48 protein-coding genes, 2 tRNA genes, 1 other RNA gene and 2 pseudogenes (2 of these 53 only partly in view) are annotated in these 57,671 nt (G+C 46.0%); 23 read left to right on the forward strand and 30 right to left on the reverse strand.

Features of this window, described 5'->3' with window-relative positions:
- On the reverse strand, positions 1 to 899 hold the 5' portion of the coding sequence (locus AC0VYA_RS17525) for an MBL fold metallo-hydrolase (protein ID WP_011576206.1). The gene continues 67 nt to the left of window position 1, outside the view; only the first 899 of its 966 coding nucleotides appear in the window; its start codon is at positions 897 to 899; its stop codon lies beyond the left edge, outside the window.
- 439 nt (positions 900 to 1,338) lie between these two features.
- Between AC0VYA_RS17525 and AC0VYA_RS17530 the strand changes: the two are divergent.
- Both AC0VYA_RS17530 and AC0VYA_RS17535 read left to right on the forward strand, forming a co-directional pair.
- A pseudogene (locus AC0VYA_RS17530) lies at positions 1,339 to 1,935 on the forward strand (PAS domain-containing protein); the annotation flags it as partial.
- A 255-nt stretch (positions 1,936 to 2,190) separates the two neighbouring features.
- Positions 2,191 to 2,523 (forward strand): annotated as a pseudogene (locus AC0VYA_RS17535) (methyl-accepting chemotaxis protein); the annotation flags it as partial.
- A gap of 41 nt (positions 2,524 to 2,564) precedes the next feature.
- Here the strand turns inward: AC0VYA_RS17535 and cynS are convergent.
- The 6 genes from cynS to orn form a co-directional block, all read right to left on the reverse strand.
- Entirely contained in the window at positions 2,565 to 3,011 is a 447-nt protein-coding gene (gene cynS / locus AC0VYA_RS17540; protein WP_011576208.1) for a cyanase, read from the reverse strand.
- A 70-nt stretch (positions 3,012 to 3,081) separates the two neighbouring features.
- Positions 3,082 to 4,824 carry a bifunctional protein-serine/threonine kinase/phosphatase gene (locus AC0VYA_RS17545; protein ID WP_475489123.1) on the reverse strand — a complete coding sequence of 581 codons (1,743 nt, stop codon included), beginning with the start codon at positions 4,822 to 4,824 and terminating at the stop codon, positions 3,082 to 3,084.
- A complete protein-coding gene (locus tag AC0VYA_RS17550) occupies positions 4,811 to 5,677 on the reverse strand; it encodes a formate/nitrite transporter family protein (RefSeq protein ID WP_011576210.1) in 867 nt (288 codons plus the stop codon). The genes AC0VYA_RS17545 and AC0VYA_RS17550 overlap by 14 nt, the downstream gene beginning before the upstream one ends.
- Positions 5,678 to 6,332: 655 nt before the next feature.
- Positions 6,333 to 6,407, reverse strand: a tRNA-Gly gene (locus AC0VYA_RS17555).
- Positions 6,408 to 6,552: 145 nt separating this feature from the next.
- Positions 6,553 to 6,627: transfer RNA gene (locus AC0VYA_RS17560), tRNA-Gly, on the reverse strand.
- A 173-nt stretch (positions 6,628 to 6,800) separates the two neighbouring features.
- Positions 6,801 to 7,346, reverse strand: a complete 546-nt coding sequence (gene orn / locus AC0VYA_RS17565; RefSeq protein WP_006994305.1) for an oligoribonuclease — start codon at positions 7,344 to 7,346, stop codon at positions 6,801 to 6,803.
- Between the two features lie 112 nt (positions 7,347 to 7,458).
- Here orn and rsgA point away from each other — a divergent pair, with 112 nt between their 5' ends.
- The 4 genes from rsgA (at position 7,459) to AC0VYA_RS17585 (ending at position 11,112) form a co-directional block, all read left to right on the forward strand.
- Positions 7,459 to 8,487, forward strand: coding sequence for a small ribosomal subunit biogenesis GTPase RsgA (gene rsgA, locus AC0VYA_RS17570; RefSeq protein WP_475489124.1), 1,029 nt, complete (start codon positions 7,459 to 7,461; stop codon positions 8,485 to 8,487).
- Positions 8,488 to 8,647: 160 nt separating this feature from the next.
- On the forward strand, positions 8,648 to 9,508 hold the full coding sequence (gene asd / locus AC0VYA_RS17575) for an archaetidylserine decarboxylase (protein WP_475489125.1): 861 nt from the start codon (positions 8,648 to 8,650) through the stop codon (positions 9,506 to 9,508).
- Between the two features lie 2 nt (positions 9,509 to 9,510).
- Positions 9,511 to 10,377 carry a DMT family transporter gene (locus AC0VYA_RS17580; protein ID WP_011576214.1) on the forward strand — a complete coding sequence of 289 codons (867 nt, stop codon included), beginning with the start codon at positions 9,511 to 9,513 and terminating at the stop codon, positions 10,375 to 10,377.
- Positions 10,378 to 10,386: 9 nt separating this feature from the next.
- A complete protein-coding gene (locus tag AC0VYA_RS17585; protein WP_475489126.1) occupies positions 10,387 to 11,112 on the forward strand; it encodes a glycerophosphodiester phosphodiesterase in 726 nt (241 codons plus the stop codon).
- Between the two features lie 65 nt (positions 11,113 to 11,177).
- Here AC0VYA_RS17585 and AC0VYA_RS17590 read toward each other — a convergent pair whose 3' ends face one another.
- Both AC0VYA_RS17590 and AC0VYA_RS17595 read right to left on the reverse strand, forming a co-directional pair.
- Positions 11,178 to 11,588: a MerC domain-containing protein gene (locus AC0VYA_RS17590; protein WP_011576216.1), complete on the reverse strand. Its 411-nt coding sequence runs from the start codon at positions 11,586 to 11,588 to the stop codon at positions 11,178 to 11,180.
- Positions 11,589 to 11,748: 160 nt separating this feature from the next.
- Entirely contained in the window at positions 11,749 to 13,029 is a 1,281-nt protein-coding gene (locus AC0VYA_RS17595) for a methyltransferase (protein WP_475489127.1), read from the reverse strand.
- A gap of 261 nt (positions 13,030 to 13,290) precedes the next feature.
- On the opposite strand from AC0VYA_RS17595, the gene AC0VYA_RS17600 reads away from it, so the two are divergent.
- The 10 genes from AC0VYA_RS17600 (at position 13,291) to AC0VYA_RS17645 (ending at position 28,527) form a co-directional block, all read left to right on the forward strand.
- Positions 13,291 to 14,643 (forward strand): M24 family metallopeptidase, encoded by a 1,353-nt coding sequence (locus AC0VYA_RS17600; RefSeq protein WP_475489128.1) that lies wholly within the window; start codon positions 13,291 to 13,293, stop codon positions 14,641 to 14,643.
- Positions 14,644 to 14,658: 15 nt separating this feature from the next.
- Positions 14,659 to 16,419 (forward strand): DUF885 domain-containing protein, encoded by a 1,761-nt coding sequence (locus AC0VYA_RS17605; protein ID WP_475489129.1) that lies wholly within the window; start codon positions 14,659 to 14,661, stop codon positions 16,417 to 16,419.
- Positions 16,420 to 16,636: 217 nt separating this feature from the next.
- Positions 16,637 to 18,265, forward strand: coding sequence for a metallopeptidase TldD-related protein (locus AC0VYA_RS17610; RefSeq protein WP_473475790.1), 1,629 nt, complete (start codon positions 16,637 to 16,639; stop codon positions 18,263 to 18,265).
- Between the two features lie 26 nt (positions 18,266 to 18,291).
- The gene (locus AC0VYA_RS17615; protein WP_475489130.1) at positions 18,292 to 19,626 is read left to right on the forward strand and encodes a TldD/PmbA family protein; all 1,335 of its coding nucleotides are present in this window, start codon (positions 18,292 to 18,294) and stop codon (positions 19,624 to 19,626) included.
- A gap of 90 nt (positions 19,627 to 19,716) precedes the next feature.
- Positions 19,717 to 20,427 carry a DUF4159 domain-containing protein gene (locus AC0VYA_RS17620; protein ID WP_475489131.1) on the forward strand — a complete coding sequence of 237 codons (711 nt, stop codon included), beginning with the start codon at positions 19,717 to 19,719 and terminating at the stop codon, positions 20,425 to 20,427.
- Between the two features lie 55 nt (positions 20,428 to 20,482).
- Entirely contained in the window at positions 20,483 to 21,547 is a 1,065-nt protein-coding gene (locus AC0VYA_RS17625; RefSeq protein WP_475489132.1) for an AAA family ATPase, read from the forward strand.
- Between the two features lie 2 nt (positions 21,548 to 21,549).
- Positions 21,550 to 22,452, forward strand: a complete 903-nt coding sequence (locus AC0VYA_RS17630; protein WP_475489133.1) for a DUF58 domain-containing protein — start codon at positions 21,550 to 21,552, stop codon at positions 22,450 to 22,452.
- 2 nt (positions 22,453 to 22,454) lie between these two features.
- Entirely contained in the window at positions 22,455 to 23,975 is a 1,521-nt protein-coding gene (locus AC0VYA_RS17635; protein ID WP_475489134.1) for a BatA domain-containing protein, read from the forward strand.
- Positions 23,975 to 26,377 (forward strand): DUF4175 domain-containing protein, encoded by a 2,403-nt coding sequence (locus AC0VYA_RS17640; protein ID WP_475489135.1) that lies wholly within the window; start codon positions 23,975 to 23,977, stop codon positions 26,375 to 26,377. Before AC0VYA_RS17635 ends, AC0VYA_RS17640 begins: the two co-directional genes overlap by 1 nt.
- Positions 26,374 to 28,527, forward strand: coding sequence for a hypothetical protein (locus AC0VYA_RS17645; RefSeq protein WP_475489136.1), 2,154 nt, complete (start codon positions 26,374 to 26,376; stop codon positions 28,525 to 28,527). Before AC0VYA_RS17640 ends, AC0VYA_RS17645 begins: the two co-directional genes overlap by 4 nt.
- Before the next feature lie 68 nt (positions 28,528 to 28,595).
- On the opposite strand, the gene AC0VYA_RS17650 is transcribed toward AC0VYA_RS17645, so the two are convergent.
- From AC0VYA_RS17650 to AC0VYA_RS17675, 6 genes are all read right to left on the reverse strand, one after another.
- Positions 28,596 to 29,204, reverse strand: coding sequence for a MarC family protein (locus tag AC0VYA_RS17650; protein WP_011576228.1), 609 nt, complete (start codon positions 29,202 to 29,204; stop codon positions 28,596 to 28,598).
- Between the two features lie 299 nt (positions 29,205 to 29,503).
- Positions 29,504 to 29,947, reverse strand: coding sequence for a GNAT family N-acetyltransferase (locus AC0VYA_RS17655; protein WP_475489137.1), 444 nt, complete (start codon positions 29,945 to 29,947; stop codon positions 29,504 to 29,506).
- Between the two features lie 97 nt (positions 29,948 to 30,044).
- On the reverse strand, positions 30,045 to 30,512 hold the full coding sequence (gene ybaK / locus AC0VYA_RS17660; RefSeq protein ID WP_475489138.1) for a Cys-tRNA(Pro) deacylase: 468 nt from the start codon (positions 30,510 to 30,512) through the stop codon (positions 30,045 to 30,047).
- A gap of 32 nt (positions 30,513 to 30,544) precedes the next feature.
- Positions 30,545 to 31,771, reverse strand: coding sequence for an FAD-dependent monooxygenase (locus AC0VYA_RS17665; RefSeq protein WP_475489139.1), 1,227 nt, complete (start codon positions 31,769 to 31,771; stop codon positions 30,545 to 30,547).
- 39 nt (positions 31,772 to 31,810) lie between these two features.
- Positions 31,811 to 33,142, reverse strand: coding sequence for a Xaa-Pro aminopeptidase (gene pepP / locus AC0VYA_RS17670; RefSeq protein WP_475489140.1), 1,332 nt, complete (start codon positions 33,140 to 33,142; stop codon positions 31,811 to 31,813).
- A 12-nt stretch (positions 33,143 to 33,154) separates the two neighbouring features.
- Complete coding sequence (locus AC0VYA_RS17675; RefSeq protein ID WP_475489141.1) at positions 33,155 to 33,724, reverse strand: UPF0149 family protein; 570 nt, start codon at positions 33,722 to 33,724, stop codon at positions 33,155 to 33,157.
- A 213-nt stretch (positions 33,725 to 33,937) separates the two neighbouring features.
- Between AC0VYA_RS17675 and ssrS the strand changes: the two genes are divergently transcribed.
- The 7 genes from ssrS (at position 33,938) to AC0VYA_RS17710 (ending at position 39,428) form a co-directional block, all read left to right on the forward strand.
- Positions 33,938 to 34,119: non-coding RNA, 6S RNA (gene ssrS, locus AC0VYA_RS17680), on the forward strand.
- A 148-nt stretch (positions 34,120 to 34,267) separates the two neighbouring features.
- Positions 34,268 to 34,678 (forward strand): hypothetical protein, encoded by a 411-nt coding sequence (locus AC0VYA_RS17685; protein ID WP_011576234.1) that lies wholly within the window; start codon positions 34,268 to 34,270, stop codon positions 34,676 to 34,678.
- A 94-nt stretch (positions 34,679 to 34,772) separates the two neighbouring features.
- Positions 34,773 to 35,669 (forward strand): ribokinase, encoded by an 897-nt coding sequence (locus tag AC0VYA_RS17690; protein ID WP_011576235.1) that lies wholly within the window; start codon positions 34,773 to 34,775, stop codon positions 35,667 to 35,669.
- A 21-nt stretch (positions 35,670 to 35,690) separates the two neighbouring features.
- Positions 35,691 to 36,626 carry a nucleoside hydrolase gene (locus AC0VYA_RS17695; protein WP_475489142.1) on the forward strand — a complete coding sequence of 312 codons (936 nt, stop codon included), beginning with the start codon at positions 35,691 to 35,693 and terminating at the stop codon, positions 36,624 to 36,626.
- A gap of 167 nt (positions 36,627 to 36,793) precedes the next feature.
- Positions 36,794 to 37,390 carry a 5-formyltetrahydrofolate cyclo-ligase gene (locus AC0VYA_RS17700; RefSeq protein WP_475489143.1) on the forward strand — a complete coding sequence of 199 codons (597 nt, stop codon included), beginning with the start codon at positions 36,794 to 36,796 and terminating at the stop codon, positions 37,388 to 37,390.
- 141 nt (positions 37,391 to 37,531) lie between these two features.
- Complete coding sequence (rpiA, locus tag AC0VYA_RS17705) at positions 37,532 to 38,188, forward strand: ribose-5-phosphate isomerase RpiA (RefSeq protein ID WP_475489144.1); 657 nt, start codon at positions 37,532 to 37,534, stop codon at positions 38,186 to 38,188.
- A gap of 202 nt (positions 38,189 to 38,390) precedes the next feature.
- Positions 38,391 to 39,428, forward strand: a complete 1,038-nt coding sequence (locus AC0VYA_RS17710) for a hypothetical protein (RefSeq protein WP_475491089.1) — start codon at positions 38,391 to 38,393, stop codon at positions 39,426 to 39,428.
- Between the two features lie 10 nt (positions 39,429 to 39,438).
- Here the strand turns inward: AC0VYA_RS17710 and mutT are convergent, their stop codons facing one another.
- The 15 genes from mutT to AC0VYA_RS17785 form a co-directional block, all read right to left on the reverse strand.
- Positions 39,439 to 39,831: an 8-oxo-dGTP diphosphatase MutT gene (gene mutT / locus AC0VYA_RS17715; protein WP_475489145.1), complete on the reverse strand. Its 393-nt coding sequence runs from the start codon at positions 39,829 to 39,831 to the stop codon at positions 39,439 to 39,441.
- A 90-nt stretch (positions 39,832 to 39,921) separates the two neighbouring features.
- Complete coding sequence (secA, locus tag AC0VYA_RS17720; protein ID WP_475489146.1) at positions 39,922 to 42,651, reverse strand: preprotein translocase subunit SecA; 2,730 nt, start codon at positions 42,649 to 42,651, stop codon at positions 39,922 to 39,924.
- Positions 42,652 to 42,825: 174 nt separating this feature from the next.
- Positions 42,826 to 43,725, reverse strand: coding sequence for a M23 family metallopeptidase (locus AC0VYA_RS17725; protein WP_475489147.1), 900 nt, complete (start codon positions 43,723 to 43,725; stop codon positions 42,826 to 42,828).
- A 138-nt stretch (positions 43,726 to 43,863) separates the two neighbouring features.
- The gene (gene lpxC, locus AC0VYA_RS17730) at positions 43,864 to 44,778 is read right to left on the reverse strand and encodes a UDP-3-O-acyl-N-acetylglucosamine deacetylase (RefSeq protein WP_011576243.1); all 915 of its coding nucleotides are present in this window, start codon (positions 44,776 to 44,778) and stop codon (positions 43,864 to 43,866) included.
- Between the two features lie 176 nt (positions 44,779 to 44,954).
- Positions 44,955 to 46,127, reverse strand: coding sequence for a cell division protein FtsZ (ftsZ, locus tag AC0VYA_RS17735; RefSeq protein WP_011576244.1), 1,173 nt, complete (start codon positions 46,125 to 46,127; stop codon positions 44,955 to 44,957).
- Positions 46,128 to 46,210: 83 nt separating this feature from the next.
- Positions 46,211 to 47,440 (reverse strand): cell division protein FtsA, encoded by a 1,230-nt coding sequence (ftsA, locus tag AC0VYA_RS17740; RefSeq protein WP_011576245.1) that lies wholly within the window; start codon positions 47,438 to 47,440, stop codon positions 46,211 to 46,213.
- A 21-nt stretch (positions 47,441 to 47,461) separates the two neighbouring features.
- Complete coding sequence (locus tag AC0VYA_RS17745) at positions 47,462 to 48,223, reverse strand: cell division protein FtsQ/DivIB (RefSeq protein ID WP_475489148.1); 762 nt, start codon at positions 48,221 to 48,223, stop codon at positions 47,462 to 47,464.
- Positions 48,224 to 48,228: 5 nt separating this feature from the next.
- Entirely contained in the window at positions 48,229 to 49,185 is a 957-nt protein-coding gene (locus tag AC0VYA_RS17750; RefSeq protein WP_475489149.1) for a D-alanine--D-alanine ligase, read from the reverse strand.
- Positions 49,182 to 50,636, reverse strand: a complete 1,455-nt coding sequence (gene murC, locus AC0VYA_RS17755) for a UDP-N-acetylmuramate--L-alanine ligase (protein ID WP_475489150.1) — start codon at positions 50,634 to 50,636, stop codon at positions 49,182 to 49,184. The genes AC0VYA_RS17750 and murC overlap by 4 nt, the downstream gene beginning before the upstream one ends.
- The gene (murG, locus tag AC0VYA_RS17760) at positions 50,633 to 51,781 is read right to left on the reverse strand and encodes an undecaprenyldiphospho-muramoylpentapeptide beta-N-acetylglucosaminyltransferase (protein ID WP_475489151.1); all 1,149 of its coding nucleotides are present in this window, start codon (positions 51,779 to 51,781) and stop codon (positions 50,633 to 50,635) included. The genes murC and murG overlap by 4 nt, the downstream gene beginning before the upstream one ends.
- Positions 51,774 to 53,237 carry a cell division protein FtsW gene (ftsW, locus tag AC0VYA_RS17765; protein ID WP_475489152.1) on the reverse strand — a complete coding sequence of 488 codons (1,464 nt, stop codon included), beginning with the start codon at positions 53,235 to 53,237 and terminating at the stop codon, positions 51,774 to 51,776. Before ftsW ends, murG begins: the two co-directional genes overlap by 8 nt.
- Positions 53,234 to 54,559 carry a UDP-N-acetylmuramoyl-L-alanine--D-glutamate ligase gene (murD, locus tag AC0VYA_RS17770; protein ID WP_475489153.1) on the reverse strand — a complete coding sequence of 442 codons (1,326 nt, stop codon included), beginning with the start codon at positions 54,557 to 54,559 and terminating at the stop codon, positions 53,234 to 53,236. Before murD ends, ftsW begins: the two co-directional genes overlap by 4 nt.
- 15 nt (positions 54,560 to 54,574) lie before the next feature.
- Complete coding sequence (gene mraY, locus AC0VYA_RS17775; RefSeq protein WP_473475839.1) at positions 54,575 to 55,657, reverse strand: phospho-N-acetylmuramoyl-pentapeptide-transferase; 1,083 nt, start codon at positions 55,655 to 55,657, stop codon at positions 54,575 to 54,577.
- Positions 55,651 to 57,066, reverse strand: a complete 1,416-nt coding sequence (locus tag AC0VYA_RS17780; protein ID WP_475489154.1) for a UDP-N-acetylmuramoyl-tripeptide--D-alanyl-D-alanine ligase — start codon at positions 57,064 to 57,066, stop codon at positions 55,651 to 55,653. The genes mraY and AC0VYA_RS17780 overlap by 7 nt, the downstream gene beginning before the upstream one ends.
- A protein-coding gene (locus AC0VYA_RS17785) for a UDP-N-acetylmuramoyl-L-alanyl-D-glutamate--2,6-diaminopimelate ligase (RefSeq protein WP_475489155.1) crosses the window boundary here: on the reverse strand, positions 57,063 to 57,671 show its end. Its footprint extends 969 nt past the window's final position; 609 of the gene's 1,578 nt are visible here — the last part of the coding sequence; its start codon lies off the right edge, out of view; the stop codon is at positions 57,063 to 57,065. Before AC0VYA_RS17785 ends, AC0VYA_RS17780 begins: the two co-directional genes overlap by 4 nt.

Below are 57,671 nucleotides of genomic sequence, written 5' to 3' on the forward strand. Positions count from 1 at the left end.
AATCCCGGGAATTGCAAATGCGCCCCCGCCATCAGCGCTTTACTCTTAGCAACGAGAGAAAAAATCCGTTCACGCTGTTTTTTAGCCTGCTCAGGAGCTGAGTCGAAATCAATGGTGACCTCTGGATGTGGGAATTGTACTGCCCCTGCATGAATAAGATCGCCAATAACCCACATTTCCTCACCATCATTTTGCACAAGATAAGATGTGTGCCCTGGCGTGTGACCGTGAGTCGCATCAGTCTTAATCCCTTTTACAATTTGCTCGCTAGCGTCAAATGCACTGATCTTATTGGCTTTCACGTAAGGATTTAAAGACGCCATCGCGCCTTGGAAAAAACCTTTATTCGCCTCTGGCGCCTTACTCATTTCCTTATCGCTTAACCAAAAATCAATGTCCCGTTGGTTCGCATGAACCGTAGCATTGGGAAACACTCGCTGACCGTCTTTTGATAAACCACCAACGTGGTCAGGATGTAAGTGAGTGATCAATATGTGATCAACATCGCTCGGGGAGTATCCCGCTGCACCTAGGCTTTTTGTAATGTTTCCCAATGTGGGGCCAAACAAGTTACCCGCACCTGCATCGATGAGTACAAGTTCATCACCCGTATCAATCAAATAACCGTTGACTGAGGTTTCCGTTGGTACGGATAAAAATGCCGCTTCTAATTGTTGCTTTGTCGTATTGCTGTCTTGATGCAGTAATGCATCCATAGGCAAATCAACGGTGCCATCATTAAGGGCGATAATATCGAACTGACCAAGCTGAGTGCGATAGAAACCTGGGGCAAATTTATCAACCGAATTTTGTTGTGCAACTGCTTGATTAAAAGCACTAAAAGGTAATAGCAAGCCAGAGGCTAAAACTAGATAACGGATAAATTTCATAACTTTCATGATGTATACATCCTGCACTTGATGAGTTTTTTACACATTATCACCTTTATTTCTGCTCTAGAAGAGGGAGATCTGGTGTATTAGTGAGCCAACTCCGTGGCAAACCCTCTGAAATGAGCCTTCTATAAGTATAAAAACTGCACAAACCTTGGAAAGTAGTGAAAATAACCAAAATCGGTTTACCTCCCCATTTTAACTGCATTTAGGTGAAATACACGCGCTAAAAGTAGGCGTATTAATATACTATAACATTTAGCATCACCAGTAGTGATGGGTAAGTATTTTTCCATATTATTTAATGATGTAATAGAGGTTGGTGACTATGTTTTTTTCCCGTTCAACAGCAAAAGCAGACACTCCCATTCCAGAGAGTTTCGAATCTTGTTTTATCCATTCTTTGGAGCGCCATTGCGCCACAATTTCGTTTAATACAAATGGCATGATCCTAGATGCAAATTCGCTTTTTTTAAGCACGGTTGGGTATTCTTTAGCCGAAATTAAAGGGCAACATCACCGCATGTTTTGTAGTGCGATGGAATCTGGTTCGCCTGAGTATCGCTCGTTTTGGGCAAATCTTGCACAAGGGGAAAGTGCAAGCGGCACATTTTTACGCAAGCGTAAGGACGGCGCAGATATATGGCTTGAAGCCACGTATTTCCCAGTCGAACAAAACGGGAAAATAGTACGTATTGTCAAAATAGCCAATGACATCACGGTTGAAAAAGAGCACTTAAATAGTCAGACCGCTATTTTTGAAGCCCTCAACCGCTCCAGTGCCTTAATTGAGTTCACGCCACAAGGCGAGATCATCAGCGCGAATGAAAACTTTATTCACACCATGGGCTACGCAAGTGCAAAAGACATTGTAGGTAAACATCACCGCATGTTTTGTACAGAAGACTTCTACCAAGAAAATCCCAACTTTTGGCGCGAACTAGAACAAGGTACATTTAAAGGTGGGCAGTTTAATCGCCTCACTCGAGATGGCAGCACTATATGGCTAGAAGCCACTTACAACCCTGTGTTGAATGCGCAAGGTCAAGTCATCAAGGTTGTTAAGATTGCATCCGACATCACTTCTCGCATTCAAAAGCAACTGGCGACACAGGAAGCCGCAGAGATAGCCTACAGCACATCCATGCAGACCGCTAAGATATCCAAAGATGGCGCAGTGATCTTGCAACGCACAGTTGACACATCGAATGCCATCGTAACCAGTACATTGACTTCCACTGATTTAATTGAGCAATTAAATAAACGCTCAGAGGAAATATCAAAAATAGTAACGACCATTAGTTCAATCGCTGATCAAACCAACCTACTCGCTCTTAATGCGGCTATCGAAGCAGCTAGAGCAGGCGAATACGGTAGAGGTTTTGCGGTGGTGGCAGATGAAGTACGCACGCTGGCAGCGCGCACTGTGAGTTCAACTGCAGGTATTGAGCAACTGGTAACAAACAACAGTGCCCTGACTCAAAAAGCGAAAGACAGCATCGGCGACATTCATCAGCAGTCTTTGCAAAGTGCCAAGCAAGTTGAAGAAGCAGCGACGATCATCGAAGAAGTGCTAACAGGGGCGAAATACGTCAGTGAAACAGTAGATCAGCTACGAAGTGAAAGCTAAGTAAGCGCCCTGGGTGTTATGCACCCAAGGCGCTGCTTCATTTAGTAAGATTTATAGGGCAAGAATTTACCTGACAAGCCAATGCTGACTCTGTCACCAGCGCTATTTTCTTCTCGCTGAATGTCCATTGAGAAATCAATTGCACTCATAATGCCATCGCCGAATTCTTCGTGGATCAGGGATTTAATGGTCGAACCATATACGTTGATCATCTCATATAGCCGATAAAGCAACGGATCACTAGGCACCGCCTCCGTGAAAGTGCCTTTGTAAGGCACTACCTGTAACCACGCCTCAGCGTTTTCGTCTAAATCAAATAACTTGGCCACGACCCCGGCTTGCTCTGAATTAAATGTCATTTGCCCTAAGCACCCTGCGGTGGTCCATTCTTTTGACTGACCCACGGCTTCTGCGACGTCTTGCCACGTAATACCTTTTTGTACTTTTGCGACCAATATGGCTTGGGTAACTTGCTCTCTGCTTTGCATTGTTTCTCTCCTAAATAAGAATCTAACTTGTTTCTTAACTTGTTTCTTAAGTTGTTGGTTAAGTTATAAATTACTGTAAATATAGATAAATGAAGTAAAGGTTACTGATAAGTAACGCACATGCCGTACCTTGCCAAAATGCCACCGGGTTTCGCTGAATAATGGGCGGCTTCGATTGGCGCACAAAATCGGCATTGGGGCGACGTAAGTCGTGTATAAACTCTGAAAGCTCGGCATACCGCTTGAAAGGGTCCACTTTTAACGCTTTAGCGAGCGTTGCATCCAACCACGCCGGTACCGGGCTGTTTTCGTCACGCACAGACTGATAAATAAGGCGGTTTTGCTGTGCTCGGGTACGAGTTTTGGCGACATGAGTAGCATAAGGAAAGCGCCCACTTAACATGTGATACGCCAATACTGCCAACGAAAAAATATCTGAACGTGATGTCCCTACGTCACCCAAAAAATATTCAGGCGCCATGTAAAGTGCGGTGCCAAGTAGTTCACTGTTACCACAACCTTGACCGACTTCTTGCAAGCCTGCGACGGTGGTTGAGCCAAAGTCGATAATTTTCACCGTGCCTTTTCTGTCGATCATGATATTTTCAGGTCGAATATCTTGATGCAGCATGTCCAGACGATGAAATGCCTGTAGCCCTTTGGCCACCTGCTCAATAATGCCTCTCACGACTTCTAAATCAGGTTTAGGGTTGTCCGTTAACCACTGGCTCAGAGACTGACCCTCAACATATTCAGCGACGCAGTAAATATACTGCTTGGGGTGTTCTGCAGGAGGTACGTGCAACACATGTGCGTTATGAATACGCCTGCCTATCCACTCTTCAAGGCAAAAGCGTTCTAAGTACTCATCGCTATCGGACAAATCGACAGAGGGTGTTTTTAAGACCCACTGCTTATGCGTTCTCTCGTCTTCAACTAAATACACGTGACTACGAGCAGACACATGCAATAAACGCACTACTCTATAGCCATCCAACTGCTCACCGACATGTAGTACAGGCGGTAAGGGCAAGGCGAGCATGCCTTCGGTTATTGGCTTGTCTTGGGTTTGGCTTAATTCACTAATATAGGCGAGCTGCAAAGAAAGGTTGTCGTCACTGCCCTTATCGAGCGCGGTTTGAACCAGAGCGCCTGCTAACGCATTAATTGACTCTGGATCAGTTAGCGTTTGAATTGATGCAAGAGAGGCTAATAAATCTTGTGGGGGAAGAAACTCATGCACCCCGTCAGTACAGAGAATGAATACATCTTCTTGGCAAAGTGCCACACTCGTATAATCGATGTCTAACTGGCTATGCATGCCCAGTGCTCGACTCAAATAGCTTTGCCCTTGAGCAGCATACTGGCGGTGGTCATTCGACAGTTGTTCCAGCACACCGTTACGTAATAAGTAGACGCGGGCATCCCCCACGTGAAAAATGTGCGCCGTACGCTCTTTAAAGATGATGGCACTGAAGGTGCAAACATAGCCCTTCTCTATATCGTAGCGAAATTCGCTTTGCTTGGTGTAACCGTGCAGCCAAGCGTTAATCGATTGCAAGACCCGCTTAGCAGACGTTTCAACAGACCAAGCTTCAGAGGTTGCATAGTAGTCTTGTAAAAAACTGTTCACTGCGGCTTTACTCGCCACTTGACTAACGCTGCTGCTACCGATGCCATCGGCCATGGCTAATACTTGGCCTTTTAATCGACCTTGGGCATCGTTCGCACTGTGACTACCACAGTAATCTTGATTAACAGATTTAAGGCCAGCAATAGACTGCTGGCCGACTGTTAACTTAGCGAGATGCATGCTCAGCGACTGAGCTTGCAGCTACGTCAGAGCGTTTGCTATAAGGCAAATCACGTTTTTTACCGGTACGCACGTGCGTGCTATACAAGGTTAATCCAGTAAAGGCTAAACCACCGACTAAGTTACCAAGGGCCGTTGGAATTTCATTCCATACTAGGTAATCCATCACCGAGAAATCGCCACCTAAGATGATGCTGAAAGGGAATAAGAACATGTTAACCACGGAATGCTCAAAGCCCATAAAGAAGAACAAGAAGATAGGCATCCACATGGCGATAACTTTACCGCTTACGTGAGTTGAGATCATTGCACCCACCACGCCTAATGACACCATCCAGTTACACAGCATACCGCGAATGAAAATAGTGAACCAACCAGCAGTACCAAACTCAGCGTAACCTAAGGTACGCGCTTCGCCGATTGATGCGACTTTCTTACCAATAGCACCTGGGTCAGTGTTAAAACCATACGTAAAAATAAACGCCATCATGATAGCAACGGTTAACGCACCGCAGAAATTACCGATAAAGACTAATCCCCAGTTGCGCAATACACCTTGAATGGTGACGCCGGGCCGTTTATCGAGCAGTGCCAATGGCGTCAAGACAAATACACCTGTTAGTAAGTCAAAGCCCATAAGATAAAGCATACAAAAACCCACCGGGAACAAGATTGCACCGATCAAAAACACCCCTGTTTGTACCGCGATAGTGATGGCAAATACTGCTGCCAATGCCAATATAGCGCCTGCCATGTAAGCACGAATGAGGGTATCTCGTGTTGACATGAATATCTTTGCTTCCCCTGCGTCTACCATTTTGGTGGCAAACTCTGATGGTAATAAATAAGCCATTTTGAACCCCGTTTAAGTGTATGTGTTTAGCCAGTGATTAAAATGGTTCGGGTATTTCGTTAATTTTGACCTTTCAAACAAACAAAAAAAAACGGCGTCAGTCTTTCCACTAAAAAGTAGAAACACTAGACGCCGTCGTCAGAATTAATTTGTTTGAGAGGGCAAAATCACCCGAACTCGCTAAGCTCTTTACAAATCTTATGCCAAAATAATAAATACAATACTTTCAGTGATTTATCTCGTCTACCTTAAACCTAGATGATTCACTATGGTGCACAAATAACGCGCATGAGACAGCCAGCGCTACATTTTGGCGCACTACATTTTGACGGACTTTGTTTTGGAGTACAGATTATTGACGCGCTATTTATGTGTGCACAGGTTTTCAGTGAAATTGATAATATACAGAGCACAAAAAAGGCCCTGGAGGAATCTTAGGTTTGAATAACCGCGTTGCGGTCGACGCTCGATCGTGGCCTCAACTTTGGAAAGGTTAAGCTATGCAGAACGTTGAGATATTTCTTGAAATTGAAGCGATAACCGCGTTACGGGAAACGAGACTCATATCAGCTAACCGCTTTGCGGTCGACGCTCGATCGTGACCTCAACCTTGGAAAGGTTAAGCCATACAGAACGTTGAGATATTTCTTAAATTTGGAGCGGGAAACGAGATTCGAACTCGCGACCCCAACCTTGGCAAGGTTGTGCTCTACCACTGAGCTATTCCCGCATACTGATGTTGTGCTTGGTATGTATTTTTGACTTTATCACTTACAAATTTGGAGCGCTAACCGCGTTACGGCAACCGCGTAGTCGTGACCCTTGGGGTCGCATACTAAGTAACAATTGTCCGTTACTTCTAACACGTTCAAATTTGGAGCGGGAAACGAGATTCGAACTCGCGACCCCAACCTTGGCAAGGTTGTGCTCTACCACTGAGCTATTCCCGCATCGCATCATGATTTGTGACAAAATCATCCGCTGTCATCAACAGCGGGTGCGCATTTTACAAAAACTAGCGTGGGACGCAAGCCCTAAATTGCATTTATACGAAATTGTTTAGCTTGAGTGCTCAGTTTATCGGCATTACGCTGAAGAAAAGCGCAAAGCGGGTATTTTCACTTTAAATATTGAATATGTGTTGACGATAAAACACGAGCTCTGCAATCGACTCGCGAATGTCATCTAGTGCTAAATGCACGCCTTTCTTGCTGAAACCTTCTAGTACTTCTGGTTTCCAGCGCTTAACTAATTCTTTTAGGGTGCTTACATCAATATTGCGATAGTGGAAGTAGTCTTCAAGCTCCGGCATATACTTCACCATAAAGCGGCGGTCTTGACCTATGGTATTACCGCATAATGGCGAAGCCCCCTTAGGCACGTATTTTTCGAGAAAGCGGATGGTCTCGGCCACTGCGGTCTGCTCGTCTACCGTACTTTTACGGCAGCGCTCGGTTAATCCCGATTTGCCGTGGGTGTCGATACACCATTGGTTCATGTTGTTGAGCACGTCGTCAGATTGGTGGATCGCAAGTACCGGCCCTTCAGCCAATATATTTAAGTTGGCGTCCGTCACGATAGTGGCTATTTCCAGCACCACATCTACTTCAGGATGCAATCCCGTCATTTCCATATCAATCCAAACAAGGTTTTGTGCATCCACCGCCATGGTTTCTCCTAAAATCGCGCTAAATTAAGTTGTTGTACGGAATTGCTATAATTCCGATCGAGCTAACGTTACCATAATACTAGATATTAGAAGCAAATGCAGATATTCACCTGTGGCGAAAAAACCAAAACTTACCCATAAACAACGTCGACAAGTCTCACATAATCGCACAAAGCGGTTAGCTGAGCCGGCAACCACCCCCACCGACGATCAATTAGAAGATCAGCAATCCGGTCGAGTGACCGGCCGTTTCGGTAAGCATGCCGACGTGGAAGACAAGGACGGCAATATTCATCGCTGTCACATCCGCCGCACCGTGCTAAGTGTAGTGTGTGGCGACGATGTGCTATTTCGCCCAGGCAAAGACGGCACTGAAAGCATCAGTGGCGTAATTGAAATAGTGCAAGACCGTAAATCGGTGCTCACGCGCCCCGATTTTTACGACGGCGTAAAACCCGTGGCCGCCAACATTGATCAAATCATAATCGTGAGTTCGGTCATACCGGCCCTGTCTTTAAACATTATCGATCGCTACTTAGTGGCCTCAGAAGACGTTGGAATAGAACCCGTTATCTTGCTCAACAAAGTAGAATTGTTAAGTGCAGCTGAACGTGAACATGTTGAAGAACAATTACAAATTTATCGAAATATTGGCTACCGCGTGGTGTACACAAGTTGTAAAACCCGCACGGGGATCAGCGATCTCGCTCTGTGTTTGAAAGACAAGGTTAGTGTATTTGTCGGTCAATCAGGTGTAGGTAAATCAAGCTTGGTCAACGAATTACTACCTGAAGCCGAAGAGATTACTAATGAAGTATCGGATAACTCTGGCTTAGGCCAGCACACCACGACCACAGCCAAATTACTGCACTTCCCACAAGGCGGTGATTTGATTGATTCACCTGGTGTGCGCGAATTTGCTTTGTGGCACATGCCCATGGAGCGCCTGACCTGGGGCTTTAAAGAATTTAGAGATTACATAGGTGGGTGTAAATTCCGCGATTGCACGCATGCTGACGACCCAGGTTGTATCATTCGAGCGGCTGCAGAAAAAGGCGATATCAGCATGTTACGCTATGAGAGCTACCACAAAATACTGTCAAATTTAGATGAGCAGCGTCCTTCGCACAGTAAGGTATAACAATACGGTGAGGATTCTGGCGACGTACGACAAAGGCGTCAAAATTTCTCACCATTATTAACTAGCATATAGCAGTTCGTGCTTATCATCCTTCCCACTCAATAAATTATTGCTGTACAATCGTTGGCGGTAAAAAACTTTTCGTTTTAGGATTCTCATTTTGTTCGATTCGATAAAAATTGCATTGCAATACATTACACCTAAGCATCTGATTTCACGCTTAGTAGGTAAACTCGCCGCCGCTAAAGCGGGTGGCTTAACCACCGGGTTAATTAAGCTATTTATTAAACAATATAAGGTGAACATGGCCGAAGCAGAGCGTGAAAACCCCGCTGATTACGCTTCGTTCAATGAGTTTTTCACCCGCGCTTTAAAAGATGACGCCCGCGTTATTTGCCCTAACGAGCAAGACCTAGCGATGCCAGTAGATGGCGCGGTAAGTCAGTTAGGCGACATCAAGCACGACAGTATATTTCAAGCAAAAGGCCATGATTACAGCCTAACGACTTTGTTAGGCGGTAAACCTGAATTAGCGACTGCTTTCAAAAACGGTAAATTTGCCACTGTGTATTTATCGCCGAAAGATTATCACCGCATTCATATGCCCATGGACGGCCAGCTAACTGACATGGTGTATGTGCCTGGTGAACTTTTTTCTGTTAGCCCGTTAACCGCTGAGCGCGTACCAGGTTTATTCGCCCGTAATGAACGCGTCGTGGCTATTTTTGATACCCCTAAAGGCAAGATGGCCATGGTGTTGGTGGGAGCCACCATTGTTGCCAGCATTGAAACCGTTTGGGCAGGCACAGTGTCACCACCGGTAGGCAAGAATGTTGTTCATTGGCAGTACCCAAGCGAAGGTGAAGACGCTATTTTTCTTAAAAAAGGTGACGAGTTAGGTCGCTTCAAATTAGGTTCAACCATAGTGGCGTGTTTTGAGCCTGACATGGTGGAGTTCGCAGATTATAGCGCTGGAGATGACACTCGCCTCGGTGATGTTTTCGCTACTCTGACTCAATAGTCGTGGACCCGGTTAAAAAGAGCCTGTGGTCTCTACACCTCACTGTTATCTTGTTGGGGGCAACGGCACTTTTCTCAAAAGTGATCCCCCTGTCAGCGACTGATATCACCTTCGGTCGCTCCATAATTGCTTGCGTCGTGTTATTTTCGTTAGTCAAAATGACTGGCGGTAAGCTGTCCCTTGCCCGTAAAAAAGATTACTTCATCGGCATTGGTTTGGGAATTTTGATGGCTGCCCATTGGGTTAGCTATTTTGCTGCTATGCAGTATTCGAGTGTGTCTGTTGGCATGATAGCTTTATTCACGTTCCCTGTTATAACGGTTTTAATTGAGCCCTTCTTCGAGGGTATTCGCCTAGTTTGGCAAGATATATTAAGCGCGCTAGTAGTGTTTATTGGCATATTTTTGATTGTGCCTGAGGTGTCTTTAGAGAACGATGTCACGTTAGGTATTTTGGTTGGTATCTTGTCAGCCGTGCTGTATGCCTTTCGCAATTTATGTCACAGGAAATACTTTTCTCACTACAGTGGTTCGCTGGCTATGGCGTACCAAACCTTAGTGATCTTCTTTTGTCTAAGCTTTTTTATTACTCCAGAATTGTTAAACGCGAGCGGCCAAACGTATATTTATTTGGCATTGTTAGGTACGTTTTTTACTGCTGTACCTCACGCACTAATTGCCACCAGCTTACAGCATTTACGCGCAAAGACCTTCTCATTGGTCGCGTGTATGCAGCCCCTGTACGGCGTGATCTTGGCCATATTAGTGCTCGACGAGCAACCCAACTGGCAAACTTATGTGGGCGGATTATTGGTGATATCTGCTGCTTTGTACGAAACTGTTAACACTCAGAAATTACACAAGAAATAGGTCGATTCTATGCTTGTTTTTGCTCATCGCGGGGCCAGCGCCGATGCCCCCGAAAACACCTTGCTTGCTATCAACAAAGCACTTGAACAGGGCTGCGATGGTATTGAGATAGACGTTCATCAACATGGCGATAGGCTGTTATTAATCCATGACCATTGGTTGCATCGCACGACCAGTGGCACAGGCCAGCTTAGTGAGCATAGTTTTGAAGCTCTGCAGCAGCTTGATGCAGGATTAGGCGAGCGCATCCCGACTCTTTGGCAAGCCATGGCGCTAATTGCGGGGCGCTGCATACTGAACATCGAAATAAAAGGCGTAAGCGATGTTCAGCTGGTTTTGGACAATATTGAAAAAGCCATACATGAACTTAATTTCACGTTAGATCATTTCATTGTTTCATCTTTTGATCATCATTTACTGCGCAGTATTAAACAGCATAAGCCTGATTTAAAGATTGGTGCATTGACCGCAAGTAAACCTATCGATTATGCAGGTTTTGCGCAAGCTCTAGGGGCATATTCGATCAATGCTGATGTTGCCTTCGTGGACGAGGCATTCGTATTGGACGCCAAACGCAGAGGCTTGAAATTTTTTGTGTATACGGTTGATCAACCAGTAGATTTAGCGCAACTAGTAAGCTGGGACGTAGATGGTGTGTTTAGTAACGGTCCAGGTAAAGCAAAAATGTTCATTACCGATTTAGTCACACTTGGTGGGAGTTTCGCTAAGTCATAACAGGGCGTTACATTGACTTAGCGGTTTATATTAACGCTGCACTCATTGCCGCGTTAAAGAAGATATCAGTCAGTGGAGCAACTGCTTTCAGACTCGCAGCTATGACAGCTTTGACATAATTTTAGATTCACCACATGAGCACCAACAATCAACATTGCGCCAATGGCAATGGTAAATGGCTCATAGGTTTCGCCAAACATGTCTTTATTCCAATAAATAATCCCGCCAAGCATTAAACTATACAAAGGGTAAATTTGGCGGTGATAACGATAGAATCCAGACAATAACGCCCAAAATCCTACGATCATAGACAAAGACAAAATAGTACGCTCAAACCAATCTTGCGCAAAAAAGCTCGCGCCGATCAAAGGCAGCAAAGGGATAAGAATAGGCAAGGCCAAACAATGCACCGCACATAGACTAGAGGCCCATATGCCTAGTCTGTCTAATAGCGATTTGTTTTCTGTTGCTTGCATTTCTGGTCAATCCTCAATAAGTTGAACGTTATAATATAACATCAATGAGATTATGCAAAACATTTTCAAGCTGATTTGCAATAAATATTGATCAAAATTGCACTAGCTTATGCTGATTTTTGCAGCGTCTTTCTTTCCATAAATACGTATAAAACTGAAATCATTTATCCCTGTTTTTTTGTTTACGGTTAGCCCGCAGCATAAAATTACGCGGAGTTAATTGCCCTGAACAAAATGTGCCTACTTCTATTTGATAACCCTGCTCGTGCATGAAGAGCGCTCGGTCAAGCACTAACCACAATTCCATCGCACGGCGAAAGCAGCTACGCACCGCTTCGAGTCGGGCAAGCAATACGCGGCGCTGTTCGCCTATTGCTAAATAATGCGCTACTTGCTCAGCATTGGCGTCGAATGTCTGCTGTTTCTGCTGTGCAGCCCATTGGCAAAAGTCACTAAACCCTTTGGCCAGTTGGCTTTTTTTCACTGATGGCAAAGGTATGTAATGCTCGGCATCAAGTGTATCTCGCAGCCATGTATCAAAACCCAAACGATAAGTCAGCTCGCGCTCGCGCAAACCTTGCTCGCGAGCGCCTGCGGTGGCAACTTGTTTAACGGCCAATTTTAGGTCGTCTTTGCTGATAGACAGCCCGTGAAGGTGCAGTGACGCTCGCCCTTGATGAGACAAACCGGAATAAAGCGCATCTTGCGTGAGGTGGTAGCAGCAAGGAGATATGACCACGTGTGGCGTATGTGCTTTCGCTGCACTTTTTAATAAACTGATGTGTAAATCGCCACAGGCATGTAAAGCCACTGCACAATCTTTATCTGTTAAATGCGCTGCACTTTGGGCAGCGAGCGCATCACCACACACAAAACGTTGCTGCACATTGGCTTTTTGCGCGAGTGTTAGACCTTTATCACATAACGCCTGTTGCCACTCCACACTGTCTACTGGCGAAGAGGTCGTTAACGCCAGTAAACGTCCAAGATGCCCCATACCTGCACACCACTCAAGAAAGCTATTGGCCTGTTGCGCTGCCCCAAGTGCAAAATAGAAAGCAGTGATCTGCTGCCACTTTCGCCCGCCAATACCATGGCTAAAATGCACCGGCACACCCTCTACCTTCGGCATTCCTAGGGACGCGTTTGTAGCGGGTACATTAGCCCCTTCATCAATAAAAGAGTCAACTTCAATCAACGCGCTTATATCACTTAAAAAGGGTAAATAGGGCGCCATACTGGTAAGGGGATCTGCCTGCGCTAAATCACTCACGGATCGCACATCTAACCAATCGCAAAGCTCTGGGTAATCTTCGCGCCAAGGTAAATCAGCTTGGTCAAAGGTAGCAAACTGCCATAAACCTCTGTGCTCAGCTAACAATTGCGTAAGCTGCTCAAACCGATAGGCAAGATTAGGATTTGACGGATAAATATGTGACATGTGGTGGATGGCTACTTGCGTTAAATAAAGGTTAAAAATAGAGGTCTAAAAAGAGAAACTGAGTCTAAGTGTTCGTCTAGGATACTATCGACTTAATTGTCCCACGAAATGCGGTCCCAGCGAAATACCTCCCCTGCAAACGGTTTTGCCTGCATTGGCTTAAATTCCTTACACTAAGCATTGCTGAATTCCCCCCTTTGGCTATAACTCTTTTGCTTTTTGTAATAATGTTGTGGCCAAGTGTCATATGGAATGAACCTGATGAAAATAACCAAAAGAGCTTTTATCAAAGCCAGCGCAGCAGCCGTTGCCTCCCTTCCCCTTTCACAATCGGTATTTGCAGCAAATAAGCCAGACGCCTTAGTAGAAGATAATGTAGCAACGTTATCCGATATCACAGCCTCCAGTCAGCCTATTAGCCTAAGTGAACGCAAAGCCCGTATACAAAAAGCGCAATCACTGATGGCAAAAGCAAACATAGCCGCCATGATTCTAGAGCCCGGTGCAGCGATGGATTATTTTACCGGCATTCAGTGGTGGCGAAGCGAGCGCTTAACCGCTGTGGTGATTCCTCGTGAAGGTGACATTGCTGTTTTATGCCCTTTTTTTGAAGAGCCGAGTATCCGTGAATCCCTTAAAGTGGGTGGCGATGTGCGCGTCTGGCAAGAGCATGAAAGCCCATTCGCGTTAGTTAAACAGATTTTGACCGATCGCGGCGTGGATAAAGGCCAATTAGCCTTTGAACACTCAGTGCGTTACTTCGTGCTCGATGGGGTAATGAGCCTAATGGGTAATATGCGCCATACCTCTGCCGACCCTATTACTCAGGGCTGCCGCATGTTTAAGAGCGCCCACGAAATTGCACTTATGCACAAGGCCAATGAAATTACCCTTAGGGCGTATCAACATGTATACGCCAACCTCGCCTTGGGCATGAGCCAACAAGATGTGAATCAACTCATGAGCCGTGCTCAGGCACAGCTCGGTGGCAGCGGGATTTGGACCATGGCATTGTTTAATGAAGCCAGCGCGTATCCTCATGGTAGCAAACAAGCGCAAACCATTAAGAATGGCTCAATCGTGTTAATGGACTGTGGCTGTGCGGTGCACGGTTACCAGTCAGACATTAGCCGCACGTTTGTGTTTGGTGAGCCGAATAAAAAGCAGCAACAAATTTGGCAAACCGTGCGTAAAGGCCAACAAGTTGCATTTGAAAAGGCACAAATCGGTTCACCAGCGGGTGCGGTAGATGATGCTGTTCGTGCTTATTACCAATCCCAAGGGTTAGGTCCTGAATATCAATTACCTGGGCTTTCCCACCGTACCGGTCACGGCATAGGCATGGAAGGTCACGAACCGGTTAATTTTGTGCATCAAGAGCAAACACCTCTGCAAACAGGCATGTGCTTTTCAGATGAACCGGGCATCTACCTACCCGGTGAATTTGGCGTACGCCTTGAGGACTGTATTTACATGACTGACAAAGGGCCGCGCTGGTTCACTACCCCGCCTGATAGCCTTGAGTCCCCCCTCGGTACTCTTGCTGCGTTATCTCCCTTGGACTCGTTATCCCACTTAGAATCTGTATCCCCCACAGAATCATTATCCCAATAAAATAAGAGCTCATTCATGAACCAAACCACAATAAAAACCTCACGCAGACTGCGCACTACCCTTGGCACGCTAAGCCTTTTAGCGCTTTCAGCAAGCGCTTGGGCCGATGCTACTCAAGACTTTAAGCATTTACTGCAAACCCACTGGCAAGAAGCACAAGAAGAGAAAATATTCTTTCGCACTGACCCAGATGCATGGAAGCCCCAAGGAAAATTAGCAGATTTTAGCCCACAAGGGTTTGAGCGCCGAGAAGACTTCAATCAGAAAATGCTTGAACACTTGGCTAAAATTGATGTGGCGCAGCTCAGTCCGGGCGAGCAAGTTAGCTACCGCTTATTCCAGTACGAGCGTGAAACCGAAGCCAAAAGCTATCAATTTCAAGATCGCTATTTCCCCATTAACTTTTTAAGTGGCTGGCACACCTATTTTGCCCAGGCCCCTGCCAATATGGCATTTTTAACGGCACAAGATTACGACCAATACTTAGTTAGCCTTGAAGATTATCCACGCTTTAACCAAGAAAATATCGATTTGCTTGCACAAGGCGTTGAAAAGGGCTTTGTACAACACTGTGAAACCTTCAAAAATTACCAGCAGTCTATTACTGATCATATTGTTGAAAATCCACAAGACAGCGCACTGTACGACCCGTTCACGCGTTTCCCTAGTCAGTTTAGCGAAAAGCAAAAAACACAATATGCCGCTAAAGGTGCCGCTCTTATCAAAGATTCAGTTGTACCAGCCTATGCGCATTTCAACGATTACTTTGTGAATGACTACATGACTCACTGTCGCCAGGAGCCGGGTATTTCTAGTGTCAAAGGAGGGGCTAAATACTATGCTTATACTGCGAATTATTACACCACTACAGACTTAACGCCCAAGCAAATCCACCAGCTCGGTTTGGACGAAGTTGCTCGCATCAGTAAGGAAATGGAAGCTATTATTCAACAAGTGGGCTTTGAAGGAAGTTACGCGGAGTTTCTCCAGTTTTTAGCTACCGATCCGCAATTTTATGCTCAAGACCGTCAAGACGTGATGGAAAAAACCGCTTTTATCACGCAAAAAATGTACGGCAAATTACCCAGTTTTTTCGCTACCTTGCCACGTAACACCTTCACCATTAAAGGCTCAGCGACACGCGGCGCGTTTTACATGCCACCGCCAGATAATCGCACACCCGGAACTTACTTTTTAACGTCTGATCCCGCCCAGCAACCACTGTACAACCTAGAAGCACTGAGCTTACATGAAGCAGTACCTGGTCATCATTTACAAAATGCGATTGCTATGGAATTAGAGGTACCTGAGTTTCGCCGCACACTTAATCATTCGGCTTTCTCTGAAGGTTGGGGCTTGTACTCTGAGCGTTTAGGCAAAGAAGCTGGTTTTTACCAAGACCCTTATTCAGATTTTGGCCGCTTAGGCTACGAAATGTGGCGCGCAGTGCGACTCGTGGTGGATACAGGCATTCACGCCTTTGGCTGGAGCCGCCAGCAAGCCATTGATTATTTGGGCTCGCGCACAGCTTTGACCGAAAAAGCCACTGCGGATCAAATCGATCGTTATATCTCTTGGCCTGGTCAAGCGCTGTCTTACAAGATTGGCGAGCTTAAAATCCGCGAATTACGCAGCAAAGCAGAAGCCAGCTTGAAAGAAAAATTCGACATCCGCCAATTCCATGACGTGATTATCGGCCAAGGCTCGTTGCCCATGGCCGTACTTGAAGACAGCGTGAACCAATGGATTGAAACGCAGCTAAAACGCGATGAGTAACTGCTCGTCACGATTTGTTACGCTTTAATGGCTTTGAGCTTACAAATAAGCAACGAATACGTAACTCCCTCTATTGAGAGGTTTACGTATTCCCCTAAACTAAGCCCTCACGTTAACGCTGAGCCTAATCGGTACATAAACACCTAAATACAAAAAGACTTCTTAGAAAGTTTAAAAAACATAATCAATACAACACCTAACCCAGGGGACAGAGCAAATGGAAAGACGCGACTTTATTAAACTAGGCAGTGCCGGTATGGGTACCCTAATGCTACCTATATCGGGGGCGGCGATTTCAGCCGATCAACTTCTCGATAAACCGATGGACGTAGCCTATAAAAAGAAGCTTGCCGATATCGCTTTAAATGCTGCCAAAGCAAAAGGCGCCACATACGCCGATGCCCGCATTGGCCGCTATTTAAATCAATTTGTGACTACCCGCGAAACCCGTGTCGATAATATCGTTAACACAGAATCAGCTGGTATAGGTGTGCGTGTTATTGCGAACGGCACATGGGGCTTTGCGTCGACGTCAAACATGACACCAGACAGCGTCGCTAAAACCGCTGAACAAGCGGTTGCCGTTGCCATGGCTAACTCTAAATTTCAAACTACGCCGGTACAACTTGCCCCTGTAAAAGGTGTGGGTGACGTCAGTTGGCAAACCCCCATCGTTAAAAATGCCATGGAAGTGCCCATTCAAGACAAAGTGGATTTACTGTTGTCAGTGAACGATGCCGCCATGAAAAATGGCGCAAGCTTTATTAGCTCACGCTTGTTCTTAGTCAACGAACAAAAATATTTTGCCTCCACTGATGGCTCATATATCGACCAAGACATTCATCGCTTATGGGCACCTTTTACTGCCACAGCGGTAGGTAAAGATGGTTTCAAACAACGCTCAGCATTAGGTAATCCTGTCGGTATGGGGTATGAATACCTAGACGGTTTAGAAAAAGACAAAGTGCGCATTCAAGGCGCAAATGTTGGCTACCATAATTCCTACGATATGGTTGAAGATGCCGCAGCCGCTGGTAAACAGCTGCAAGCCAAACTAAAAGCAAAATCCGTAGAGCCTGGTAAGTACGACCTAGTGCTAGACCCTGCGCATTTAATGCTAACCATTCATGAATCGGTTGGTCACCCGTTAGAACTTGACCGCGTGCTGGGCTATGAAGCGAACTACGCAGGCACTAGTTTCGCGACATTGGATAAATGGAAAAGCGGCAACTTCCAGTACGGCTCAGACATCGTTAATTTGTATGCTGATAAAAACCAGCCGCACACTCTAGGTAATGTGGCGTTTGATGATGAAGGCGTTAAAACCAAAGAATGGGATTTGATCAAAGATGGTGTGTTAGTGAACTATCAAGCCACACGCGACCAAGTACATATGCTCGGGCAAAAAGAGTCCCACGGTTGCAGTTATTCACAAAGCTGGCGCGATGTGCAGTTCCAACGTATGTCGAATGTATCGCTACGTCCAAATGAGAAAGACTTATCAGCTGACGACGTAATTAAAGACGTTGAAAAAGGCATTTATATTGCTGGGCGCGGCTCTTACTCTATCGACCAGCAACGTTATAACTTCCAGTTTGGCGGGCAATTATTTTACGAAATTAAAGACGGCAAGATTGTCGATCAAATTGAAGATGTGGCTTATCAATCTAACACCCAAGAATTTTGGAATAGCTGCAGTCAGTTAGCTGGCAAATCAGATTACAGAGTGGGCGGTTCGTTCTTTGATGGCAAAGGCCAGCCTTCACAAGTGAGCGCAGTTTCTCATGGTTGCCCTACCACGAGGTTCGACAACATTAACGTGATTAACACAGCGCGCAACGTTTAAGCAGCTCACTTAGAAGGAATACAACCATGACAATTATTACCCAACAACACGCAAAAGAGCTGCTGAGCAAGGTCCTTAAATTCTCAAAAGCCGATGAATGCGAATGCAATTTAGAAAGCAAAGTGGGCGGCAATATTCGTTACGCACGCAATACCGTTTCCACCTCAGGTGAAGAAAGTGATCTGATCCTTATCGTACAATCTACCTTTGGTAAACGTACAGGCACAGCCACCATCAATGAGTTTGACAACGCTTCACTTGAAAAGGTCGTTCGACGCTCAGAAGAGCTGGCCAAACTGGCACCTGAAAACGAAGAATTCATGCCGATATTTGGTAAACAAACATACGCCAAAGCGAATACCTATTTTGACTCCACCGCCAACGTTACCCCTGAGGATCGCGCTCAAGCCGCTTTTGATAGCATTGAGCCATCTAAAAAGAACAAGCTTATTGCCGCAGGCTTTTTAGAAGATGCAGTGGAGATGAGCGCCATTATGAACAGCAAAGGCTTATTCGCCTACAACACCTCTACCAACGTTGATTTCTCGGTGACTATTCGTACCGAAGATGGCAAGGGTTCAGGCTGGGCATCAGGCAATTACAGCGACGTAAAACTGCTAGATACGGCTAAATTGTCCTCTATTGCTATTCAAAAATCGAAAGGCTCTGCTGATGCTAAGGAAATGGAGCCAGGAAAATACACGGTAATTCTTGAGCCCGCGGCGAGTATTGGCCTTATTCAAAATATGATGCGTGCGTTTGATCAACGCTCTGCAGATGAAGGTCGCAGCTTTTTGAGTAATAAGTCTGCAACAGGTGAAGATGCCCCGAAAAATAAACTGGGCCAAAAGATGTTCGACGAGCGCGTGCATATTTATTCTGATCCTCAACATGCTATTGCTCCTAGTGCACCTTTTGCTGGAAATGGTTATCCATTGAATAGAATCGATTGGATAAAAGACGGTACGATTAAAAATATGCCTAATTCCCCCTACTGGGCGAAACACACCAAAAGCGAATACATACCGAGTAATCGCAACATTTTGATGAGTGGTGGCGATCAATCATTAGAGGACATGATCAAAAATACTCGCCGCGGTGTGCTTGTTACCCGCCTGTGGTATATACGGGGCCTCGACCCACAAACCTTGTTGTACACTGGTTTAACGCGTGATGGCACGTTTTACATTGAAAACGGCAAGATCAAATATCCGATCAAGAACTTCCGTTTCAATGAAAGCCCGATCATTATGCTCAACAACATAGAAGCATTAGGTAAACCACAGCGAATTGAAGGTAGCATGATACCGCCCATGAAAATTCGCGACTTCACCTTCAGCAGTTTGTCTGACGCTGTATAAGTCGTTGATTTTTGGTTTTAGACTCAGGCTCTTATGAGCCTGAGTTCTTCATTTACGACCTCTATTGTTTAGTAAGTTGCGTGGTAAGTCATGAAATTGCATCGTCGAAAATTTATTAAAAACGTGTGTGTGGCGTTTGCTGCACAGGCGTTATTTCGTGGTACGTATTCATGGGCCCAAAGCAGCGACTACGATTTCTATTTCACCCGCTTAAGTTACGAATCTGGTGATTGGGAAGTAGACGAGCGTATGCCCGCCAACGTGCTCAACTCATTGATTGAATACACCAGCCTGCGGGTAGACATTAAAGAACGCATTGTGCCTTTATCAGACCCTGCAATGCTAAACGCGCCTTTTTGCTATATGGCGGGCCACAGATTAGTGCAATTTAGTGACGCTGAAGCACAAAACTTTAAGCGTTACGTGGAAAATGGCGGCTTCGTTTTCGTAGATGATTGCAACCACGATATAGACGGCATGTTCGCTAAAACCTTTGAAGCACAAATGGTCAGTCTGTTTGGGGAAGAAGCCTTACAAAAAATACCTAACGATCACCCAATTTACAGCGCCTTTTTTGCTTTTGATGGCCCTCCGCGCACCTCTATCGAGCTCAACGGCTGGGGTGATGATCTGGTTCACAACTACCTTAAAGCCATTATCGTTAACGGAAAAATAGCGGTGCTATACAGCAACAAAGACTTAGGCTGCGAGTGGGATTACGATTTTCGTAACAAGCGATGGCTTAAAGAGGACAACACAAAATTTGCGGTGAATATCGTGTTGTACGCTATGACCGCGTAAAACATAAAGGCAATAAAGCGCCCAAACTATCCATAAGAATAAAGGCAATATGACCATGAGCACCACAAACAGTTTCCCTTATCAGCAGAACCACGGACCATCTGAGCAAGAGGTTTTACAGTTACTGAGCAAGCTTGCTGATGTCAGCGATGAACTCGCCCGGGTCATTGTCGGCCAACGAGAGGTCGTGCAGCAATTGCTAGTTGCCATGTTAGCCGGAGGTCATTGCTTGCTCGAAGGCGCGCCTGGTTTAGCCAAAACGCTGATGGTCAGTTCATTAGCGAAAACCTTAGAGCTAGATTACAAGCGTATTCAATTCACGCCTGATTTAATGCCCAGCGACATTATAGGCACAGAAATACTGGAGACTGACCACGACAGCGGCGAGCGTTTTTTTAAGTTTAAGCAAGGTCCTGTATTTACCAATATTTTATTGGCAGATGAAATTAACCGTACACCGCCAAAAACTCAGGCTGCATTACTTGAAGCCATGCAAGAGCGCACCATCAGCTACGCGGGGAGTATTTACCCGCTGCCGAAGCCCTTTTTCGTATTGGCCACGCAAAATCCAGTAGAACAGTCTGGCACGTATGCTTTGCCGGAAGCTCAGCTTGATCGTTTCTTAATGTTTGTGCGGGTCGGTTACCCCAGCGCTGAAGAAGAAATCGAAATTTTAGCGCGCACCACTGGTACTCAACAGGTCACGTTAAATGAGGTACTGCATACCCAAGATATTCTGACCTTACAGGGCTTAGTGCGCCAAGTGGATATCTCTGGCGAATTATTAACATACATCAGTGAGCTTACGCGCAATACCCGCCCAGACAGCACGAGCAACCAAAGTGTTAAAGACTTTGTGCGCTGGGGTGCTGGCCCCCGCGCGGGTCAAGCTTTGGTGTTGTGCGCCAAAGCGAATGCTTTGCTCAATGAGCGATTTGCCGTGACCTTAGACGATATTCACAAGGTGGCCCACGGTGTGCTGCGTCATCGCATATTGCTTAACTTCCAAGCTCAGGCGCAAAATATGGACACTGACGGGGTCATAGACAATTTGCTCAAGAATACCCCGCGCCCTAAAAGCCCGTTAACATCGAACGCTTCATCAAGTCGCGTGGGTTAAACATGCAACAATGGATTGACCCGCTTACGCTTTCTCGCGTGAAAGATATGCCCTTAGTCGCAAAAACCGTGGCCGATGGCGTATTGCATGGCCAACACACCAGTGTACAAAAGGGATCGGGCATCGAATTCAGTCAATATCGCAGCTATGAGCCTGGGGATGAACTGGGCAAAGTGGATTGGAAACTATTCGCACGCTCAGACAAATATTTTGTTCGTGAAGCTGAACGTGAAAGTGATACCCAGATTTGGTTAGTACTGGATGCCAGCCTGTCTATGCTGCAACAATCTGCCGCCAGCAAAACGAAAAATGGCTGGCACAAGCTAGATTACGCCCGCTACTTTCTGGCCACCATTGCTTATATTGCACAGCAGCAAGGTGACTCCGTGGGGCTCATCGGGTTATCAGATCAACACATCGACTTTTTGCCCTGTGGTACAGGCCAGCAACATTGGCACAAATTAATGCTAACCCTAAGCCAATTAACGGTTGGTAAACAATTTCCCAGCAGAGCGAGTCTTGAGCGCCAGCTAGGCAAGGTGCACCCTCAGGGTTTGATCTTTGTGCTCAGTGATTTTATACAACACAACCAAGAAATTTTAGAGTTCATTCAACCATTGAATTACGGCCACAATGAAGTGGTAGCTATGCAACTCGTCTGCGATGATGAGCTTATCTTCCCTTATAAAGGGCCTATAAGAGTCGAAAACCCAGAAACGCAGGAACAGCGTCTGGTATCGAGCTCAGAAGTAAAGACGCAATATTTAGCAGCGTTCAAGCAATATCAATCTGACTTAAAAGAGCGACTGACGCAGCAAAACATCGCGCTTTTTAGGGCTAATATCGACGAGCCATTAGACAAAAGCGTGTACGCCTACCTAACGTCTCGTTCACGGGTTAAATGAGCATGGAGGGCATATTTAGCGCACTGAGCAATACGCTGCTGTCCCCTTTGTGGTTATTAGGCATGCTAACTGTGGCGATCCCTATCGGCATTCATTTTTTCAGCAAAAGCAAAGCGCCGCTCATCTCTTTTGCCCAATACGCACTTATTCCCGTCAGGCAAAGCATTGTGCCTAATGCCCTGCGCCTCAGCCAATGGTTATTACTGTTGTTACGGATGGCCATTTTAGTGCTACTGAGTTTGTTGTTAGCTCAGTGCATCAAGCAAACAGAAGATGACAGTGAAACGCACTACTTTTTAGTCAGTCAAGATTGGCTACTATCAGCTCAAGACAATGATAAACAAACCTTGTTAGACGCCTTTAACCAAGCGCAGAGCAATACCTCCAGTCGATTAATCCTATTGAGTCAAAGACAAAACGAGGCGTTAGACGACAAAGCCCTCTTAACAGCAGGTTTACTAAACAAACTCGTTTCAGCAAATGGCAACGGCACACAAAAAGACACGGAAGCAAAAGCCCCTTTATCGATTTGGCAAAAAGTGGCTGACTTCATGTTTTTACATCCATCGATAACGCCAAATAACGTGCATGTATTTACCACTGACCGATTATCCCAATTTAATGGTGATAGACCTGTCATGTATGACTCAGTGGATTGGCACATAGTACAGATTAAAAACAGCGAGAACACGCCACTAAAATCCAGTGTATTACTGCTATCTTCCGCAAAAAACCAAATACAAACACGATACCTAAGAGCGGCATTTGACGCCTTAAACACTGAAAAAAACCGTGAAATTGCAGTAGATACATCATTAACAACATCAACGATTAAAGCGGCTCAACTTAAACAGTACGCATGGATATTTTACCTAGATGACACCGCCCCAAGCGCGAACTTAGCAAAGGCGATGGAGCAATATGTTCAAGAAGGCGGTCAGCTGTTTATAACCGCTACAAAGCAGATAGTAAGCAGGGGCCGCTATTTTTTACCTAACTCTGAAAGCGACAATGTGTTTATTAAAAAAATAGGTCAGCCTGCATTTCTAGCCAGCAAAATGAACAACGGTGAAATTAAAGTAGTATGGCAAACAGCTGATAAGCAGCCCCTATTAAGCAGAGCCGAAACACAGCAAAAAGACACCTTAAATAATGAGGATAAAGGCGGTCAAATTTTGACGTTTTATAGTCGATTCGAACCAAGCTGGACGAATTGGGTAACACAAGCGGACTTCCCCTACACCTTGGATAACGTGTTGAATCAGGCGCTTTATCAGCAACAATACATCACACAAGGGACAGTGGTTAAAGCTCAGATAGCCTCGCAGGATGCGTCAAGTACGGCCAGTCAACACTTATCCGGTCAACAGTTATCCGGTCAACAGTTAACTTCACCGCTAAACCCTCAAAGAGACCAGCACATTTATTATTGGTTGCTGAGCTTACTTGTCTGCGCTTTTTGCCTTGAGCGCGTATTGAGCGAATACCGTGGAAAGTCGTTACCCAAAGGTGCAGCCAGCTGATGGCGCAATCAACAGACGTATTCGACCAAGAAACACCAGCACAGGGAAAAAGCACGCTGCAAGCCCTTTTGAATAGAAGCAAAAGGCGAAAACTGCTTCAACATCTGTTGCAATGCTGCCCCCTTCTCATGTTGATAGCAGTGCTCCTAGCAGTAGTATTTTCCCAGCTATCTGCGATAGCCATTGTGATCATATTCATGGCGGTCAGTGTGTGTGCGGTATTTGCTTTCTATCGCCCCTCATACCGCGCAATTACCCTGAGCAATTTAGCTAAGGATCTTAACCGCCGCTACCCTTCACTCGAGGAAAGCTGCGAGCTATTACTTGAAAGCAATCAGGAAGCCCCGACAGTGCTGCGACGATTACAATATCTGCGTACGGCACGAGCATTGGTCCAATTGCATGAAAATACGCAGGTAGATCTGGTACCCCACTATCCTTTGAAACCCGCCTTAATGGCCAATGTGATCACAGCGCTGTTTTGCTTATCTATTTGGTACTTTCTGTGGGATGTTAAACAAATACAAACGGCGCCAAACGCAAGCATCCCGAACATAACGGATAAAATCGATGAACATCGCCCGCCTGCTGTGGCTCAAATCATTGATGCAAACGTCACAGTAGACCCGCCCGCCTATGCAATTGGTCTTCATGGTTACCAAAGCAAACAACCTCAGCCCTTAGATGCGCAGATACTTGCAGGTAGCGAGGTGCGTTGGCAATTGACGTTTTCGTCTCAAAATCCCCCAGAAAGTCAGCACTATTCACTGCAATTGAACGACGAGAATTTACCTTTAACCCTTATGCCTGATGGCCGCTACACGCTTAGCAAAGTGATCCACCGCTCATCAATTTATCAAGTTTTGGATCACCAGCAACGTATTATTGCACTGCATAGCATTAAGGTGATTGCAGATACCCCCCCTGAAATCGTCTTTTTAACGCCTCAAGCAACCATTACTGAAATTCAAACAACAACCGAAAGCTTTGAACCGACGCTTCGCACCCAAGTTGAAATCAGTGATGATTTTGGGTTGAGTAAAGTGGAGATTTTAGCTTCGGTAGCGAAAGGCTCTGGGGAGGCCGTTAAATTTCGCGATAGCGTGTTTAGCTTCGATACGGTCAGCAGCGTGGATAACACTGATAACGTTGACGGTACGCAGCTGTATAGCAAAGAGTGGAATTTGTCTGCACTGGGCATGGAGTCAGGTGACGAACTGTATTTCAGCGTCAAAGCGTGGGATAACCGCAAAGGTCAGCCTCAACTCACACAGTCTTCGACAAAAATTATTCGCTGGTTAGATGAAGACGTAGCCACAGTGTTCAGTGAAGGCACTGTGATTAGTAACATGCCCGCCTATTTTAAAAGCCAGCGACAAATTATTATCGACACCAAAGCGCTTATTGCACAACAGTCTGAAGTAACCGAGCAACAGTTTAATCACACCTCACAAGCATTAGGAGTGGCACAGGCTGATTTGAAACACAAATACGGTCAGTTTGTTGGGGATGAAGTCAGTGGGATCACGCGCTCAATGGAAGATGGTGACAGCCAAAAACACGATGAAAAGCATGACGAGCACGCTTCAAGTGAAGAACATGAACACCTTGAACACCACGACGAGGACGATGAACACGCGGCTGAGGAGCATGCTGGACATCAACACGAAGGTGAGGATGACAGCACGGAAGATAAATCAGGCTATCAAGCGGCTATTGAGCAATTTGGCCATGCTCATGGTGAAACCGATGTCGCGATTTTCAAAACCCAAGGGGGAATTGAGCAAAACCCAAGAGTGATGATGAAGCGAGCTATCGGGCATATGTGGCAAGCAGAAAGTCAGTTACGCTTAAACCGCCCACAAGATGCCCTACCCTATGAAGAACAAGCTTTAATTTGGCTAAATCGGGCTAAAAAAGCCGAACGCATTTATGTCAAACGTCTTGGGTTTGAGCCGCCTCCAGTGACTGAAAAACGCCGCTACCAAGGTGAGCTAACAGACATCGAAAACAACGTATTGAACACACCTATCATTGAAGATGAAACGGACGTGCTAATAATAAACAAGGCAATCTTGATGTTAAATGCCACATTAAAACCCAATATTGCATTCACCCCAGAGGAACAAGAAACACTGCACAAAGTCGATGCTCTGCTAAATACCCTGCTAGATAGCAACCCAGAAGTGATTGAAGCGCTTAGTGCTTTGGCGCAAATTCAGCGCAGTAACCAAAGAGTGCCTCGTCAATGCCACTCATGTGTAGATACCGTAATCGCACAGCTCTGGCGTGTGTTACCGCCAGCCCGTTATCAAGCCCAACCGCCAGCTAAACCATACACAAACACACAACCTGCGATAAAGCAGTTCACCCAATTTAGATTGGAGCAGCAGACTCAATGAGCTGGACATTAGCCCAGGTAGGCACCTACACACTTGCCACACCTCAGGGTATGCCCTTGCTTTTATGTGTTGTGCTCGGTGTCGTGTTAATCACGGCTTGGCTAACCAGTAGCGTTTTGATGCTCCGGGGCTCCCTAAGTTTGAATAGCCAAGCAGCGCGTGCCAGCGCACCTATGGCAATAGCTCTAGTTTGCATTAATACATTGGCGTTTGCGGCGTTGCTCGCCACTGTGCTCGATATTAAAAACAGTACCACGCACATTGAGCGCGCAGTTTTAGTGACAAAAGGCACTACCCCAGAGATGCTTGCAACGTTTGAAAACCAGATCCAGCAGCATTCTTATGGAAAATATACACATCGTTGGCTCGATTTAAAAAGTGAGCTACAGCTTGATGATGCCCAGCACATACCTTCCCCTTCTTTATTGGCGCATGCCATTGGAGATATGACTGAACTAGTCGTACTCGGGGACGGGCTTAGCCCAGCTCAGTGGCAAACATTATTTTTAGCAACGGATAACTGGGGTACGCCTGAAAACAGCAAGCTGGGAGTCACGTTTATGCCAAGCGCTGAAACCCTAGGCATTGTGAATATATCATGGCAGAAACAGCTACAAATTGGGCAGGCATTACACATTCGCGGTGCGCTATCTGGTGAAAGCGACAGCGAGGCAAATGAGGATGATGAAGCGCCAAGCGGCGTAAAATCCTATATTTTGCAATTAGTCAGTCCAAGCGGCGAAGTTGAACAAGAAATATCATTAAGACGGGGCGAAGCGTTTAGCTTAGTGACTCACCCTAAAGCTGCTGGCCAATGGCGCTACCCTTTACGGCTGCGTGATAAAAGCAGCAATGCCTTGTTAGAAGAAAACGATATTGCTCTATCGGTTAGCCAGAATGACTCACTGAGCGCACCATTGAGCTCTGCACAAATCAACACTGCGCTGCGCACAGCGATTTGGCAATCAGCCCCCTCTTTTGAAACCAAACACTTAAAGGAATGGATTAGTGCGTCCGGTAACGCCGTTACTGTCACCACTCAAATAAGCCAAGACGCTTATCTACGCCAATATATTAACCAACCTACGCCAGACGCTAGCACAGTTACCCCAATTCAACAGGATGACCATTTTTACCCAGCAGAGACGTTAGCTGGCATTGATATTCTGTTTATGGATGGCCGAGGTTTGAGCAATTTGTCAAAGGACCAAACGCTGCGTTTACAGCAAGCGGTAGAGGGCGGCCTAGGCCTCTTCCTGTTCGCAGATAGTAATTTGGTTTCAGAGGATACAAGAGACCTAACAAAGCGCTTGAATTTACCAGTATTGCGCGAAGATAAACAAGCTGCCGATGAGTTTACGATCGTCTACCCCAAGCAGTTTGTGCTTCGAGCAGCGCAAGCCCTGCCCGCACCGACTGATTTAACCTTACGTGTTGGGGCATTCAGATTTGATGATGAAGAAGCTGAAACATTACTGGTAGCGCCAAACGGTCGATCGCTAGTCAATCGTCATTCCCAGGGGTTAGGCCAAGTTGCTGTTACCTTATTGCCCCGCACCTATGAGTGGAAGTTAAATCAAACAAACGGAGAATATGAGCGGCTGTGGCATTACCTCATAGAACACATTGCGCGCAATTCAAGCGCGAATTATTGGCTAAACGAGCCCACTTCAGGGCCGGTATTTGAGCGAAGCCACGGCGACGCGTGTTTGCGTATCGCGAGTAAGAACCACAATTTTGAAGTCTCAATGGATTACGTTCAAAGGCCAAGTAACGAGCTTGAGCAGCAACCTTTGATTTTAAACCAACGCCCTGAGCAACCTAACATCGCGTGCGCCCATTATTGGCCTGAATCGTCGGGTTGGCATCGTATATCGGCTTCAACACCACAGGATAGTCAGCCTAATAGCACCAAGATTACAAGAGGAGTAAGTAATGCTATTACCGCACAGCAATACCGATATGTGTATTCACTAGATTCATGGCTTGCAGCCCAGCAAGCAGCTAAGCACTGGGCGAGTCATAGGGTGGCAGACGCTTCGGCAAAAACAAATTTGCGCCCCCGTAACGTCACACTGAATAAAGGCGCACCGTTCGCTATGTTGGTTCTTCTGCTCAGTGCACTATGGCTAATACGCCGTTTACGTTAATCTAACTAGAGGTCATCTTAGTAAACGGCGGAACGCGTCATTTAGGTAAAATAAAGTGGGTGGCTCAACTACAAAGAGAAATACGTATTAATTCCTTCTAAGATACTGGCCGTTGCCAGCGATGCCAAAATGAGTCCCATAACGCGGCTGACGATATTCGCGCCACCATTACCGATAACACGATGAATAGGCGCTGCTGCTATCAGTAAAATTAAGGTAATGACGAGCACGGTTAGCATCACCCCTGTGGTCGTTGCCTGCTCGGCCAAGGTGTATCGATCATTTTCAGTCAGCATTACCGCCGCTAACATAGCGCCCGGGCTGGCAATAGACGGCACTGCTAGGGGGAAAATAGCCGTTTCAGTCATCGACTTGGCCATGCGTAACTCATTACTTGCTTTACCTTCGCCGAAAATCATCGTCAGTGCGAACAAGAACAATACAATCCCTCCCGCGATTTCAAATGCCGAGAGTGGGATCCCCATAGCAGATAAGATGTATTCACCTGCGACGATAAAAAAGAGCAATATCCCCGTCGCTGCAATGATTGCCTTAAAAGCAATATGGCGTTTGGCTTTGGCATCAAAACCTGTGGTGGTTGCAATAAAGACGGGAACACTACCAATGGGATCGATAACGGCAAAAAAGAAAATAAAAACTGGGATTAATTCGCTCATATGGCTCCTACAAAAGAAAAGTCATGGAGTTAGGGTTAAATATTAACCCAACGTGTTTGGAGGGTGTTACAAAAAGATCACACTATGAATATTTATCCTCTAAGAAAGAATACCATTAGCTAAGATTTCATCCGTCTAAGGTAGCATGCCACATGCCTAGCACGCGAGTGAAAAAGTGTGAGGTAATGTATCTAGCTGTATTGAAGTATCGGCTATAAGCGATGAAAAGACGTGAACTTCGTATATGAGAGTATCTCATTATCTACACTATCGATGATATCGAGCACAGCTCCTTCACCTCATAAATTACACAATATCTTGCGGAAGCAAATTTTACCCTCATTTACATCACCGCTTTTTTCATAACCGACGATTTGGTATCCACTGCCGATAAGTAACTGCAGCATCGCGGGGTAACGATTCATAGATTTAACTTCAATATATTCATAACCTGACTTGAGTGCCCAATCTTCTTGCTGCTGGCGTAATGAAGACGCAATACCCATTTTACGATAGGCGGGTACAACCGCGCCTAACCAGCTATAAAAGCCCCTTGAAGATAATGCATAACCAAGTTTATAACCAACCGCACCACCATTTACTTTCGCCACTAATAACAAATGCGCCCTATCATTCAGCCTTAGCTGTAATTTAGCCTGAGTGATATGCCTATCAAACTCAGGGATTTGAGCATTCACGAGCAAAATGTCACTGAGGCTGCCTTCCTCGTATTCAATTTTCATATTCGCGCCTTGAGGACTTTTTACTGACAATGCTAGTTACTGACAGCGGAGCATATTACTAACACAGCAGAGCGCATTACTGACGCTGCGGTGCACATTACTGACAAAGCGCAGCAAACCGAGCGGATAGCAGTTGGGTAAGTGCTTGAGGTGCTATATTAATCTCTAGGCCACGTTTACCCGCACTGACGTACATATTTGTTAACCCTTTAGCGGATTCATCGATCATTGTCGTCAATCGCTTCTTTTGGCCTAACGGACTGACTCCGCCAAGCACATAGCCTGTTACTCGCTCGACTTCGGTTTTATCCGCCATTTGGGCTTTTTTCGCCCCAGCAGCTTTGGCCAGAAGCTTCATGCTCAACATACGCTCTACAGGTAAAATAGCGACGCACAAGGTTTGCGAGTCTAGCTTTACAACGAGTGTTTTGTGGACCAAATTAGGCGCAAGGTTGAGCTTTTCGGCGGCTTCTAAACCGAAAGATTCTGCACTGGCGTCATGTTCATATTGCAACACTTCATGGGCCACTTTTTGCTTAATGAGTAAATTAATTGCTGGGGTCATAAATGCACCTTCCTTGTTACTGAGTGTTCAACCTAAGACGCCTTCCTTGTCAGTTTATTCTGCGCTAGGTGGGGCAATTCACCACCAAGTCCAACCGCGTGCTGAACAATTTTCTGTTTTGCTTTGGGCAAGTGGTTCATGGTGCTAAGGCCGACGTCACGCACCCACTTTTGCACTGGGTTTGCCCCATCAAATAAGCGTTTGAATGACTCCATGGTAGCAATCATTTTCACCGCTTCAGTTTTGCGCCAGCGCTCATATTCACGTAAGTTTTTGGTTAAACCAATATCCTTACCTTGCTCGGCTATTTTGATCACCTGTTCGGCTAAGGCCACCCCGTCCATTATCCCTAGGTTTGCACCTTGACCCGCTAAGGGGTGAATAGTGTGTGCGGCATCGCCAACCAACGCCACTCTATCGGTTACCCACTGGCGCGCGTACCGCATTTTTAACGGGAAGCTTTTGCGCTCACTGACTAATTCACATATGCCTAAACGCATATCAAACGCAGCCATAAGCGCTTTTTCAAAGGCGGTATCATCTAACGCGAGTAGTGCGGTGGCGGCAGGCTCCTGCTGAGACCAAACAATTGAACAATGATGCGCATCCCACAAAGGTAAAAAGGCTAACGGTCCTTTCGGGGTAAACACCTGCCTAGCAGTATTATCGTGTGGCAATTCGGTTTTAATTGTGGCAACAATCGAATGATGTTCGTAATCCCAAAATGTTAACGGCAAATTGGCTTTTTGCCGCACCATGGAGTTAGCACCATCAGCACCGACCACCAGCCTAGCCGTTAGCATGGTGTCATCATCTAGGGTTAAGAAGCTTTCTTGTTGGCCAAATACCATTTTACTGACTTTGTTTGGCGCCAAAACCGTGATGTAAGGGCTTTGCTCCGCCTTCGCCCACAACGCTAGCGCTAAATTTTGATTTTCTACTACATGACCAAGATAATCTTGTTTTACCTCGCTATGGGAAAAACCAATATGGGCGAAACTGTCTTGATCCCACACCGACATGTGCTCATAAGCGCACAGCCGCTCTTGCGCCAGTAAAGGCCAAACGCCTAAATTTTGCATTACGGTTTGGGTCGCTAGGGTAAAAGTGCTGACTCGTAGCTCTGGTTTATCGCCAAGTGCGGTGTCACCTGATTGCGCATCAATAATCGCTACGTTAAGCTCACCGCTCGCCAATGTGAGCGCAACAGTTAAACCGACTATTCCGCCACCGACGATAACCACATCATAACTTTGCATTTATTGCTGTCCTAAAAAGTGAACGTAACGCCAAAAGGATTAGCTAACAGTTTTAGTAGCCATTAGCGTTTCTATTTCTGAGATTCCTTTGGGCACATCTTTGGTTAATATCTCGTGCCCAGTAACCGTGATCAGTACATTATCTTCAATTCGGATGCCGATCCCGCGCCAATGTTCGGCTACAGGCGCATCACTTGCTACATAAACGCCTGGCTCTACCGTTAGCACCATTCCTGCTTCGAACGGCCTATCTCTATCGGCGACTTTGTAATTACCCACGTCATGTACATCAAGCCCAAGCCAATGACTCAAACCGTGCATAAAAAAGGGGCGGTAGTGCTGGCCCGTTATATTGTCTGCCAAGCTACCTTTAAGTAAACCCAAGTCGAGTAATCCGGCTGTTATAACGTCTATTGCGGCCGCGCTTGCTTCACTGATAGTGCGTCCAGGTTTAATGCATTCAAGGGCGGCTAACTGAGCGTCAAGCACCAGTTGATATAATTGGCGCTGCGCCTGTGAAAAACGCCCTGACACTGGAAAGGTACGAGTGATATCAGCGGCATATCCGTTTAATTCACAGCCTGCATCAATCAGTACGAGCTCACCTTCTTTTAGTTCAGCGCTGTTTTCAGTGTAATGCAGAATACACGCATTTTCGCCACTGCCCACTATAGTGCTATACGCTGGGTGCTTAGCCCCCTGCATAGCAAATTCGTGGTGAAGTTCAGCTTCTAATTGGTATTCAAAGCGCTCGGGGTAAGCAAACCTCATGGCGCGAATATGCGCTTGAGCGCTAATTTGCCCTGCCGTGCGCATAATCTTTTGCTCGTACAGGGATTTAAATAAACGCATCTCGTCTAAAATCGCACGAGGGTCAACAATACTCGAAGGCGCCATCTGGCTTTGCTTTGGCGCATTACGAAGCTGTTCAACGCACTCTAAAAGGCGCTCTTCACATTCTTGATTAGCACCTAAGGCAAAATACAACTGTTCGTGGCCATTTATTAATTCAAGTAGGCGCTCATCTAACTCTTCGTTGTCAAAAGCAATATCAAAACCAAAATCGCGCTTGGCTTTTCGCGGCCCGATGCGTTTGCCCTGCCACATTTCTACGCTGGGATCTTTACCTTGGCAAAAAAGTACACTTAAGCCGTTCGGATAATCACAGGAGTTGGTGAGTACTAGATAGGCTTCCGGCTCTGGGAAGCCGCTCAAATACGCGAAGTAACTATCTTGTCGAAACGGGAACTCAGTGTCACGGCTGCGCGTCACTAAAGCACTACTTGGCACCACACAGATGCTATTGGGCAACATCTTATTAAGCAGCTTCTGTCGGCGCTGGGCAAACTCGTTTTTATCAAACTCTATCATAGGCACGTAAGCTTAATGCACCGTCTTAGGTTGGCTTTGCTGCTCTTCAGGTGACTTACCCAGTTCGTTAAAGCACAACATTGCACTTACACGCACATATTCAACCACTTCAAATAGAGCCTGCTCGAACTCTTCACCTTCAGCCATTTCTTCGTCCATACGCGCGATTTCGGCGAAATCTTCTAAGGCTTCTTTAACGTCCGGTGAGCATTTAGTTAAATCGTCTTGATGCAAACCAAAGCCAAGCATAAACCCTTGAACCCACTCTAATAGTGCCTGTCCACGTTCGTTAATGGGGGCGGCATCATCAGGTAAGCACAACACCAAAGAAAAGTCGCTTTCTACCAGTTGCTGACAGGTCTTGTTGTACAACTCGTTGAGTAATGACTGTACGTCCTTTGCCAAAGACTCACCCTGATTGACAAAATCGGCAATGGCTTCAACCCAATCTTGAGATTCTAACGGCATTCCACCGCCTAGCATGCCGCAAAACACGCCTTGTACTTCTGCGGCGCTGGCCAAAATATTGTTGCGCTGAAGCGCGGCGGTAATCTGTTCGTATTTTTGTTCTTCAGTATTCAAAGCGTTATCCCATTTGGTTATTGGTGTAATTCTAACATCATGGTCAAATCAGGTCATGCTAAGCACAGGAGTAATTCAGCATTTGCTGAAATGAAATTGGACAACTGCCCCCCGTCCCATACTATAATGGCGCCGAAATCGCGATTACTACTGCTTTTGCGGTAAAAGCTGACGATTTTGGTTCAAAACGTGCTCAACTATGAGTGTGTGCTATGTCTCCTGGAATGTTTGCCAGTTCAGTAATGTCCCTGGCCGATGCTTTTTACCTAGGAAGTTGATTCCATCGCTATTGCGCAAGCTCGGCTCGTATCGAGACGCCTACGGCAATGATGATACTTCCGCCCTGAACTTTCGGTTCACGGGCGAACACCGAACAGCGGCATTTTGGGAGACACCCTTCCCTGCACTTTTTTATGAATATTTATTAAATAAATATTTTTTAGTGAATATTTATTTTCATTAGCCTAATGCATTTCGAATTCAAGGATGAAAAAATATGCAGATTATTACGTGTTACATCAATTGCGATTATAAGTGGCTCTCATGAATCAAGAATCAGTAATACGCCAACGAGGTGCCGTTATAGTTGATGCACTTAACGGCGTGGTGAAATGGAAATACGATGACTTCAATCGCGCACTTTTAGCTGAATTTTCTGCGGACAAAGCAGACCAAGTCAATGCAATCGTCAAAAAACACTATGCGGTTGAGTGGCATGCGAAGAACATCAAACAAGCGCCAATGCTAATGAAACACTTGGCGGGTAAATACGCTGTTTTAAGCAAAAAACAGCGGCTGTATTACTCTGAAGAAACTGAACGCCCAGATGTTATGCTCGCTTGGTGGCCTTGGGGACATGGGGCAACAGTATCAGTTCGCTTGTTTATGGTTAGCCAAGAACCATTTGTTTCAAAAAGGCCGCTATTGAAACGAATTTTCGCCTTCCTAAAGTAAAAAAGGCTCGTATTTTGTTACTTATTTAGGACATATACGCATTTTCTCGGTTAGAATACCGCCAAAATGATATTAACTTTCGGAATTACGCTATATGGCTGTTATTAACTTTGGTTCTATTAATGTGGACCATGTTTATCAGGTCGAGCACTTCGTGCAACCTGGTGAAACCCTAGCCTCAACGCATTATCAATGCTTACTGGGCGGCAAAGGTGCAAATCAATCTATTGCATTAGCGAAGGCTGGAGCAGATGTGCGCCACGTTGGCCGCATTAACGAATCGGATGCCAACTTCAAGCAAATCATGATCAAGCACAACATCAACTGTAAGTATGTTGCGTGCACAGAAGCTCCTTCAGGCCATGCCATCATCCAAGTTACTCCATCAGGTGAAAACGCAATCGTATTGTTCGGCGGGGCAAATCATGAAATAACCGCAAAGGATGTGATGCTCGCACTCGATGGCGCCAAATCAAGTGACTGGGTGTTAACTCAAAATGAAACCAGTTCGATTGACGAAGTACTTAAACAAGCCAAAGAAGCGGGCTTAAAAGTAGCGTTTAACCCCGCCCCTATGACGGAATCCGTCAAACAGCTACCTGTTAACTGTATCGATTTGCTTATCGTTAATGAGGTAGAGGCCCAAGAAATTACCGGACATAGCGACATTGATGCTATGGAGCAGTATTTCGCAGCCAATTGGCCTGACTGTGAAGTGATTATTACATTAGGTAAAGCGGGCGTATGCATGCTCAAAAACGGACGCAGAATTGAAGTTGATGCGTTTGTGGTTGACGCTGTCGACACCACGGCCGCTGGAGATACCTTTATTGGGTTCTTTCTTTCTGCTTACAGTGAGCATACTGAAGCGAAAGTTGCATTAACCAGAGCATGTGCAGCATCAGCCATAGCAGTAACCCAAGTTGGGGCAGCGCAATCCATACCGGATGAAGACCAAGTAAATCGTTTTCTTGCCAAACACCATAGTTAAATTACATTCAACGAGGACTGTATGAGTCATAAAATTATTCTTGATACCGATCCGGGTATCGACGATGCAATGGCGATCTTTTTCGCTTTTCAATCTCCAGATATTGACGTACTTGGTTTAACGACCGTTTATGGCAATGTACCCGTTGAAATGGCTGCCCAGAACGCACTTACTCTGTGCGAAATGGCCGGAGTTGATATTCCAGTATGTAAAGGCGTGGGTATGCCATGGGTTGGCCCTCAGTCTACTTATGCACATTTCGTTCATGGCGATGATGGCTTCGGTAACGTTTGCCCTGAACCGTCAAAACGCCCGTTAGACCCTCGTAGCTCAGCGCAATTTATTGTTGATATGGCACGCCAGCACCCAGGTGAAATCACCGTCGTTGCCATTGGCCCATTAGGCAACTTGGCATTGGCGCTTCGTTTAGAGCCTGAACTGCCTAAGCTGTTAAAAGGTGTGTCTATTATGGGCGGCGCTGCTTTTGTGCCAGGAAATGTTACACCGGTTGCTGAAGCCAACATTTGGAACGATGCGTACGCAGCAGAGATCGTATTTGCTGCTGACTGGAACCTCACCATGTTCGGTTTAGATGTGACAATGACACTGCCCTTTGATCCTGCATTTTTAGAAGGTTTACGTGATAACAATGCCAAGTTAGGCGGATTTGTTCACGACGCGGCGCAGTTCTATATGGACTTTTATTCGCAAAACCGTGAAGAGCGTGTGTGTTTCTTCCATGATGCAATGCCTATTGCACATTTGGTTGACCCAAGCTTATTCGAAATTGTTCGTGGTCACGCACGTGTGTCTACCGACCCATTGAACATAGGGCAAACTACCGTTGCTCCTAAAAACACGACTGCAAGCCCTCATTGGCTTGAGGCGCAGCAAATTGATGTAGCAGTTAAAGTAGATAAAGAGCGTCTAACCAAGCTATATTTAGACACCTACTAAGCCTTAGGCTGTGTTAACGATACTGTACCTATATAGGTGCGGTATCGGTGCAGTCTCTTTGCCGATAACAAACGCCATAAAAAATCCAATAAAGCAGCAAAAACTCCGACAAAAAGCGCGATGATTGAATATGATGTTCCCTACTCATAACCTCAATTTTTATTAGCATGCCAGTACCTGATAAGCGCAATCAATTACGACGATACTTTCGCCAAGCGCGTAATAACCTAAGCCAAGCTCAGCAGACTTTTGCTAGCGAGCAACTTTTGATGCAGTGCAGCGCTATGACTGAATATCAACATGCCCACGTTGTGGCCTGTTATTTAGCGCAAGATGGCGAAATCGCATTAAACCCATTAATTAACGATGCTTGGTTGAAGGGCAAAACCGTTTGCTTGCCCGTGCTGCACCCCTTTTGCAAAGGGCATTTGATTTTCGTGCACTACCGACAAAACAGTAAAATGCAGACCAATCGCTTTGGCATACTCGAACCTAAGCTTAACGCCTGTGACATTATCCCCATTACAAAACTTGATGTTATTTTTACTCCGTTAGTTGCCTTCGATGACAGCGCCCAACGATTAGGCATGGGAGGCGGTTTTTACGATCGTACGCTGGCCCCAGTGACACGTCATGAGATATCTTTGCAGATATACGGGGTGGCCCACGACTGCCAGAAAGTGAGCAGCGGCTTAAAAAATGAAAAGTGGGATATCCCCATGCACAAAATTATCACTCCATCGCATATCTATAGCCACACCTAACCGTGTATTGCGCTTAGCTTTTGTCTTTTTCGTTGATTAAGGGTCAGCCCGTACGTTTCAGTTCATAATGCTCATTGGGTTCTGGCTTCTAACATTACCTTGGGTATACTTTACGCATCAAATGACCCAAAGAAGAACATAATGAATCAAGACGATAAGAAAAAAGCAGTCGCCCAAGCAGCGGTACGATATGTAGAGCAAGACTCCATAATAGGCGTTGGTACTGGCTCTACTGTCAATTACTTCATTGAGGCCTTAGCGCCGATCAAGAATAATATAATCGGTGCGGTATCCAGTTCAGATGCATCAACAGAACGTTTAAAAGCGTTAGGCATAGAAGTATTTGATTTGAACTCGGTTGACCAACTGTCAGTGTATGTTGATGGCGCGGATGAAATCACTGAACATCGCCATATGATTAAAGGCGGGGGCGCGGCTCTAACTCGTGAGAAAATTGTTGCAGCGGTAGCACAGAAGTTCGTCTGTATCATCGACGATACCAAAAATGTGGGCGTATTAGGCGCCTTTCCATTACCTGTTGAGGTTATCCCCATGGCGCGCTCATACGTCGCTAGGGAGATTGTAAAACTCGGTGGCGACCCAGTGTATCGTCAAGGTGTGGTGACCGACAATGGTAACGTCATCCTAGACGTACATAATCTGAAAATACTGAATCCTGTAGAGCTAGAACGACAGTTGAATAACATTGTTGGTGTTGTCACCAATGGCTTGTTTGCAATGCGCGGGGCCGATGTAGTACTCACAGGCAGTGAAAGCGGTGTTCAAGTAAACGAGTAATGCTTAATTTAGCCAATTCAAGTAGAGCCGTTTTTTAGCGGCTCGCGTGCTTTAAATAGACAGCCAAGTGTACACAAAATCGTCATATAACAATGGCAAACTGACCGGATAACTTAGTCAACTGTAGTATCTCGTTGTGTCCATTCATTTAGATTCGATAAAAACTCGCCTCGTGTTAATTATTACAGTGTGTGTATTAGGCATGCTGCTATTGGTAGGCAGCCAAATTTATTACACGAAAAAACTCGTTGATTTAAATGAGAAAAATAAGTCTCTTCTGCGCTTAGGCCAAGATTTCTTGCAATTAAGAAGACATGAAAAAGACTTTTTACTGCGCCTCGATCCCACCTATGTGGAAAAATTTAATCAGCAAACGGATCAATTCCTCACCCAGTTGGTCGCGACACAGACAGAAGATGAGCACTCCGCGGAGAATCAAGCCATCTTTACCCAGTTACAAACTAGTCTGCCTTTATACCAGCAGCAATTTAACACCTTAGTAGAAATGCGAGTGGCTATGGGGCTAGATGAAAACAGCGGATACCAAGGTGCCTTTCGAAAAGCGACCCACGCCTTAGAAGCCAAAATAGCCCAAGCAAATTTGCAATACATGCACCAATTACTGTTACAAATACGCAGAGCTGAAAAAGATTTTCTGCTACGTAAAGACATGGGCTATGTGGATAAAGAACTGAACCTGTACTCTTCCCTAAGGCAACGGATTGAAACCCAGCCCGCATCTATGTATGCCCAGCTTATGCCTCTGCTGACTCAATATCAGCAACAATTCATGCAATTAGTGGATGCTTATCGCCATGTCGGACTCGATCATAACAGCGGGCTTCAGGGGCGCTTTCGTAATCAAGCACATCTAGTAGAGCAAAACTTTATTAATTTAGATCAGCAGTTGCAACTGCAAGTTAATAAGGCCCAGCAACACGTAGAAATGACGAGCATCATGATCATGCTTATCACCTCTGTGGTACTGATCGCTTTGCTCGTGCGTAGCTTTATGACGTTGCAGCGGGCGTTTAGCAACTTTGTGATGTTTTTCTATCGTTGTAAGCGCGAATACCAGCATATGGATGAGAAAAACATGGGGTTCTCAGAGTTTAAATATCTCGCCACCATCGCCAATGAGATGATCGATTCTCGCCGGCAAATGGAGCGGGAACTACGATCAGCGAAAGATGAAATCAGTCGCTTAAAGCAGGAACATAGAGCAACTATGACCGGCTAAATAAAACGCGTTACAGAAATTCCTGCTGCAGCTTGTTAACGATAGCGACATTAGCAGCGGGAAAGTCAAAATCGCTCAACTGCGCAATGTTCACCCAGCGACTTATTTGCCCTTCTAAATGTGTAGGCTCGCCGCTAAATTCATCGACGAGTTGAATATGTAGGCGAACGCATTTGTCACCATAGTCGTGCTCTATCAACATATAGTCTTGTACGTGCGTAACGTGAATACCCACTTCTTCTTCTAGCTCTCGTGTTAGCGCTTGAGCTGGGGTTTCACTATTTTCTTGCTTGCCACCTGGGAATTCCCATTTACCACCTTGATGCAGATCGTCCGCTCGCTTGCTGATATATATCTCTTGTTCGCGTTTTATTACCCCAACTGCTACATCAATCACTTTCACCGCTACACCTCATTTTGTTTCAAAAAAAACGGGCTGCTCCTGAAGGAAAAGCCCGCTCTTACTGCCGATTGGTAATCGATGAGTTAAGCGCTAGCTTAATTTACCATGGCATTGTTTGTATTTAAGACCTGAACCACATGGGCACGGATCATTACGACCTACCTTGGGGCCATCGCGCAGTGCATTCCCCGGACGTGCAGCAGGTGCTGCTTCTGGTGCTTGTTCAGGCGCCTGTGTGGCACTAGCAGTTTCATGCTCGTACTGCTTAGGTTGTTCGTCCGCTTGGCGACGCTGCTCTTCAACGGCTTCCACATCAGATTCCGCTTTCACTTGCACTTTACTTAACACTGTAACCACTTCCACTTTCAATGCTTCTAGCATTTCAGTGAACAGTTCGAACGATTCGCGCTTATATTCTTGCTTCGGATTTTTCTGAGCATAACCACGCAAATGAATACCTTGGCGTAAGTGATCCATTGCCGCCAAATGCTCTTTCCAATGGCTGTCCAAGTTTTGCAACATCACCGCTTTTTCAAACTGGCGAAGCACGTCTGGGCCAACGATGTCTTCTTTCGCTTTATAAGCGTTATTCACTTCTTCTAAAATGCGCTCACGGATTTTCTCTTCGTATAGTTTGTCGTCTTCATCGATCCATTTTTGTAATGGGATATCCAATAAAAACTCACTTTTGAAGTGCTCTTCTAATCCGCTAACATTCCACATTTCACTCAGTGATTGCGGCGGAATGTATTGGCTGATAATACTATCGACTACATCGATGCGAATGGCTTCGATGGTGGAATAAATATCGCCTTCATCAAGTAACTCATTACGCTGCTCGTAAATGACTTTACGTTGATCGTTTGCCACATCATCAAACTCGAGTAACTGCTTACGCATGTCGAAGTTACGACCTTCCACTTTGCGTTGCGCGTTTTCGATTGCGCGCGTTACCCAAGGGTGCTCAATGGCTTCGCCGCGCTCCATCCCTAAACGCTTCATCATGTTGCCCATTTTTTCAGAGGCAAAGATACGCATCAAGGCATCGTCTAGTGAAAGATAGAAACGAGATGAACCCGCATCGCCTTGACGCCCTGAACGACCACGAAGTTGGTTATCGATACGGCGAGATTCATGACGCTCTGTGCCTATGATGTGTAAACCACCGGCCTCAATTACTGCATCGTGATCTTTCTGCCATTGCTCTTTGATTTTTTCCACAGTGCCAGGCTTAGGGTCGTTAATACCCTCTACAGCTACCTGCCAGTTACCACCAAGGACGATATCCGTACCACGACCAGCCATGTTAGTAGCAATCGTTACAGCACCTGGTTTACCTGCTTGAGCCACGATGTCTGCTTCCTGCTCATGGAATTTCGCGTTCAATACCTTGTGAGGAATTTTAGCTTTTTTCAATATATTGGAAATAAGCTCAGAGTTTTCGATAGATACGGTACCGACTAATGTCGGCTGACCACGCTTAACGCAATCTTTAATATCTTCAACTATCGCTTCGTATTTCTCTTGGGCGGTTAAGTATATTAAATCGGCTTTGTCTTTACGGACCATAGGTTTATTCGTTGGAATAACCACGGTATCTAAGCCGTAAATGCTTTGGAATTCAAACGCTTCGGTATCCGCTGTACCTGTCATACCGGCAAGCTTGTCGTACAAACGAAAGTAATTTTGGAAGGTGATTGATGCGAGTGTTTGGTTCTCGTTTTGAATATTTACACCTTCTTTGGCTTCTACTGCCTGGTGTAAACCTTCAGACCAACGACGACCTTCCATTGTGCGGCCAGTGTGCTCATCAACGATAACCACGTCATCACCTTTGACGATGTAATCAACGTCACGGCTAAACAATTTATGCGCGCGTAATGCCGCATTCACATGGTGCAGTAACGAAATATTGGCTGCAGCGAAAAGAGATTCATCTTCTCCAAGAATACCGCTGGTTTTAAGGATTTCTTCAACATGAATCTGACCTTTCTCGGTCAAATGTACCTGCTTACCTTTTTCATCGATGGTGTAGTCACCGTCGCCATTTTTGCCTTCTTCGTCTTCTTTTTCTTGCTGTTCAAGCTGAGGAATAATGGCATTAATTTTACGATACAGCTCAGAGCTGTCTTCCGCTTGACCGGAAATAATCAGCGGCGTTCTGGCTTCATCGATAAGGATTGAATCTACTTCATCAATGATGGCGTAATGCAGTTCGCGCTGAACACGATCACCAGGGCTAAAGGCCATGTTGTCACGCAGATAATCAAAACCGAATTCATTGTTAGTGCCGTAAGTAATATCAGCAGCGTAGGCTTCTTTTTTCTGGGCATGGTTCATGCCAGGGATATTACAGCCAACACTCAACCCTAAGAATTCAAATAGTGGACGGCTGCCCTCAGCATCACGACTCGCCAAATAATCGTTGACGGTAATCACGTGCACACCCTTACCACTTAAAGCGTTTAAGTAGGCAGGTAGTGTAGAGGTAAGGGTTTTACCTTCACCGGTACGCATTTCAGCGATTTGACCTGTGTGCAACACCTGACCACCAAGCATCTGTACATCGAAATGACGCATTGAAAACACACGCTTACTGGCTTCACGTACAACAGCGAACGCTTCAGGCAATAAATTGTCTGTGTCTTCACCGTCTTGCAAACGCTTTTGAAACTCACCCGTCTTAGCTTTGAGTTGCTCATCACTCAGCGCCTCATACTGTGCTTCTAACTGGTTAACTTGCTCAGTAATTTTATTTAATTTTTTTAAAGTTCGGTCATTACGGCTACCAAAAACCTTGGTCAGAATACTCGAAAACATGGATTTACAGCTTCCAATCTAATAAATGAATGACCTTACAGCCTCAAAGGCATAAAAATCATGACTAAAGTAAGACAAATCGCTTTTAAAGAGCCGATTGCCAATAAATAACGAAAAATGTTTCGTTGGGCGATATCAAACAGACTACCCTTGCTTAAGCCGACGCTTTAACAGCTAGTTGCGATATACAAAGGGTAATGGGTCTTGTGGTTGCCCTTGTTTTATAACTTCATAATGTACATGAGCACCGGTTGAACGACCAGTATTACCCATCAAGGCGATTGATTGACCTTTGGTCACTACGTCACCCATCTTTACCTTTACGGACTTATTGTGCCCGTATCGTGTGACCAAGCCATTACCATGGTCAATTTCTACTAATTCACCGTAACCATATCGCGTTGCCGCCCACGTTACTATGCCTGCGCCAGTGGCTAATACGGGCTCCCCTTCTGCACCGGCGAAATCTAACCCTTTGTGCATGGTGGGTTTACCGGAAAATGGGTCGGTTCTGATACCGTAGTACGATGATAGCCAACCAGCCTCAATCGGGCGGCCCGCCAATGCGCTTTCTTCGGTTATATGGTGACTCATGAAGATAGATTCAAGCGCACCCAATTGCTTCTCTTTATCTGCTAACTCATCAAGCATGATTTCGATACGGGAAACCATATTGTATTGGCTCACGTCAACTGGCGTATCAGGCAATACTTGCGCTTCTTCGCCACTCACTGAAAAACTAAATTCATCAGGGTTTAATTGAGCCTGCTCTACTAGCCTTGCGCCTAATGCATTCACTTTAACTAAGCGGCTTTCTGCTTCAGCTAATTTTTGCAGCACCGCTGCTAAACGTTGCTCAGTGGTGGTTTTAAGGTCGTCTAGCTGGGTCTGTTGCTGTTGTAAACCAGATTGCGCTAACGACAACCGAGCCAAGTTTTCATTGGGTAAATCTGTGGAGCGACTGGAAATAAGAAATAAACCGCATATGGCAATAAAGCACGGCAATATCTGGCGCTTAGTAGGCCGATAAACAAAACGTGATTTTTTACTGCGATACAGTAGTGTCAGACTCATTATTGAACGATTTCCCAAAAGTTTGGATGCTTTACATCTCTTGTGAGATGCAGTTTAACAAAGGGTTCTTGATATACAAAATCAATTCGTCTTAAACAAAAAATGCCGCTTAAAGCGGCATTTTAGTCGTAATTCAATTTAGTTCGCTAAAATAGGTGATGCGAATCTAATAGGTAGCTCTTCGCTATTGTCATAGCTGACAAATTCCCAACAAGCTTGGTTCTGCAGCAACGCATTAAGCAATTTGTTATTCAAACCGTGACCGGTTTTATAGGCAACTAACTCACCGATAATACTGTGGCCACCTAAATATAAATCACCAATGGCATCTAGAATTTTATGCTTTAGGAACTCATCGCTATAACGTAACCCTTCAGGGTTAAGCACGCGGTATTCGTCTAAAGCCACGGCGTTCGCCATGCTGCCACCAAGCGCAAGGTTGTTGGCGTTCATGTATTCTAGATCTTTCATAAAGCCAAACGTACGAGCACGGCTCACTTCATCAACATAGGAAGATGAATCAAAGTCTAACACCATGTGTTGGCGCGTCTGACTGATCGCAGGGTGATCAAAGTCGATGCGAAAATCCACACGGAAACCGTCATGCGGGCGCAACTCTGCCCACTTGTCGCCGTCTTTCACTTTGATCGCTTTTTTGATCTTAATGAATTGCTTAGGGGCGTTAAGCTCCTCAATACCAACAGATTGCAATAAGAAGATGAACGGGCTAGCGCTACCGTCCATGATCGGCAATTCGTCACTATCAACTTCAACAATAATATTGTCGATGCCTAAGCCGGCAAGCGCTGAAGCCAAGTGCTCAACGGTGGAAATAGACACACCGTCAGCGTTGGTTATACACGTACACAACATCGTGTCACCCACCGCTTCGGCGCGAGCTGGAATATCCGCATGAGGCTCAAGGTCAACGCGGCGAAATACAATACCTGTATTCGCCGGCGCAGGCCGGAGAGTCATAGTGACCTTGTCACCTTTGTGCAGACCAATTCCAGTCTCTTGAACAGATTGTTTAATGGTACGTTGTTTAATCATTTTATTTCTTGGCTCTAGTTAACCTAATAAAAAGCGGCACGTATTATATGAATTAATGCGTCTATTGTCAAAATAGTGTCATATTCACCCTTTTCAAGTCCATACAACAGGATAATCTGTTGTTTGATCTGAAGTGATAGGACAACGCATTAGTCTAATAATTCATAGACCCGATTTTAATCAGCTTGCTTGCGTAAAAACGCAGGAATATCTAAATATTCAAGATCATTACCTGAGTCAGTTCTTTCTTCATTCACCACTGTACGGCTACTTTCAGTGGTCACACTGGTTTGTACATTGTCAGTACCGTTGGCTTGAATACGAACTTCTTGCTGTTCACTCGGTACACGTGCTGAAGTGCGGTTTGATACCAAAGAGATGTCAGGCTTACGCTCTGCACCAATACCTGTCGCCACAACGGTCACGCGCAGCTCATCAGACATTTCCATGTCGATAACCGTGCCCACAACCACAGTTGCGTTTTCAGATGCGAACGCCTTAACAGCATTACCCACGATTTCGAATTCATCAATTGAGAAGTCGGGGCCAGCTGTGATGTTAACCAAAATACCACGGGCGCCAGACAAGTCGATGTCTTCTAATAATGGACACGCAATTGCACCTTCTGAAGCTTCTTCAGCGCGATCTTCACCAGAAGCACTGCCACTACCCATCATGGCCGTACCCATTTCTGACATAACGGTTCTTACATCGGCGAAATCCACGTTGATTAAACCAGGACGTGTAATAAGCTCAGCTATACCTTGTACCGCTCCGCTTAAAATGTCATTCGCAGCACTGAACGCTTGCAGTAAAGGCGTACCTTTACCCATGACTTTCAGTAATTTTTCGTTCGGGATGGTGATCAGTGAATCAACGTATTTTGATAACTCTTCGATACCTTGTTCAGCGAAATCAGTACGCTTACGGCCTTCAAAAGGAAAAGGCTTAGTGACAACCGCTACAGTCAAAATACCCAACTCTTTAGCGATTTTAGCCACTTCAGGTGCTGCACCTGTACCGGTACCACCACCCATACCAGCTGTGATAAATACCATATCGGCACCTTCCAGCGATTGGCGAATGGTTTCGCGGTCTTCTTCAGCTGCTTCACGGCCTATGTTAGGGTTTGCACCTGCACCCAAGCCTTTGGTAACACCAGAACCGATTTGCAGAGTCACGTTAGCCGCTGAGCTACGTAAAACTTGCGCATCGGTATTGATGGCGATGAATTCAACACCTTCAATACATTGTGACACCATGTGTTCGATAGCGTTTCCGCCACCTCCACCGACACCAATAACTTTAATGACGGCTTCTTCGCTATGACTATCCATTAATTCAAACATATTTACTCTCCGGTTTTTGCGCTAAGACATGCAAACAAAATAGTTTGCGGCCTATAGTTTTTTAAGTTCATTTAAAAGCAGGTTTAAAACTCGCCCTTAAACCAACTTTGAATTCGTTCCCAAACGCCTTCTGACGCTTTCGTTTTGGCCGCTGTTTTGGCCGTAATGTGTTCTTTTCCGTACTGAAGCAACCCAATCGCTGTGGCAAATGTTGGGTCTTCCACGTATTCCGACAAACCTTTGATAGATAATGGCTCACCCACACGTACAGGCATTTGAAAAATTTCTTCGGCGAATTCAATCGCCCCTTCCATTTTGGCAGTACCGCCTGTTAACACGATCCCTGCGGCTATCTGCTCTTCAAAGCCGCTATTACGTATTTCTTTCTGCACCAATTCGAACAGCTCTTGATACCTTGGTTCAATAACCTCTGCCAAGGTATGACGAGACATAGCGCGAGACGGTCTACCACCGACACTATGCACTTCGATGTTCTCTTCCATGCTAACCATGTCTTTTAGGGCACAGGCATAATTAATTTTAATGTCTTCTGCATGACTGATAGGCGTGCGGAATATTTTCGCAATATCACTGGTAATTTGATTACCGGCAGCGGGAACGACAGCGGTATGCCTAATGGCGCCGTCTGTGTAAATCACAATATCGATAGTGCCACCGCCGATATCAACCACGCACACACCTAACTCTTTTTCATCATCGGTTAGTACCGCATAACTCGAGGCTAACGATGAGAAAATCAACTGGTCTGTCGTTAAGTCGCAACGCTCTACACATTTCACTAAGTTTTTAGCCATGTCGTCAGCGCAAGTAATAATGTGCGCTTGAGCTTCCATACGCACTCCTGACATGCCAATTGGGTTTTTTATCCCTTCTTGTACGTCAATCGTAAATTCTTGTGGCAATACATGAAGCAAACGACGTTCAGCGGCGATAGGCACTGAGCGAGCGGCGTGGATCACGTTATCAACGTCTTCTTGGGTCACTTCTTTGTTATTGATGGGGACCATGCCACTTTCATTTTGGCATTGAACATGACGCCCAGAGATCGACATAAACACTGACGACACCCGGCAATCAGCCATTAATTCCATTTCGCTCATGGCACGCTGTACCGATTGAACCACTAAGTTCAAATCGTTTACGCCACCTTTATCCATCCCTTTAGATGGATGACTACCGACACCAATAACGCTGATCCCACCATCGTCAAGTAGCTCACCGACGACGGCTTTTACCATGCTGGTACCAATGTCTAAGCCTACAATTAGCTTTCTATCTGTAACTTTAGACATATCGTGCTGCTCTCACTTTCATTAGCTCTCTTGTGTAGGTTTTTCAGGGGACTTCCATCCCACAGCTAAACCTGTGTCATAGCGTAAATCAACATAATCTACGGCTCTTTCGTTCTTCTTCAGCAAGGGATACAAGTCGATAAAACGTTGTAATCTCGCTATGTATTCGTTGCGTCCTAAATTCAGATTGATGCCATTGACTAAGCGCAAATGCCAGGCGAAACGCTCACTTAAAAACAATTCATCAATGTTCATACCAGCACTTGCTAGTAACGCTTGCATAGAGTTGTACCCTTCAAGCGCGGTATGTTCGCTGCCGCCAGGCCCAAACAAACTTGGTAACTGAGGCGGCGTCGTGGCCTTGGCGAGCTCCCCAGCAAATACGTCACCGTATTGATTCAACACCAAGTCGTTGTTCCATTTCGCTGCTGGGGTTTGTTCCAGCACATATATTTTCAAACTATTTGGCCAGCGTTTACGGATTGATGCTCGGTAAACCCATGGCAAATTCTCAATATCTTGGTGCGCTTGCTCTACGTCTAGTTCAAAAAAACTACCCGGCTGGGTTTTACGTATTAAGCTCTCAATCTCGCTTTGTTTAACAAAGCGTAAATCACCCGACAAGGCAATATCGCGCACTGGCGCTTTTTGCTCGTCCTCGGCCCACACTTTTATGGCCCAAGCGCCGTATACAATGCCAGCGAGCAATAACAACAAGAACAGCATTCCACAAATAAATCGGTAGTTGGGTTGCTCAGTCGTTACCTTCGCTTCGCTGGTCATAGCAATTAACCTGCCGTTGCCAGTACAGCTAGGGAAAGTTGCTCAAAGCTCAACCCTGCTTGCTTGGCCGCTAAAGGCACTAAACTCTTTTCCGTCATACCCGGTACTGTGTTCGCTTCTAGTAAATAAAACTGCCCCAACATATCCTGCATAAAATCTACTCTCCCCCAACCTGAGCCTGCGACGGCATCGAATGCGCCCAACGCAAGACGCGCTAACAGCCCTTCTTGTTCCGCAGGCAAACCGCTAGGGCAAAAATACTCAGTCGTATTAGACTGGTACTTAGCCTCATAGTCATAAAAGTCTCGTGGGGTCGACATACTGATCGAGGGCATCGCTTCACCATTTAATAGGCTAACGGTGTACTCTGAACCTTGGATGAATTGCTCCAACAACACTTTATCGTCATATTCAAAAGCCTGTTGGATCGCTGCGGCGAGTTGTTGCGCATTTGACACTTTGGCCATGCCGATACTCGAACCTTCTTGAGCAGGCTTGACCATAACCAGATCTCCTAAGCGGGACATTATATCGCTGCAGTTCTCGGCATTAAAGTCTCTTTTATCCGCAATTTCATAATTGGCTGTTGGGAGTCCCAGACTCTGCCACACCTGTTTACTGCGTATTTTATCCATGCATAAGGCAGAACCTAAGACGCCCGTACCGGTATAAGGCATGTTCATTTGCTGTAATGCGCCTTGGAGCGAGCCGTCTTCACCGCCACGGCCATGAAGCATGATCAACACGCGATCAAATTTCTGTTCCACAAGTTGATGTAGCTCAGACTCAGCAGGATCAAAGCCATGGGCGTTTACACCAGCGCTGATCAATGCGCTAAGCACAGCTTGCCCTGAGCGCAGGGATACTTCACGCTCGGCAGAGCGCCCGCCAAACATCACGGCGACCTTTCCAAAGCGTGCAATATCTATTGCGCTAGTGTGTGTTGCGTTCGCCAGTGTCACTTTGACCACCCGGTACGCAACGCGCCCTTGTCTAACTTCATTTCTTGTAGCTCTTTGGCAATTTGGCCAATATTGCCAGCGCCTTGGGTCAACAAAATATCTTGATCTTTTAGGTTGTCTGCCAATAACTTAGGTAATTCGTTTTTGTCTGCTACATAAATGGGTTCAAGTTGACCACGTTGACGCATAGAACGGCACAGGGATTTACTGTCTGCCCCTTCTATTTTTTCTTCACCAGCGGAATACACATCAAGGAGCAACAGCACGTCTACTTGTGATAATACGCGCACAAAATCTTCGTACAGATCACGGGTTCGTGAATAGCGATGAGGCTGATAAGCCATAACGAGTCGCCTGTCAGGCCAATTATTACGTGCTACCGCTATGGTCGCTTCAACTTCCGTGGGATGATGACCGTAATCATCGACCAGCAGCACGTCGCCCTCGCCTGTGGCAAATTCGCCCAGCATTTCAAAGCGACGGCCAATGCCAGAGAAATTCGCTAACGCGGCTGTGATTGCAGCATCTTCAATATTTTCATCCGTTGCCACGGCAATAGCAGCAAGAGCGTTAAGTACGTTGTGCTTGCCTGGCGCATTGACCACAACTTGTATGTCTTGATGATCTTTGCGCTTTAAAGTGAATTCACTTTGATTGAATGTGTGCTTAACATGAGTCGCACGCACATCCGCGACTTCGCTGTAGCCATAGGTCAGGTATTTACGTTTTATGCGAGGGAGTAATTGCGTGAGCACCGGATCATCAATGCACAACACGGCTAAACCGTAAAAAGGTAGGTTGTGAAGAAAGTCAATGTAGGTGTCTTGCATCTTCTGGAAGTCACCTTGGTAAGTTTCCATATGATCAGGCTCAATATTCGTGACCACAGATACCATAGGTTGAAGATGCACGAAGGACGCATCACTTTCGTCTGCTTCTGCAATAAGGTACTGACTCGAACCCAATCTAGCATTCGTGCCTGCACTATTAAGCAAGCCACCAATAACAAAGGTAGGATCAAGTTCTGCTTGAGCAAAAATAGTCGCTATCAAGCTAGTCGTCGTTGTTTTGCCGTGCGTTCCCGCGATGGCTATTCCATGTCTAAAACGCATTAATTCCGCTAGCATTTCTGCTCGACGAATAACAGGAATACGCATTTCGTTGGCGGCGTTTACTTCTGGATTAGTTGGGTCAATCGCACTGGACACCACTACCACATTGGCATTCTCAACATTACTCGCTTGATGTCCAAAGAAAATAGTTGCCCCAAGGCCTGACAAGCGATCTGTCATTCCATTGGCTTGACGGTCAGAGCCGGATACCTGGTAACCTTCGTTTAATAACACTTCAGCAATACCACCCATGCCAGCACCGCCGATACCCACAAAGTGAATATTTTTAATTCGGCGCATCTCTGGCACATGGTAATGAACTTTATCGGGTGCGATCATTGCGCTTTCTCCACTAACAACTGGCAGCAATGAGTGACTCGTTGTACTGCATCTAATTTCGCTAACTTTCGGGCCTTGTTACCCATTTCCACTAGCATGTTTGGTTGTGCAAGACAGGCTTCTAACAATGAAGTTAACCCGCCTTGTACTAATTCATTTTGCGCCAACAAATAGCCTGCTTCATGCTCGACTAACGTTTGCGCGTTTTTAGTTTGATGATCGTCCACAGCATGGGGCAAAGGCACGAAAATAGCTGCCACACCGGATGCCGCTACCTCAGCCACGGTCAAAGCGCCAGCTCGGCATATCACCAAATCAGCCCATTGATAGGCCTGTGGCATATCCTCTACAAATTCATGCACCTGCCAATCACCGCTGTCGCCTAATTGATTTTGGTACAACTGGGTGACTGAGTCTAAATGGCCTTTGCCACATTGGTGGCGTACTTTGATTTCATTCTGCTTCGCTAACGCTAGAGGGACATTCTCATTCAACGCTTTTGCCCCTAAGCTTCCACCGAGAATAAGGATATTTGTAGCGCGGCTAATACCGGATATTTGCTTGGGCATAGTTGTGGCAAAGCCCGCGCGTACTGGATTCCCTACCCATTGATATTTTGCGGAATCACTCACGTCTTGCCCCTGACGGTCTGCTGTTTTTTGCGCATCGAATGTACCAGCAAATCCTGTCAGTACTTTATTCGCAATTCGGGCGAGTAATCTATTGGTCATACCTGGCGCAGCGTTTTGCTCATGTAAGACTAAGGGTTTGCCCATTAGCCAAGCTGCTACGCCGCCCGGGCCACTAGCAAAACCGCCCATACCGATCACAACATCAGGTTTAACCTGTTTGATAACGCCCCTTGCTTGGATAACCGCTTTGATGATTTTGAACGGCGCCGCTAGCAAGCGCACTAATCCGTTACCACGCACACCAGCGATATCAATAAAACTGATTTCAAACCCAGCCTTTGGCACTAGGTCTGCTTCCATTCGCTGCGCGGTGCCAAGCCAATGGATATGCCAATTCTGTTCTTTGAGTGCCTGTGCCACAGCCAGACCAGGAAAGACATGACCGCCGGTACCGCCAGCCATCACAAGCAAGGTATGCGTCATAACAGAGTCAGATGCAATTCGATTAGACATAGCCATCCTCCTGCTCTTCGTCCTTGCCACGCGGAGTTTTGCTGTTGTTTTTGCTAGCACGTTTGGTTTGACGGCTTAGTGTTTGCGCAGATTCGTCTTGGGCAAAATCATCCATGATAGAATCGATATCTTGTTCTTCGTCTTGCACGTCATCGACGACGGCGTAAGCCACATCATCAAGCACAGTAGAGACTTTTTTCTTACCTGCACTACTGGCTGTTTTCTGTTTGTTTTTTCTGCTACTCGATGTAGACGCTTTCGCTTTGCCGCCTCGGTCGATGGCTTGAATACCTTCAACGCGCATTTCAAAATCGATACGCACCAATAAACCCACTGCTGCAGCCATAATAATCAAACTAGAGCCGCCGTAACTTAATAGCGGGAACGTGAGGCCTTTAGTGGGCAAAATACCGGCACTCGCGCCCACGTTCACTGCGGTTTGAAAGCTAAACCAAATACCAATGGAGTACGCAAGATAGGCATCAAAAGGACGTTCATTTTGCAGTGCTTTGCTACCCATTTTCATGGCTTTGAGCACTATGCATAGCATAAGTGCCAGCACCGTTAGCACTCCAGCGAAACCAAGCTCTTCTGCTAAGATAGCCATGATAAAATCAGTGTGTGCTTCGGGTAAGTATTCCAACTTTTGTAAACTGTTGCCTAGGCCTTGTCCAAATACATCGCCGCGTCCATACGCCATCAGGGACTGAGTTAACTGGTAACCGCTGCCAAATGGGTCGGCCCAAGGATCTAAAAAGGAGGTAATTCGTTTCATGCGATATTCTTCGAACATGATCAAGAAAGTCACTGCTGCGCCGCCGGTAAACGCCAAGCCAAAGAACTGCCACAGTTTAGCCCCCGCCAAAAACAGTAACCCAATAGTGGTGCATAGCATGACCACAACGGTACCCAAATCAGGTTGAAGTAGCAGCAGTACAGCAAAGGCAAAGAACACCACTAACGGCTTCGCAAAGCCCTTAATGTTTTCAGTTACTTCCTCATAACGCCTAACCAAGTACCCCGCTAGATAACAGAAAAAGAATAACTTAGCGGGTTCGGCCGCTTGAATAGTAATGGGCCCTATCGCTAGCCAACGAGTACTGCCATTGACACTGCGCCCAACTAATAAGACGGCAATCAACAGCACCAGACCTAACAGTAATAACCAAGCATTGCTGGTGCGCCACCACTGCATCGGGATCTGCATCACGGTTAAGGCCGCACCAATCGCCAATACGATATAGATGCCATGGCGGATAGCAAAATGAAAAGGGTTGTCAAACAAACGAGACGCCACCGGCATAGACGCAGACGTCACAATAACCAAGCCAATCGCCATTAACGACAGCGCCAGTAAAATCAAGCTCACATCGTAAGGGCGAACCACCGCTGGGGCAGCATCATGTCGCTGAGCAAACATAGCGCGAAGAGGCGTCGCGAAAGTCGATGTGTTCATCGCTGACCTCCTTGCTTAGCTACCAGAGTGTTTACCGCTTTTACGAATAAGTCGCCGCGTTGCTGATAGTTTTTAAACATATCCAAGCTAGCGCAAGCAGGTGACAGCAACACGGTCGCGTCGCCCTCTGCTAACGTAGCAGCCAATTGCACTGCATCGTCTAAGGTTGCTACCTGATGGCTGTTTGCCTTTAATTCAGCCAACTTAGGACCATCTTTACCTAGGGTAATTAACTCATTTACTTGTGCGTTGAACCGCTCTTCCAGTGGCGAGAAATCAGCTCCTTTCCCGTCGCCACCCGCGATAAGGATCAATTTGCCTTTACTGGTCGGTGCTAAACCATCAATAGCGGCAATAGTGGCGCCAACGTTGGTCGCTTTGGAGTCATTTATCCAACGCACATGATGACTCACCGCCACGGTTTGACAGCGATGTGCCAGACCTGCAAAGCTGGTGGCTGCATGCTTAATGGCACTAAGATCAATACCCGCCAACATCGCCATGGCAGTGGCAGCTTGAATATTGAGCATATTATGCTCGCCTACCAACATGCAGGCATGGCTATCAAGGAAGTCTTTACCGTCCAGTAAAATATGCGCGGTGTCTTTATTCCAGCTCAGGCCACGTTCGCTGCTACTCAAACCAAACATGACATCAGGATTAATCGTCATAGGCCATGTGGCAGCGTCGTCACGGTTACACACGCTGAAACGTGCATCGCGATATATCCGCAGTTTTGCGCGCTGATAGCTCAGCATATCTCCGTGGCGGTCCAAATGATCATCACAGAGATTTAACATGCAAGCCACGTGAGGGCGCAAGGTATAGGTGGTTTCCAGCTGAAAGCTCGATAACTCTAAAACAATAATGTCAGCGTCTTTTTCCAACAATTCGAGGGCAGGAATACCAATATTCCCCCCTAGGAACGCTTTTTTACCTGCCGCTAAACACATCTCGTAGGCAAGTGTTGCCACCGTAGATTTACCATTAGAGCCGGTAACCGCTAATACAGGTGTATTGTTGAACATGGCGAACAGTTCGATGTCGCCAATTACCTGCACGCCCGCGTCAATGGCGGCATTGATGGCCGGTGTTTTCAAACTCAAACCTGGGCTGACTACCAGCATGTCTGCTGCGCACAAACGGGCGCTATCCAGTTCACCGAGAAACACAGGAACGGATACACTGACTTCCAAATCTGCACGGGTATCCACTGCGCTCACATTGGCACCTTTAGCGACTAAAAATCTCACGCAGGACAAACCGGTCAAACCGAGTCCAACTACGATGATATTTTTATTTGCTAATGGATTAGCAGCCATTTAACGCAATATCCTTTAACGTAATTTCAAGGTGGCTAAGCCAACCAAGACTAAAATGATGGAGATGATCCAGAATCGCACGATAACGCGAGGCTCTGGCCAGCCTTTTAATTCATAGTGGTGGTGGATTGGCGCCATTCTGAAAATCCGTTGGCCGCGCAATTTAAATGATCCCACCTGCAAAATAACTGAGAGCGTTTCCACCACAAATACGCCGCCCATGATCACCAGTACGATTTCTTGACGCACTAACACAGCGATGATCCCTAGCGTGCCGCCAAGTGCCAGTGAGCCAACATCGCCCATGAACACCATGGCTGGGTAAGTGTTGAACCACAAAAAGCCAAGGCCCGCGCCGACAATGGCTGTGCATACAATCACCAGTTCACTGGTCAAGGGTAAATACGGAATATTCAGGTAAGCGGAAAAGTTAATGTTGCCTGTGGTGTAAGCAAAAATCGCGAATGCACCAGCCACTAGAACAGTAGGCACGATAGCTAAGCCATCTAAACCGTCAGTTAGATTGACCGCATTACTGGTGCCGACAATCACAAAATAAGTCATCACAATGAAGAACATGCCCATTTGCGGCATCACATCTTTGAAAAATGGCACGAGCAAGGCGGTTTCAGCCGGGTCTTGCTGGCTGGCGTATAAATACAAGGCGACACCAATAGCAATAACCGACTGCCAAAAATACTTCCAGCGCGCAATCAAGCCTTTTGGGTCTTTACGCACGACCTTACGGTAGTCATCAATAAAGCCGATAATGCCGTAACCGACAACGACACTTAACGTGACCCAAACGTAGCGATTGGTTAAGTCTGCCCATAACAGTACGCTTACCACAATCGCCGCCAAAATCAGTAAGCCACCCATAGTAGGTGTGCCTGATTTGGCCAGATGGGATTGAGGGCCGTCATCACGCACCGTTTGGCCAATTTGCATGGTTTGCAACCAACGGATCATCCGCGGGCCAATTAAAACGGCAATTAACAGGGCCGTTAGCGTGCTCAAAATGGCACGAAGCGTCAGATAAGAGAAGACCCTAAAGCTTGGCTCAAACTGTTGTAGCCAATCGGCCAGTAGCATCAACATGCCATTAGCTCCCTAAAGCGTTCAAACTTTCCCACGGGGGATGCCTCCAAAGCTTCCACTACCAACTCCATACGCGCACTACGGGAGCCCTTTACTAAAATGCTGATATCTCGTTTCTCCGATGCTAAATGCTCGGCTAATGCCGCGACTAATTTGTCTTTATCACTAAAATGGTAACCGCTCTTTTGATACACATCGCTGGCGCTTTGACTGAGTACGCCAAGAGTGTACAAGCCGTCTATGCCCTTTTCTTTGGCATATTCCCCTACTTGCTGATGATAAAAGCGTGCTCGCTCTCCTAGTTCAGCCATATCGCCTAACACTAAAATTTTGCGCCCAGCAAAGCTGCCAAGTAAATCAATGGCTGCGTTTACAGAGGCCACGTTAGCGTTGTATGTGTCATCAAGTACTTTAACTTGACCGCTTAGCTGCTTAACTTGTAAGCGACCACTTACTTGTGCCATGTACTGCAGCCCAGCTTGCACATCTTGTAAGTTAGCACCTACTTCTATCGCTAATGCAGCAGAAACTAAGGCATTGCTGACGTTATGAATACCAGGCAAAGGCAAAGTGATGGACACCTTACCGATGGGCGTGACCATCAGAAAGTCTGCGCAACCACTTAAACCAAGTACGACATCCTGTGCGTAATAATCGGCTTCACCTTGGGTCGAAAAACGCTGATTACGTAGATGTTCATACTTACCGTGCCAGAACGCGTAGAATTGGCTGTCGGCGTTGAAAATAGCTAGCCCGTCTTTTCCTAACCCTTTGAAAATTTCACTTTTAGCGCGTGCCACACCTAATAAGCTGCCGAACCCTTCAAGGTGGGCAGCAGCAGCGTTAACGATTGTAGCCACATCTGGCTTTACCAACTCAGTGGTATAAGCAATTTCCCCAAGATGGTTAGCACCTAACTCAACTACGGCGAACTCGTGCTGCGCTTCAAGACGCAATAAGGTAAGAGGCACACCAATATCGTTGTTGAAATTGCCCTTCGTGGCGAGCACTTTACCGCGCCGAGATAAAATAGCAGCAACCATTTCTTTGACTGTGGTTTTGCCACTGCTACCGGTTATAGCCACCGTCTTTGGTGCTACCTCACGCTTTACTGCCTGTCCCAATAGTCCCAGAGCGGCTTTGGTATCGCTAACTAATATTTGGGCTAACGGGGTCTCCACTTGACGGCTAACAACTACCGCTATTGCCCCACTTGTTTGAGCCTGTTCGATAAATTTATGGCCATCGAAATTTGGTCCGCTCAAGGCAATAAATAAATCATCTGAATTTATATGACGTGTGTCAGTGCTGACACCCTGAATTATGGCGTCTTCAGCAATACTGTTTTCGCTGCGAATAATTTCGCCCTGCACTTGCTGCGCAATCCACGCCAATGAAACCGGGATCATGTGATGTTCCTCTCAAACATTTGTTGTACGTATTCACGCTCGTCGTAAGCAACCGTTTGGTTGCCAATAATTTGGTAGTCTTCGTGGCCTTTACCTGCCACTAAAATGATGTCATTCGCTGTCGCATTCGATACGGCTTGTTCAATAGCCGCCTTGCGGTCAAGTACCACCTGCACTTTTTCTGGATGTACACAGCCACTTAGAATATCGTTAGCAATCGCGGTGGGTTCTTCCGAACGACTGTTGTCATTGGTAATGGTCATGTCATCTGCGTAGGTTTCAGCGACCTCTCCCATTAAAGAGCGTTTACCTGTGTCTCTGTCACCACCGCAACCAAAAATAACCGACAAACGCCCTTGGCTATGTTGGCGAAGCGCCACTAACGCTTGCTTTAAGGCATCTGGCGTATGGGCGTAATCTACTACCACGGTAGGCGAGTTATTCCCACCAAAACGCTCCATGCGACCGGTGACCGGCACCAACAAATGCGCATGCTTAGCGATGTCATTTAGCGACTCACCTAGGCATAACTGACTCGCTATTGCAGCCAGTGCGTTAAAAATGTTAAAGCGCCCTAGTAGAGATAATTGAATGTCACATTCACC

It is taken from the genome of Paraglaciecola sp. QJM3NY_14 (assembly GCF_056173245.1).

Excerpts from the sequence above, each read along its gene's own strand:
- cynS (WP_011576208.1), bottom strand. The coding sequence starts at position 3,011 with ATGCAAAGCAGAGAGCAAGTTACCCAAGCCATATTGGTCGCAAAAGTA.
- AC0VYA_RS17545 (WP_475489123.1), bottom strand. The coding sequence starts at position 4,824 with ATGCATCTCGCTAAGTTAACAGTCGGCCAGCAGTCTATTGCTGGCCTT.
- AC0VYA_RS17550 (WP_011576210.1), bottom strand. The coding sequence starts at position 5,677 with ATGGCTTATTTATTACCATCAGAGTTTGCCACCAAAATGGTAGACGCA.
- orn (WP_006994305.1), bottom strand. The coding sequence starts at position 7,346 with ATGGCGGTGGATGCACAAAACCTTGTTTGGATTGATATGGAAATGACG.
- AC0VYA_RS17585 (WP_475489126.1), top strand. The coding sequence starts at position 10,387 with ATGCTTGTTTTTGCTCATCGCGGGGCCAGCGCCGATGCCCCCGAAAAC.
- AC0VYA_RS17590 (WP_011576216.1), bottom strand. The coding sequence starts at position 11,588 with ATGCAAGCAACAGAAAACAAATCGCTATTAGACAGACTAGGCATATGG.
- AC0VYA_RS17595 (WP_475489127.1), bottom strand. The coding sequence starts at position 13,029 with ATGTCACATATTTATCCGTCAAATCCTAATCTTGCCTATCGGTTTGAG.
- AC0VYA_RS17600 (WP_475489128.1), top strand. The coding sequence starts at position 13,291 with ATGAAAATAACCAAAAGAGCTTTTATCAAAGCCAGCGCAGCAGCCGTT.
- AC0VYA_RS17605 (WP_475489129.1), top strand. The coding sequence starts at position 14,659 with ATGAACCAAACCACAATAAAAACCTCACGCAGACTGCGCACTACCCTT.
- AC0VYA_RS17610 (WP_473475790.1), top strand. The coding sequence starts at position 16,637 with ATGGAAAGACGCGACTTTATTAAACTAGGCAGTGCCGGTATGGGTACC.
- AC0VYA_RS17615 (WP_475489130.1), top strand. The coding sequence starts at position 18,292 with ATGACAATTATTACCCAACAACACGCAAAAGAGCTGCTGAGCAAGGTC.
- AC0VYA_RS17620 (WP_475489131.1), top strand. The coding sequence starts at position 19,717 with ATGAAATTGCATCGTCGAAAATTTATTAAAAACGTGTGTGTGGCGTTT.
- AC0VYA_RS17625 (WP_475489132.1), top strand. The coding sequence starts at position 20,483 with ATGAGCACCACAAACAGTTTCCCTTATCAGCAGAACCACGGACCATCT.
- AC0VYA_RS17630 (WP_475489133.1), top strand. The coding sequence starts at position 21,550 with ATGCAACAATGGATTGACCCGCTTACGCTTTCTCGCGTGAAAGATATG.
- AC0VYA_RS17635 (WP_475489134.1), top strand. The coding sequence starts at position 22,455 with ATGGAGGGCATATTTAGCGCACTGAGCAATACGCTGCTGTCCCCTTTG.
- AC0VYA_RS17640 (WP_475489135.1), top strand. The coding sequence starts at position 23,975 with ATGGCGCAATCAACAGACGTATTCGACCAAGAAACACCAGCACAGGGA.
- AC0VYA_RS17645 (WP_475489136.1), top strand. The coding sequence starts at position 26,374 with ATGAGCTGGACATTAGCCCAGGTAGGCACCTACACACTTGCCACACCT.
- AC0VYA_RS17650 (WP_011576228.1), bottom strand. The coding sequence starts at position 29,204 with ATGAGCGAATTAATCCCAGTTTTTATTTTCTTTTTTGCCGTTATCGAT.
- AC0VYA_RS17655 (WP_475489137.1), bottom strand. The coding sequence starts at position 29,947 with ATGAAAATTGAATACGAGGAAGGCAGCCTCAGTGACATTTTGCTCGTG.
- ybaK (WP_475489138.1), bottom strand. The coding sequence starts at position 30,512 with ATGACCCCAGCAATTAATTTACTCATTAAGCAAAAAGTGGCCCATGAA.
- AC0VYA_RS17665 (WP_475489139.1), bottom strand. The coding sequence starts at position 31,771 with ATGCAAAGTTATGATGTGGTTATCGTCGGTGGCGGAATAGTCGGTTTA.
- pepP (WP_475489140.1), bottom strand. The coding sequence starts at position 33,142 with ATGATAGAGTTTGATAAAAACGAGTTTGCCCAGCGCCGACAGAAGCTG.
- AC0VYA_RS17685 (WP_011576234.1), top strand. The coding sequence starts at position 34,268 with ATGAATCAAGAATCAGTAATACGCCAACGAGGTGCCGTTATAGTTGAT.
- AC0VYA_RS17690 (WP_011576235.1), top strand. The coding sequence starts at position 34,773 with ATGGCTGTTATTAACTTTGGTTCTATTAATGTGGACCATGTTTATCAG.
- AC0VYA_RS17695 (WP_475489142.1), top strand. The coding sequence starts at position 35,691 with ATGAGTCATAAAATTATTCTTGATACCGATCCGGGTATCGACGATGCA.
- AC0VYA_RS17700 (WP_475489143.1), top strand. The coding sequence starts at position 36,794 with ATGCCAGTACCTGATAAGCGCAATCAATTACGACGATACTTTCGCCAA.
- rpiA (WP_475489144.1), top strand. The coding sequence starts at position 37,532 with ATGAATCAAGACGATAAGAAAAAAGCAGTCGCCCAAGCAGCGGTACGA.
- AC0VYA_RS17710 (WP_475491089.1), top strand. The coding sequence starts at position 38,391 with ATGCTGCTATTGGTAGGCAGCCAAATTTATTACACGAAAAAACTCGTT.
- secA (WP_475489146.1), bottom strand. The coding sequence starts at position 42,651 with ATGTTTTCGAGTATTCTGACCAAGGTTTTTGGTAGCCGTAATGACCGA.
- AC0VYA_RS17725 (WP_475489147.1), bottom strand. The coding sequence starts at position 43,725 with ATGAGTCTGACACTACTGTATCGCAGTAAAAAATCACGTTTTGTTTAT.
- lpxC (WP_011576243.1), bottom strand. The coding sequence starts at position 44,778 with ATGATTAAACAACGTACCATTAAACAATCTGTTCAAGAGACTGGAATT.
- ftsZ (WP_011576244.1), bottom strand. The coding sequence starts at position 46,127 with ATGTTTGAATTAATGGATAGTCATAGCGAAGAAGCCGTCATTAAAGTT.
- ftsA (WP_011576245.1), bottom strand. The coding sequence starts at position 47,440 with ATGTCTAAAGTTACAGATAGAAAGCTAATTGTAGGCTTAGACATTGGT.
- AC0VYA_RS17745 (WP_475489148.1), bottom strand. The coding sequence starts at position 48,223 with ATGACCAGCGAAGCGAAGGTAACGACTGAGCAACCCAACTACCGATTT.
- murC (WP_475489150.1), bottom strand. The coding sequence starts at position 50,636 with ATGATCGCACCCGATAAAGTTCATTACCATGTGCCAGAGATGCGCCGA.
- murG (WP_475489151.1), bottom strand. The coding sequence starts at position 51,781 with ATGTCTAATCGAATTGCATCTGACTCTGTTATGACGCATACCTTGCTT.
- ftsW (WP_475489152.1), bottom strand. The coding sequence starts at position 53,237 with ATGAACACATCGACTTTCGCGACGCCTCTTCGCGCTATGTTTGCTCAG.
- murD (WP_475489153.1), bottom strand. The coding sequence starts at position 54,559 with ATGGCTGCTAATCCATTAGCAAATAAAAATATCATCGTAGTTGGACTC.
- mraY (WP_473475839.1), bottom strand. The coding sequence starts at position 55,657 with ATGTTGATGCTACTGGCCGATTGGCTACAACAGTTTGAGCCAAGCTTT.
- AC0VYA_RS17780 (WP_475489154.1), bottom strand. The coding sequence starts at position 57,066 with ATGATCCCGGTTTCATTGGCGTGGATTGCGCAGCAAGTGCAGGGCGAA.